We start from the raw sequence: 48,502 nt of genomic DNA, 5'->3' as shown, positions 1-48,502 counted from the left end.
CGAAGTTTCCCGAACAACTTCAATACGTAAAGCCCTGGCAGGCCAAACGTATATTATGGAACGTATTCATACCGGGCGCATTTATGAGCAACAGAAAACCTGAGGAAGCCGGAAACTTGATCGGTATCGAAACAGGGCTTTATAATTCATTACTGGGTAAATCGTACGGCGAAATTGCGGCCGAAAGCCGGAGTCAGCATAAAAGTCAGGGGTTCGGCGTAGCGGCCAATCGGGGAGCCCGTATCGATTATCTGCTGTTGAAAGGCGGAGATCCAGTACAGAAAGATCCGCTCGACGGCGTAGACCTAAGCTGGAAACGGGTCGCTAATTCGGCAGACGTTCAGACGCAGGTAACGCAACTGATCAACAACTTCCGGCCCGATCAACCAGCTGCGTCGGTGCCGGCCCTGGTACAATTGTACGGTGCTCTTGGCAAACTGGATACAACAAATCTGTACGTTAAAAGTAAACGTGAGGACGTGCAAACGCTTATTCAGCAGTGCTTGGGGCTCTATTTTGAAACCAATCCGGCTACGTATGCCGTTACACCCGGTGCTACCGTTAATCTGTCCACAAGCGTCGTCAGCCGGGCCGAATACCCTGTTACGCTGGTGGGCGTCCAGTATTCAACCAATAAAGATACAACCCTCAATCTGGCCCTCAAACCGAACGACGTTGTTCAGTTACCCATCCAGGTAACCATCCCGGCTAACCACAAAATTTCGCAGCCATACTGGCTCGAAAAACCCATGATTAAGGGAATGTTTCAGGTAGATAATCAACAGTTGATTGGGCTACCCGAAAGCCCGCCCGCCCTTACCGCCCGCTATATAGTTGACATCAACGGACAACGATTTACGTTTACCCGACCGGTTGTCTATAAATCGACCGATCCTGTCGATGGCGAAATCTATCGTCCGTTTATCGTACAGCCCGAAGTGATGGCCAACTTTACGGAGCGCGTTTATGCCTTTTCAGACAATACGTCGAAAACAGTGGAAGTAGTTGTCAAAGCCGGACGAGCCAACGTAACAGGAACATTGAAAATTGATGCGCCTGCGGGTTGGACCATCGAACCAAAATCTGCGCCGTTTTCGTTGGACCGAAAAGACGATGAACAACGTGCTACGTTTAAGTTAACCTCAACCGCTGGGGCAAAAAACGGCAGTTTGCGGGCAGTTATGACGACCGGCACGGGTACGTTTACCACGGCCCTGCGCCAGATTGCTTACAAGCATATTCCGACCCAAACGCTGTTTCCGCCCGCCGAAGCCAAACTGGTTAAGCTGGATGTAAAGGTGACCGCCAAAAACATCGGCTATATTGTTGGCGCTGGCGACGACGTACCAGCCGCTTTGCAACAAATGGGTTGTCAGGTTACATTATTAGGACCTGCTCAACTCAGTGGAAACCTGTCTGTTTACGATGCCATCGTTGCCGGGGTTCGAGCGTATAATACCGATGATTTTCTGGCCATCTATCAGCCCAAGCTGATGGATTACGTAAAAAACGGCGGCACAATGGTGGTTCAATACGTAACGCCGGGCGGTTCGGGATTTATTCAAAACGGCTTGAAAGTCAGTCAGTTGGGGCCATACCCTTTTAAAGTCGTAAATGAGCGCGTTACGGAAGAAGACGCGCCTATGACGTTCATCAATCCACAGCACCGGCTGCTTAATTACCCTAACAAGATTACTGAAGCCGATTTCAGCAACTGGATTCAGGAGCGGGGCATCTATTTCGCGCAGGATTGGGACAAAGCCTACGAGCCGATTTTCTCCGCCCACGACCAGAACGAAGCCCCCAAACAAGGCAGCCTGATTTACGCCAAATACGGCAAAGGTCATTTTATGTACACAGGTCTGGTTTTCTTCCGCGAACTACCCGCCGGTGTTCCAGGCGCATACTGTCTGTTCGCTAACCTGATTTCGGTAGGTAAGTAATCCAGAGTGAAGTCGGGTTCTCGTACCCGGCTTCACTCACTATACAGAACTCACTGATGCCACCGGCAAATTCTCCATAGCCCAATACGTCTGTTTACCTTTCAACGCTGCCTGATTCATCATTTCGTCGGCCCCGGCCGATGGGCCACCCACACGCAACACCGCATCACAGTGGTCGATCAAACGAACCGCTACGGGATGAAAAATTTCATTGAATACAGTATCCCCTACTTGAGTTGAACCCGCTTGCTGAATAAGTGGCAGAGCAATCCATTCTCCACAGATTGGTGTGTGCCCGGCACGATAGACGGTCAGGGCTGCTTCTTCCATGCGGTGCATATTCTGAGCAATTAGTTCAGGATTGTCGTTGGTATTGGAGCGGTACGGTCCAGCGATGAGTATCAGCATATTAGTTCAGAGACGTAGTAAGTTGTTGCAGACGCAAATGTTGAAGCAGCATAATGGTTTTGCCATCCATAATTTCACCACTTTCTATCATAGCCAAAGCCTGACTCACAGGCAATTCGAGAATATCAATCTCCTCTTCGTCAACACCCCCACCGGCGTTACGCTCCGTGTCGACCGTGTATTGAGCGATGTAAAAAAATAGTTTCTCAGTTACCGAACCGGGACTCATATACGCTTCCATAACTTTTTGCACCGACTGAATTCGATAGCCGGTTTCTTCTTCCGTTTCGCGAAGAATAGCCGTTTCGGGGTCGTCGTTATCGAGCAAACCGGCGCAGGATTCGATCAGCATACCCGATGGATTTCCGTTGACAAACGTTGGTAGCCGAAACTGACGGGTGAGAATGACCGTGTCGGTTTCTGGATTGTGAAGTAAAATTGTTGCGCCGTTCCCGCGATCATAAGCCTCACGCTGCTGCGTAGTCCAGCAGCCATCCTTGCCAAGGTAATTAAAGGTAAATCGTTTTAGAACGTACCAGTTGTCAGAAAGTAGTTTCTCCTCCGTTATTTGCACTCGCTCATTAGTCATTTGTTCAAAATTGTTTGATTTTGTTTATTTTTGAACAAAACAAGTTAATACGTCATGAATTTCCAACAGCGCAAGCAACTAATTGTGCAAACGGTCGAAGAACGCGGCTCCGTTGATGTTAGCGGCCTGGCGGACTTACTCCAGACCTCCGAGATGACGGTTCGTCGCGATCTGGTCCAATTAGCGGCATCAGGGCATATTTACCGAACTCGCGGGGGGGCTATGAAAGTGAGTCTGGCAACTGACAGACACACATTTGCTAACAAAACCGCCATGAATGCCGAGCGAAAAGATTATATCTGTCAACTGGCCGCGCGGGAGATTCAGGAAGGCGACGTCATTTTTATGGACTGTGGCAGTACGGTATTTCGGCTCTGCCAGTTCATCCGTAATAAACGGATCACCGTGGTGACCAACTCGTTGCCGGTTGTAGCCGAGTTAATAAATTCGGACGTAGCGGTTAATCTGGTGGGCGGAGAAGTGGATAAAGAGCGACAGGCCATTCACGGTCTGATTGCTGAAGAACACATTGCCCGTTACCGCGCGAATCGGGCTTTTCTGGGTGTCGATGGGATTTCGTTACAGAATGGGTTGAGTGCCAACAGCGAAAAGGAGGCCAGCATCACCACGGCCGTTGCGCGCCAAACCGAGAAAGTTTATCTGCTCTGCGATTCATCGAAGCTCGAAACCGACAAATACCTTTCTTTCGCCCCGTTGAGCCTCTTCAACGTGTTGATTACCGACAACGAAGCCAGCCCCGACGTAGTGAAAGCATATCGTCGGGCTGGCGTTACGTTAATTAATTAACTCTCGATCAATGCAACACGTAACTACTGACGTGAAAGAAGGGCCGCATACATGTTTCCTTGCCCATAAGCAGAGGGGCGTTCGCCCAGCTTTTGTATTGTAGAAAACCCAATACCGGAAAATAAATCACCCAATTGTCGGTACGTGATCGGGAAAGGCACCCACGGATTCGATCGGGTTGTTTCGTACTCCACAATCAGCACCAGAGCCCGATCAGACAGACGAGGTACGATACGTTCCAGAAACCGTTTTTTATCTGCTACGTAGTGCAGAGCATTGGCCATGAGCAGCCCATCAAGTTTCGGAAGGGTCGGCAGTTCCACCTCAAAATCAGCTCTGATAAAATCAATACGAACCGAATGCCCGTCGGGCGACGTATTGCGCGGTTGAGCCTGACGGTCAATGGCATAGATTACACTCTCATTCGGCAATAATGAAGCCAGAGCCTGTGTAAACAGACCTGTTCCACAGCCCAGATCAGCCCAGTGCTGTATTCCATTAGTACCGATACGTTGGTTATCGATCAGTTCGAGGGCGTCGGCTAGCTGCATCCGAATAGCTCTTAAGATTATAGTGAAAGTCGGTCAATACGTTGCCAGATCAATATCCAGACGTTAAAATCTACTCAAAAGTACTATCTATTGCTGTTTGAAACCCATACAAATCATCACCAGCGCATTTGTAATTTTCAATAGCATGTTTGTGAACGGTTTATCTTTTTTACGTATCCGAAGTAAGCCTATGCATTTCAAAATAAGTGAATTCCACAAAAACTATTGGAGTCAGCAATAGGGAAAAGCCGGTCCGATCACGATTTTTGCGAAATACGTTTTTTATCCCTCATGTGGCAAATATGGATTGATACGGGTGGTACGTTCACCGACGGACTTGCGCTTGATCCCGACGGCAATTTACACCGAACCAAAGTACTCAGCAGCAGCCAATTGCGTGGGCAACTCATCAATGGTAAACTGGTAGCCCCGTGGCTCAGCGCTCCTATTTTTGATGGATATCAGGCACGTATCGTTGAAACAGATGAGGTGTTTACAATAGAAACGCTGACAGCTACCGGAATTCTTTCCCTAAATAATCAGATCCCTTTACCCGATCGGAGAACAATTGAGTTGTTTACGGACGAGGAAGCGCCGGTTCTGGCCGCTCGGCTCCTGACGCAAACCCCGTTGAATCAGCCTTTTCCGAAGCTCGAAATGCGGCTTGGAACCACCAAAGGCACCAATGCACTGCTAGAGCGAAAAGGTGAGCGCGTTGCGTTGCTGGTAACCAAAGGGTTTAAAGACCTGCTTAAAATCGGAACGCAGCAACGACCGAATCTCTTTCAGCTCGCCATCCCCCCCGCCGACGTTCTCTACGATTCGGTACTGGAAGTTGAGGAACGTATTGCCGCTGGTGGTCAGTCAATAACGACTTTATCCGACGATACAATCGCTACGTTGCTGGAGCAGCTTCGGCAAACAAAGCCCGAAGCTGTAGCCATTTCCCTGATGAACGCGTATCGAAATCCGGCTCACGAACAAACCCTGCGCGATGCACTTCTGGAAGCGGGCTTCCACCAGATAACGCTTTCCACCGACGTATCGACGGCTCCGCAATACGTAGCGCGTACGCAAACGGCGGTCGTGAACGCGTACCTGACCCCCGTTATGCGGTCGTATCTCGACAATGTACAGCGGCAGTTGGGCAAAGGCAATTCACTACGTATCATGACCAGCGCCGGGGGCCTTGTTCGGGCCGATCTGTTTCAGCCCAAAGACAGTTTGCTGAGCGGTCCGGCGGGCGGGGTTATTGGAGCCGCCACGGTGGCTGATGGGCAGCCAATTCTTACGCTCGACATGGGCGGCACCAGCACCGACGTAGCGCGGATTCAGCGGCATCTGGACTATCGTTTCGCGACAAAAATCGGCTCATTTGACCTTCAACTTCCATCGCTGGCGATTGAAACCGTAGCGGCCGGTGGCGGTTCCATCTGCTGGTTTGAAGCACATGGAGCGACGCTCGCTGGTTCGACGCTCGACGGTGCAGCCTCTGGCCAGTTGCGCGTAGGACCACATAGCGCAGGTGCCAATCCGGGACCAGCCTGCTACGGTGCCGGGGGCCACGGTCAGCCGTTGCTGCTAACCATTACCGACGTCAATCTGCTGCTGGGTAAACTTCACCCGAAGCAGTTTGGCATACCTGTTTTTCCCGACAAAGCGCAGATCGCCCTGAACAATATTTTACAACAGGTTGAACAACAGACAGGTACTCGACCCGATGCAAACGTATTGCTGCGAGGGTTTGAACGAATCGCCAATGAAACCATGGCGGGGGCCATCCGAAAAATTTCTGTATCGCGGGGTTTTGATCCGAAAGACTATAGCCTTCTGGTTTTTGGTGGAGCAGGTGGTTTACACGGCTGCGCCATTGCCCGGCTGTTGGGTATGGAGCAAATGCTCCTTCCCTTCGATGGAGGTTTGCTGAGCGCCTACGGTATTGGACAGGCGCAAATTGAGTGGATGGCTTCACGCTCCGTGTTACGTCCCTTAACGGATGTCGCTACTGAATTGCCGGATTTGATTACTACACTGCGTCAGGAAGCGGCTCAAATGCTACGTTATGATATAGGGAGTAATGAATCAATTGAAACGAAATCAACATCCGTATTCCTACGCTTATCGGGTCAGGAAGCTACTGTCGATGTACCGTTTGGCGACCAGTTAGAAACTGATTTTCAGGAGAAATACCAGCATTTATATGGTCATTACCCGACTAACCGCACTATAGAAGTGGAGAGCATTCGGGTGCTTGTCAGCACGGTCGGTCCGGAACGTAGCAGCCATGGTTCACCGGTTAGCCACCGGCACGCAGTCCCCACGTTCGAAACCGATACGTATCCCGCCTACGACTGGACGCAATTGCAGGAAGGCGATACGTTCCGGGGGCCAGCGTTGTTGCTCAACACAACGTCGTCGGCCTTTATCGAACCCGGCTGGCGGGTCATTGTTCAGGCGGATAAAAATGCTGTGGTCGATTACATTGCAGATATCGAAGAAGACTTTTCTGCGCAGAAAGCTCAGGAAAGCAACGAAGTCATTCAGCTTGAACTGTTCACACAGCGTTTCCGGGCAATTGCCGAAGAAATGGGCGCTCAGTTGCAGCGAACGGCGTTTTCGGTCAACGTTAAAGAGCGACTCGATTTTTCCTGCGCGCTGCTCAATGAAAAAGCCGAACTGGTAGCCAATGCGCCACACATTCCGGTGCATCTGGGCAGCCTGGGTATCTGTGCGCGACTCGTGCTGGAAAAATTACCGCTCGAACCGGGCGACGTGATCATTACCAATCACCCCAAATACGGTGGTTCTCACCTACCCGACGTTACGTTGCTCAGTGGCATATTCACGGCTGACCTTAAGTTAATCGGTTACGTCATCAACCGTGCCCATCATGCCGAAATAGGCGGAAAAGTACCAGGTTCGATGCCGCCCGACGCTACGTCGCTTGACGAAGAAGGGGTTATTCTGGAACCGCAATACGTCGTGAAAGCCGGTAAGTTTTTATGGGAAAATAGTAATGATAACGTAGCGGATGGCTTAGCGTCGCGCTTTACGGATTGCCTCTACCCCACCCGCGCTCTGGCCGAAAACCGCGCCGACATCGAAGCGGCTCTGGCATCACTCAAAGCGGGCGAAACGGCTTTACAACAGCTTGTTGATCAATACGGTCTGTCAATAACCCATCACTATATGGCCCGTTTGCATCAATCAGCAACGGACGCCATCGCTGCCGTATTAAAACCGCTAAACGGCCAGACCTTTGAAGCCGAAGAGCCGCTGGACGACGGGCACCTGATTCGGGTAAAAATTTCTGTAGAAGAGGGCCACGCTACGTTCGATTTTACGGGTACGTCGGGTGTGCATCCAAACAATCTCAACGCCAATATTTCCATTCTATACAGCGCCGTCCTCTATGTATTGCGGTTGTGGTGCGGGAAAGATATTCCGCTCAACGAAGGGTTAATGGCTCCCGTTACGTTCATTTTACCGGAGTCGTCGTTTTTGAATCCGATTTTCCCCGATACGTCCGCCAATTGCCCTGCCGTTGTAGGCGGTAACACCGAAGTCAGTCAGCGGCTGGTTGATACGTTGCTCAAGGCACTGGGACTGGCAGCCTGCAGTCAGGGAACGATGAATAATTTTCTGTTTGGCAAGTCGACTCAGACCAGTGCACCGGCAAGCTTGGGAAGTTTCGGCTATTACGAAACGATTTGCGGAGGTACGGGCGCTACGGCGGGGGCTGATGGCCGTTCGGCGGTGCACCAGCACATGACCAATACCAAACTCACCGATCCCGAAGAACTGGAACGACGCTATCCGGTACGTTTGCACGAGTTCAGCATACGTAGTGAATCAGGCGGGGCCGGACAATGGCGCGGGGGCGATGGTATTGTCCGTGAAATCGAATTTCTGGAACCGGTTCAGGCTACGTTACTGAGTCAGCACCGCAACGTAGCGCCTTACGGATTAAACGGTGGGGAACCCGGCAAAACTGGCCAGCAAACCCTGATTTACACCGACGGTCGCGAAGAAACCTTACCGGGTATTTTCACCCGCGCCATGCAAATGGGTGAGCGTATACGTATCGAAACACCGGGCGGTGGTGGTGTTGGACTAATTGATTAGTAAAAGCACGCTGGTTTGACCTTATATCCGTATGAAGACACAAAAGATTCCATCCGGCTTTCGCTATTTGTTTACGAGAAAGCAACTAAAAGAACTGGAAAAATCCATTGAGTCTACCTTTCTTGAGATTGTTCCAGGCCGCCATCTTGATACGCAAATTCTCAATTCTGAACAGGATCAACTAACTATTCATCCTGTTAGTTTATCTGGAAGAATACAAAATGAAAGCTGGAAATTTACTATTTATCAGTCTGGCTTCAGAACAAATTTACTCCCGGAATCCTTAGAAACTGAGGTAAAAAACAGAGTGGCTATAGAAATTAGCCAGTACCTTAACAAAGCGAATAGATTCATTGACACTGACTTCGTTCAACATCCCCAATTATGGATTTACTGTACGGTGAGTCGAGACACAGTAGAGATAAAAACTAAAGAAATCAGGTAATTTACTACCATGCCCACAACCCGTCGCCAATTTCTAACCTCGCTTACTGCCTTAGCGGGCGCTACTGTTTTACCCATTGATCAGCCAGTTCAGGCAGATACAGTTGCTAAGACCTGGCCAATTTCCTGCAATGCGTACACATGGGGCACTTTTTATGGGCGGGAGAAAAAAGAATGGATGGCTGACCCTGATGCGTCGCTGACGGATTACGTAAAAACTGGGTTAACTGCTTACGAACCTTCGTTCACCAGTGTCGATGAGGTAAAAAAACTGGCGCCTTATCTGACAAAGTACAAGCTGGCGATGCCGTCGCTTTATGTCAACAGTTCGCTGCACCGCGCCGACGAAGCGCAAAAATCCATCGAGTCGGTTTTGGCCATTGCCGATGCCGCCAAACCGTTAGGGGCACGTATCATCGCCACAAATCCCAATCCGATCAAATGGGGTAGTGAGGAAGATAAAACCGATGCCGACCTCATTGAACAGGCCAAAAATCTTGATCGGTTAGGCGCTCAGCTACGAGAACAGGGATTTACGCTGGCCTATCATACCCACGCTCCCGAACACCGGCAGGCCGCCCGCGAATTTCACCACATGATGCTGGCAACCGACCCTAAAAACGTATCGCTCTGTCTGGATGCGCACTGGGTTTATCGGGGTTCCGGAAATTCGCAGATAGCCCTTTTCGACATAGTGAAATTGTACGGTAAACGTATTGTGGAGGTGCATATTCGTCAGTCGAAAAATGGGATCTGGCAGGAAACGTTTGGCGACGGCGATATTAACTACCGGCGGCTTGCAACGGATTTAAAGAATTTGAACGTTCAGCCGCTGCTGGTGCTGGAGCAATGTCTGGAGAAGAATTCACCGAATACAATTGGCCCAGTCGAAGCACATAAACAAAATCTACAGTACACCCGTACCGTTTTTGCAGGACTCATCTAAGCAGAGAAGCCGTAAAATCTGTTGTTCAGAAGAGCTAATTTAGACTATCAATACATTACGGTCTGCACAGAACAAAGCGGCACACACTTGGTTAATGAAGTATCACGCCAGAAGTCTGGCCTGCTGATTCTGTTACTCATTTAACCAACGTTAGCATTATGCAACCCAATATTGGTCTCGAAAAAGATGTTCTGAAACAGGACAACATCCTACTCAACGAATTTCTATCTGATCTGCACGTACTCTATATCAAAACCCGTAAGTACCACTGGAACGTAGCAGGACCGAATTTTATGGAGTACCATAAATTCTTCGAGAAGCAGTACAAAGCCATTGAAGCTGAAATTGACGAAGTAGCCGAACGTATTCGGCAACTGGGTGGTACCCCCCTGGCGACAATGGGCGAATTCATTCATAATACCAGCCTGAAAGAAGACGGAGGAAAGCCAAAGGATACCGCTGAAATGTTCAAAAATCTCTTGTCCGATCACGAGCAAATTGTTCGTGAGTTACGCGAAGACGTGGAGAAGTGCGACGAAGAACTAAAAGACGCCGGTACTGCCGACTTCCTGACGGGTCTGATGGAAGCGCACGAAGCCATGGCCTGGATGTTGAGAAAGTACTTATCTTAGTGATGAACGATGAATGCTGAACGATGACTTAGCGAAATGTTTCCTACATTCATCAATTATCGTTCAGCACTCATCGCTTTTTATGCCCAAATCTCTCTCGCTTCGCTCTGGTCTTGGTAGTGTCTTATTCTGGTCGGTCATTTCGGCAGCCTTCATTGGGCCGGGTTCCGTTACGTCCTGCGCTATAGCCGGGTCGAAATTTGGTTTACAACTGCTTTGGGTACTTACGTTTGCTACGTTAGGAACCGTCTGGCTTCAGGAAGCAGCCGCCCGGATCACAATTGCCACCGGGCAGGATCTGGGGCAGGTTATCACACATACTTATGCCGGAAACAAAGGTCGGAGAATTGCGTGGGCTTTGTTTCTGGCGATTTTTTTGGGCTGTGCTGCCTATCAGGCGGGTAATATTCTGGGCGCTGTTTCGGGCCTGGCCCTTCTCACAAATATACCCGTCCCCACCCTGACGGTTGTTGTTGGCTTCGTCTGTATTTTACTACTCTGGATCGGTTCAACGCAGAGTCTGGCCAACTTTCTGGGCCTTATTGTCTTTGCCATGGGCGGGGCATTTATTTACGTAGCATTCGGAACGCCCGTTACGTCCGTCCAACTGGCCAAAGCGCTGGTCGTGCCGACGATTCCTACCGGCTCGCTGCTGCTGGTAAACAGCCTGATTGGGACAACGATTGTACCCTATAACCTATTTTTCGGATCGAGTATCGTACCCACCGTGGATTCGGCGGGTCAATCGCTGAGTGAAATGCGGCTGGGCATCTGGGTCGCGGTTGTTCTGGGCGGGATTATTTCCGTTGTGCTTCTGTTAGCCGGGCTGCTTATTCCTGAAGACTTCTCGTATCCGCACATGGCCCAGGTACTGACCGACCGACTTGGCACCTGGGCGGGTTCTTTATTCGCTTTCGGATTATTTGCCGCCGGGTTTGCCTCCTCGCTAACGGCACCTCTGGCGGCTTCCGTTACGGCGCAAAGCCTGCTGGGTATTCGTAAAAACTCACCAGCGTATCGCGCTATCTGGCTGATAGTTATGGGAACCGGGCTAACATTCGGCTTACTGAACGTAACACCTATTCCGGTTATCGTTGCGGTTCAGGCAATTAACGGGGTTCTGTTACCCTTCGTTACGCTATTTCTGTTTGCGGCCGTAAACAACCGGAAACTTCTGGGTGATACGTATTGTAATTCGTTGAGCCAGAACATAGCCATGGGCCTTGTTGTCATTGTAACGGCTGTTCTTGGTCTGTGGAACGTCTGGCTGGCGTTTCAATAGCGAAGCTAAGAGCCGGGCGTTACGTTATCAGGCTAAATACACAGTTCACTGACCCTTACCTGTCTGCTATTTGTTTTCTATTTCTTCTTCCGCAGTTGCTTATTCTGCTGTTCCAATCGCTCGATACGTTTCTGCTGCGCAATGAGATGAAGCGTTAATTCTTCGTTCTTTTTTACCAGCGTAGCCAGCAGCGTAGTCAGATCTGTGCCCTGCTTTACCATTTCCTCAGCACTGGGAATACCGGGCAGGTGTTTATGTTCCTGAACGTACTGCTCCACTTCAGCCAGAGGCTTCAAGCGGTAAGACGGTGCAAAGACATAATCGGCCCACTCATTTTTTGTTGTCGGCTGTACGTGCATGGCTACCGTTGACAATCGTCCTGCCAACGTAACATCACCCTTGTCGTTAACCGTCAGAAATTTGCTGGCCGTAGTCTCTGCTGCTGATGAACTGGCGGTCATGTTGGTCAGACGCAGTCCGCTACGTCCCTCCACACCCGCCGTCAGTTCGAGTCGATTTTGCGGGGTAGATGTACCAATGCCTACATTGACATTATTGCCCAATACCATAGCGTTACTGCTCATAACACGGGCATTGGCACCAATAGCCGTTGCGTTCGATAAACCCGCCCCCATGCCAGCAGCGTTAGCGCCCAGAAGCGTGTTACTGCTGCCATCCGTACCATCGAAACCGGCATTGGGTCCTATGATAAGATTCTGGTTTCCCCGTATGTTGCGCTGCCCGGCGTTATAGCCAATAAATACGTTATCACTACCGTCCGTATTAAGCTTACCAGCTTCATAACCAACGAACGTATTGTGGCTACCAACGGTATTCGGGAAGCCCGCTTTATAGCCAAAGTACGAATTGTAAGAACCCGTTGAGTTGCTCTGACCAGCCTGACTGCCCATAAACGTATTGTAGGTTCCGCCATTGACAGCACTCGTACTCTGGCCAATAAATAAATTTGTTGTTCCGTTGACAGACTGAAAGCTAACGACCTGATTGTCTGGGGTTATTATCTGGCTTTGACCCAATATATCTGTCCCTAAGCCGAGTAATAAGATAACGGCACTAACTGTAAAAATTTTCATAGTAAGTAAAGACAATAAGATACAGAGTAAATATAAGACTTTTTACTACTTAAGTTTACCAGAAAGCAGATTAAACAAAATAAAACGAGCCCGGTTATCCCAGGCTCGTCAATGAGTAACATTATATAGATAATTTCAGGCCCCCAGCTGTCTGCAAAAACTGGCATGATCCCAGTTGATATCTAAATGCGTAATGCGATCGGCTTCGTCGAAGCGAAAAACAAATACGTGATCGCTATTAAATTTCAGTCCTTTATTTGTGATTCCCATAAAATCCTGTTTCTGCGTACCAAAAATAGTTACGTGTGCTGTAACGGTATTGTCTTCAGCGGTCAGGCTATCAACGGTATTGTCGACATCGGGAAAACAATCCATAATGAGTTGCCAGACGCCCTTGCCAAACTCCCAGAAGGAGCCTTTCCCATCTTCGCCCATCGGCTGAAAATGCACCGTAGCATCGGGTGTGGCGAGTTGAATCATGCGGGCCGTATCCATATCCTGATACGCCGAGAAAAAAGCCAGACAAGCCCCTTTGCGTGTCTGTTCAGTAAGCGAAATTTTATTTAGCGTTTCCATTGTTTGTGTTGGTTAATAGGTGATTGGCAGAGGGGTAAGGGCATGGGGCGGACATCAATGGAGTCCTTCCTTTGCCCTATGCCCTCACCCGTTGGCTACTGCGCTTTCGGGTAACTGGCGTGCGCTTTAATTTTGCGGATCTGGCGTAAATGCCGGTCAACGTGCCCCCACTGATAAATATACACCTGATGCAGGTTACGTGGTGATTTTGTGGCAGTTAATTCAAAACAGGCACGCATATCAGCTTCTGTCTTTTCGGCAAAAGCAATGTTCTGATCTCGCAGCCGGGTAAAGAATGTGAGGTTATCTTTTCCTTTGATAAAGCCTGTTGGTCGCGAAAAATCGGGCGAGATGTGCGGTTTCTCTTCCATAATAAATTCACGGTAATAACTGTCGGGCTGACTAGTTTTGATCAGTTCAGGCTGGGGTGTATTCCGACTACTGATCCCGATTTCGCGGGCCCAGATAATCTCCCACAGCGCCAGATGCTCCACCACTTCGGCAATGCTCCAGCGGTCGGGCGATTCGTGAAAATGCCACTGCTCATCAGTCAGGTTTTCGGTTTCACGTGTGAGTTCGTCGCGGGTACGCCGGAGATTGTCGACCGTATAGTTCCGATCTTCCTCCGTCCAGAGTTTTTGCGCATAGCTTGCCGAAATCGCCAACGTAGCGATCAGGATTGTAAGAAATATTTTCATGATTGATATGAAGAAATGGTGTAGATATAGAACTGATTTACTTCACTTTCACAAATACTTCGCGGAGTTTCCCGTCCCAACCCTGCTGCGTGTACTGGCCATTTTTGGGCGAAATCTTAAATTTTTCGACCATACCACGCCGTTTGCCATCTGCCTGCCACGACCAGAATTCGTTGGTTTCGGTCAACGTAGTGCCGTCGTACTGATACGTAGCACCACCTGCTCCATTGAACTGCTTCGTCACGGCATTGTAATAAGCATAGACGACCATCGGGTAACTGAATATCTTGACTACCTGTATGTTTTTATACTTGCCTTCACCCAAACGGTCGTTTCCCCACTGCCCTTCTTTCATAAACCAGACGCCTTCCAGCGCACTGTTTTTAAGTGGTTCCTTCGCCCTGATACGTTCGCTTATCTCGTTGATCGGGTAGTTTTTGTACTGCTCTGAATTCATCATGCCGTACTGTTCATACTGTTGCGGGCTAACCTTATAATCGAACGTAAAGACGTTGCCGACCGCCGTTGAATCCCAGGAATAGAACCCAACCGTCTCGACGTACTTGCCATTTTTGAGTTCATACGTACCGCCACAGGCTCCATTGAACGGGCTTGGGCCGGTGTTTTTTTCGTCATAGCGCCCACGCCGTTTGTCGTCGTAAAAAGCCCCGAACCAGTAGCCGTCCCGAAACACCTTAATTACCGTAACCGAGTCGCGGGGCTTCCAGTCGGTCATGGACCCGTACTTGTTTTTTGTCTGCCGAAAGGCACCATTCAGTTTGCCCACCGGCTCATCAGATTCAAACGCCAGGATTGGCAGCAACGTAGTGAAGAGAATAAAAAATAGCTTTGTCATTGTATTATGTATGTGGATTTGATGACAAAACTATGGCTGCCTCAAGCGCCAAAATTGTAAAAATGCGACATTTAGCACGAGGCTTCTGCCAAATCAGCTTTTGGGAAAGCTAATCCATTAACTTTCGGTTGCTGTATTTTTCTGGAGACGGTCACATTTCTGGCGCGCAGGCGGCATAACCGTTCTCAACTGCAACCGATCATCCTTTTTTCGGGGCTACACGCGTTTGAAGGCGCTAACTTGGGGGCTGTTTCATCAAATTAATACCAGCTGTGTCAACGTATCGCACCAACCTTCCGATTTTACTTGTTCTCCTGAGCACAACGCTTGGCCTGACTACATCGCAGGCGCAAAGTTTGTACATGCCCCGTAACGTAAAACAGGCGTACCAGAAAGGAACCCGCTCGATGGATGGTAAACCGGGTAAAAACTACTGGCAGAACTCGGCCCGCTACACCATCAACATTACGTGTGCACCACCAAATCGAACCATTCAGGGAAGCGAAGAAATTACGTACGTCAACAACAGCCCCGATACGCTGTCGTTTCTGGCGTTTAAGTTATTTCTGAATAGCCACCAGCCGGGCGCCGTTCGGCAACAGCCCGTTTCCGCCGATTACATGACATCCGGCGTAAAAATCGACCGATATACTGAAAACAACGTAGCACGACTGTGGCCCGCTACGAGCTCAACTGTACATCGGATGCCGCTCACAAAACCGCTGATGCCGCACGATTCGGTTAAGCTGACGTTCGACTGGCATTACGACATTTCGCAGGAAAGCAACCGCGAAGGGAAGCTGGATTCTACTACGTTCTATCTGGCCTATTTTTATCCGCGCGTGGCCGTTCGCGACGATTATTACGGTTGGGACATGGTGCCGTTTACTGAAGCGCAGGAGTTTTACAACGACTTCAACGACTACGTAGTGAATGTGAAAGTACCCGCCAATTTCCTCGTCTGGTCGACAGGTAACTTGCAGAATGCCAATGAAGTACTGCAATCCACGTTTGCCAAGCGGCTGACGGAATCCATGCAAACCGATTCAATCATACACGTAGCAACGGCGAAGGATATTGCGGCCCGGAACGTAACAGCGCAACAGGCCAGTAACGTCTGGCGGTGGCAGGCCAGCAACGTTCCCGACATTGCCCTCTGTATCAGCGATCAATACGTCTGGGATGCGTCGAGCGTGGTGGTCGACAAGAAAACCGGTCGGCGGGCGAGTGTACAGGCAGCTTTTAAAGACAACGCCAACGATTTTCACCACATGGTTGAGTTTGGTCGTCATTCCCTCGACTGGTTCTCTCACAACTGGCCGGGCATTGCGTACCCCTATCCGAAAACGACTATTGTGCAGGGTTTTGCCGATATGGAATACCCGATGATGGTAAACGACAGCTCAGTGCCCGATCTGAATTTTGCCCGCTTTGTGGCCGAACACGAGATTGCGCATACCTGGTTTCCGTTCTACATGGGCACCAACGAAACCCGCTACGGATTTATGGACGAAGGCTGGGCAACGGCGCTCGAGCATCTGATTGGTCAGGCTGATTTAGGCAAAGAAAAAGCGGTGAGTCTGTTTCAGCAGTTTCGGGTTATCCACTGGATCAAAGACCCGTCGGCCGAGCAGGATTTACCGATTATTACGCCATCGAATATCCTGAGTGGTGCGGCATTGGGCAACAACGAATACGGCAAAGCGGCTTTGGGGTATCTGGCGCTTAAAGATATGCTGGGTGATGACCTGTTCAAAAAAGGGCTGCACGAATTCATGAACCGCTGGAACGGCAAGCACCCGACGCCCTGGGATATGTTTTTCAGCTTCAACAGCGGCACGGGAAAAGACCTGAACTGGTTCTGGAACAACTGGTATTTCACCAACAACTACATCGACTTTGCTATTCAGAACGTAGCAAACTCAGCTACGCAATCGGTCGTTACGTTACAGAACATTGGCGGCTACGTAGCACCGGTCGATCTGGTCGTTACGTTCATGGATGGTACTAAAGAAACGTTCCATCAGACACCCGCCATCTGGCAGGCAAATCAGAAACAGGCGACGATAAAATTGCCCACCAAAAAGAAAGTACAGTCGATCGCGCTGGAAGGCGGCATTTTTATGGATGCCGACGAACGTAACAATATTTGGAAAGCGAAGTAATTCATAATTTCCTACGCCTTGTGTATGATTCCGCACTGGATATACACAAGGCGTGCTTTTACGCTGAATACAGAGAATCCTCCTGTTTCATACTGATGCCAAAATGAGCGGCTAACAGACTTTCGAAATCGGCGGTATCTGTAATGGCCCATTCCTTAATTTGCTTATCATCTCTGATTTTCAACGTGTTATCTGTCAACGTAATACGTCCGTTCGGTGTTAAAAGCGTACACAGTTTATTCTGCGTAAAAAACGAGTCTGAAGATGTCTGATGGTAATGACACATATCGGTAAACTCAGTTAATTCGCGCGGAATGAGCGTAAACAGGTAAGCGGTTACCCACTCTTCCGTTTCTTCCTGTTGCTGAATGGCGAGATAGTTTTCATCGTGGGTTGTTATGCGGTACGACCCGCTACTATCCTGCTGTAGTTGATCGAGTTGAATTGGCAGTGGATAAATCGGGAACCGGCGTCCAAACCCAACGTCAACCAGCCAGTCGGTATCGTCGATACGAGCTACAATCGCCAGATGATCAAATTCATTATTAAACCCCTCACCTGGTACGTAAACCCGTCCTGAAATCCGTTTCACATCGTATCCTAAACTACGTAGCAATTCATAGAATAGGCCATTCAGCTCGTAGCAGAACCCACCCCTTCGTTGCGTAACGATTTTATCGAACAACGCTTCCGGCTTCAGCACAATCTCGCGACCGTAGTGGATGTTCAGGTTTTCGAGCGGCACTGTTAACAGGTGCTGATGATGCAGATGGCGCAACGTAGCGAGGGTTGCGTCCGGTGAACCAACGTATTGAATCCGATCTAAATAGGCACTGACATTCATCGACATGAAATTTATTTCGTCGCACAAGTTGCGCATAATCAGTACATGAAGGCAAGCTATTGTCGATTGAATCGTCCTGAATAGCCGTTCTATCAGCAATTACGTTGAGTAATCAGATAAAGCGGACGTAATGCTAATTGTCAGGAACAATCGTTTCCTGCCGAACGTACTACTAACAGGTACCATTTTCTGCGCGCATGACTCGCCGACAGTATTTCGTTGTTATCCTCATTTTAGGGACGCTCTCCACCATTAGTCCTTTCTCCATCGACATGTATCTGCCGGGCTTTCCGGCCATTGCCCATGATCTTCACACATCCATTTCGCAAGTTCAGTTATCCTTAACCGCTTATCTGATTGGCATTTCGGTTGGTCAGCTTATTTACGGGCCACTGCTGGATCGATTTGGGCGTAAGTTGCCGCTTTACGGTGGTCTGCTTATTTATATGATGGCTTCGGTAGGTTGTGCGATGAGTACGTCCATCGATATGCTGATTGCTATGCGGCTCCTGCAGGCGCTGGGCGGCTGTGTGGGTTTAGTAGCCGCTCAGGCATTGGCCCGCGACTTGTTTCCGGTCAATGAAATTGCTCAGGTTTTTTCGACGCTAACGCTGGTAATTGCCGTATCGCCGATGATTGCCCCAACGGTCGGCGGCTATGCAACGGCGGCTTTTGGGTGGCATTCGATCTTTATCATTCTGGCGATTATTACGTTCCTGATGCTCGTCGGCGTGTACGTTGCCCTGCCGGACGGCAAACCGGCCGACCCGTCGCTCTCGTTACGTCCGAAGGCTGTTCTGACAAGCTTTTTCACGGTGTTAAGACAACCGCAATTTCTGACGTACTCGCTGACCGGTGGAATTGCTACGTCGTCGTCATTCGCTTATCTGGCCGGCTCTTCGGATATATTCATGAATATTTACAACGCCAGTGCGCAGGAGTACGGCTGGATTTTTGCCTTCATGGCTATTGCGTTGATTGTGCCAACGCAGTTCAACCGATTGCTGCTGAAACGGTTTACGAATGAGCAGATTATTTATGCAACCTTACTTTATCAGTCTGCAGTTGGTATTGTGCTGGTAGTGGGCACCTGGGGCGATTGGTACGGCAAATACGGTCTTATCCTCATGTTGTTTCTGTTTCTGGCAGGTCAGGGTCTAACCAATCCAAATGCGTCGGCGCTTTCGCTGGCACCTTTTGTCCGTCACGCGGGGAGTGCTGCGGCTTTAATGGGAAGCTTTCGAATGGGCTTTGGCGCGCTTGTTTCCGGCGCGGTCAGCTTTTTTCACAACAATACGGCTATCCCGATGGTCGGTGTTATGACCGTCTGCGTCACCAGTGGGCTGATTATTTTGCTGGTCGGACAACGTACTACGCGCTACCTGGCCAGCAAGAACGCGCTTACTGAACCAATGGCAGAGGTTATGTTGTAGCGGACACAGGGCTGGCAGCAAAAGCAAAACCTCAATTCTTTTGATTGAATTGAGGTTTTTTCATAGCGTTGAGTAGATGAAAACATCTGTAGAGTGCTGACAGCCACAACTGTCTTTCAGAGGGAGTCTGATATTTTCAATGAGAAACGTTACGAATTTGATGCCAGAAACGTTTCTCCATAACAATCGACTGATTAATAGGCGTTTATAAATGCAAAATTCACTTATACGTAGGCTTCGAACCGAGAATACGAGTAAAAAATCCCCATTTTTGTAGGTATATATGCCTAATTATTTATAAGTAGATATACGGTCATATTAACTATTTTCTATGCTTCATATATTGTACATTATTGCTATAACAGCCGAAGCAATGACAGCCGCTTTATCGGCCGGCCGTCGGGATATGGATTGGGTTGGTGTCTGTATTATTGCCTGGATTACAGCGCTTGGCGGGGGAACAATACGTAATATGCTGTTTGATCATTACCCAATGGCCTGGGTTGAGCATCCTGAATACTTGCTCATAACAGCCGGAGCAGCTCTGTTTACACCGCTCATTGCTTCGTTCATGGGCCGATTGAGGAAATTATTCCTTTATCTGGATGCGCTCGGGCTGGTGGTCTTTACCCTGATCGGTTGTCAGATTGCCCAGGAAATCCATCTCCCGGTTACTATTGTCGTATTCAGTGGAGTGATAACAGGCTGTGCGGGTGGGGTGCTGCGGGATGTGTTATGCAACGACATTCCTCTACTTCTGCGGAAAGAAATTTATGCCAGCGCGTCACTGGTTACGGGTAGTTTATACGTAGCACTCAACCACTGGTATCATCACACAAACCTGGCTATGATTGTGGCAGGCGTAGTCGGTTTAGCAATACGTTTGCTGTCTATTCGTTACGACTGGCACATGCCCAAGTTTGTGTACCGCGATAAATGGGAGCATTAACTATGGCGTAGCCGTTTCGTCATCTTCCGCACCGTACCTGGCTTTGCGGATTTCCATCCACTCGCGCGCGGTGCCTCCGTTGCTGAAGTGCTCATCTTCGTCCTGAATTTCCTGATCCCAACTGAAATCGGTAGTAAATTTCCCCTGAGCAGTCAGGTCAATTTGCAGCAGATTGGCGCGGGGCAGCCCTTCGGTTTTTCGCTGGAGATATAATTCCTGAACGGCCTCCGTTACCTCATCCGCAAAGTCAGCCACTAACGGTTCAGCCTCTCCCCCAGGTGTCAGATACGTACCGTCAAATTCAATATCCTGCCCATCCGACAGGATCTGGACGTTCAATCGGGCAATGGTCCACTCATCCGGAATGACAGAACTAATCGCATCCGTCAGTACGTCATAAATTTCATTCGTTGTCATAAAAAGAACGGAGTTTACACCTTTTTCCAGCGCGAAAGCCAAAGCAGAAACGTCTGCTTTGGCTTTCGCGCAACAAGGTAATTAATAGCTTAATTCTTCACCTGAACGGGCAAATCTTCCAATTGGGCATAGCTCAGCTTCCAGGTGTTGTCCGATGCTTTTTTCCAGAGCAGAATATAGTTGCCCTCGCCATACGCATGCGGATCGTTTGGATTGATTGGCAGCACGTCGACCGAGAACGTACCGGCTTCGTAGGCCGTCTGGGTGTCGGTACTCGAACTTACTACGTTCGTTTTCAGGTCGGTGATCGTCGGCATCGTTTCGCGAACCCACTTGTCGGCAACTTCGGTCTTTCCTTTAAAGTGCGTATTTCCCTGCAAAAAGTGGACGTCGTCGGCCAGAAACGAAATGACTTTGGCTGAATCTTTATTATTCCAGGCGGCAATAAATTGCTGATCAAGCTCCTGAATATTAACGGTTTCGGTTGATTTTGAGCAGGAACTTAACAGAGCAGCCGTAAATAGAAGGCAGCAGGATAGTTTCATGATGGTTGGATTTTACTGTGAATATTAGTCTGATACGTTGCTCCAAAACGAAGCCTGGAGCAACGTATCAGGCAACAACTTACCAGCTTTTCCGGCGATACTCAGAAGTAGGATACGGCGACAAAGGATCGCCATACGTATCGTTCGCCAGGAATCCCGATTTCAATACGTACGAAACGGGTTGCTGGCCGGAGTCGATCAAACTGGCGGCCTGAACACTGGAGGCAACACCCGCAATTGCTGTTGGTTTAGCAACTTCCTGAGACGACGGCACAGTGTTACGGGCCACGGCTTTGGCCTGTTCAGCCTTGTCGGCAGCAGCCCGATCGGCAGCAGCCTTCTCGGCGGCAGCTCGTTCCGCAGCGGCTATGCGAGCGGCTTCGGCCTGCCTTGCCGCTTCGGCTTTGTTCTTATTGTCCTTGTGTTTACCGATGGCATAACCGGCAGCGCCCCCAACCACTCCACCAACGACACCCCCTACAACGCGGTTTCGCTTATTGATGATGGCACCAGCAGCGGCTCCGGCACCAGCTCCGATGGCTGTCCCTTTCGCCTGTGGACTCCAGCGCCGTTTAGCGTTTTTACCAATGGCATAACCAGCCGCTCCGCCAGCTACTCCACCGACCACTCCGCCAACCACGCGATTTTTCTTGTTCACGATAGCGCCAATGGCGGCTCCGGCACCTGTACCGATAGCAGCTCCTTTAGCTCCGGTTCCCCATCCTTGTATGGATTGCGCTTCGACCGTTTGGCCAAATGCACTGATTGTCAGCAAACCTAGTGCTACAACCTGATGGATCTTTTTCATATCAACAGTTTTTAAAATGATACGATGGCTTACAAATGACAACTAACGTTTTCTGTTCCGTAATTGTTTGTTCTAAGATTGGAATGGAGGTAGATGGTTTAATAGACTATCCTGAAACTATTTAAGCAGCATAAATAGTGTCTTTTTGACATAAAATCGCCCTGCTAACTGAAAACCAATCAGTTAGCAGGGCGAAAATTGGATTATATCTGCTTAAAAAATTTTTAGTATAGCGCTACGTTAGGGTCTCCTTCATAGGCTGACCCAATCCGGCAAAGCTGATTGAGCACTTCCCCAAAGAGGCCGTATATATGCTTTAGTCGCTCGACATCCCTAATGACGCCAACAACCTGAAACGATAACAGATCGACGTTTTCCGGAAATCGTTCTGTCAACCAACCAGCGTCATCTTTCACTTCCAGACCAATTTCGGGCTGGGTCTCTATCAATTGTCGGATGTTGATATTATTGAACAGAAGCTGAAGTTTATATTCGTCATTCCCCTGAATAATGAACTGATCGTCAAAATCGGGATAACCGACTTCTACGTCCTGCATTAACCCCAGTCGCTTTCCCAGTGCACTGAAAAACCCTTTCCGGTATATTCTGAACCGAAATCCGTCCGGATTCACATAAGGCGCTCTCATGCGCGTGTAAGTAATGTGCGTTTTCCCGGTCGAAACGGTATACGTATCGAGCGTAATGGTCCACTCCTTAACCGTTGCTTCTACCCGGCTTCCTTTCCAGAATCCACCCTCAACGAAATCAGCATGAATTTCCGCTGCCAACTGCTGCCAAACCTCGTCTTTATACGGACCGAACAGTTTTCTTAAAATGCTCATATTGTTTTTTATGAGGGAATACGATACGTTCTATAGATTTTGCATCCAGACTTCCCGTAATTGTAGTTGCTCGGGTGTAGCCTGCGCGGCTGGCTCGAAAACATACTGCTTGACTGCTTCTTTCTCAAGCATCGTACTTTTGACGGTACTCTCCTGCCCATTCCGCCGAACCGTTACATCATACGTATCGCCTGGTTTAAGCTGTTTCAATGCTTCCTGTATCTTTCCAACGCTTTCCAAACTTACCGGTTGACCGTTAAAAGCCGCCCACTCGTCATTTTCCTGCAAGCCCGCTTTGACCAGGGGATCGGCCAGTTTTGTCAGGTAGAATTTACCATCGGTAAATGCAGGTTTCATGCCAAGCCAGGTCGTTTTCTCACCTGTAGAAATCGATGGAATATAGGTAATCCCCAGTTTACTATAGTATTCCTTAAATGGCAATGGCTCAGCGGCTTTGACGTATCGGTTGAAGAAATCAGCAATTTCGGGATACGTCATTTGTGTGAACGTAGTGAAAAAGTCTTTTTCAGAAAAAGCTTTGTCTGGCCCATACGTAGCAGCCAGTTCGTTGATCACTTCGCGCAGGCCACGCTTACCTTTCGAAAGTTCGAGCAGGCGAATGTCCAGTAAACCTGCTACCAAGGCCCCACGGGCATAGATGTTACCGTATTGTCGCTGACCTTCGTCGGTATAGCAGGTCAGGCCGAGTTTGCTCAGGCTATAGGTTGTATCGAGGCTTTTGTCGTACACAATCTTTTGCGTCTGCTCGTCCAGATACGTTGGTAGGTCCATAATCTTGCCCCGCAGTTGCATGGCGTCGCTGGCCCATTCGGTTACGCCTTCATAAAGCCACAAATGCTCCGAAGGCGTCGGCGTTTCAAAATTGAACTGCTGAATGATTTCGCTATGAATATTCAGTGGCGTTACTACGTGAAAAAACTCATGCGCAGCAATCGATGTCATGTCGTCGGCCAGCTTCTTCGAAAATTCCTCTTCTTTGATAACGTATTCCGAGCTGTATGAATGTTCCCAGGCGCCCCAGCTCTGATCTTCAAAATGGTACAGGAACGTGTAGCGCTTTACAGGCAATTGTTTCAGAAACTGACCCGCTGCGTTTAGCATGGCCTGCATGTTGGTCAGCAGTTGCTCCGATTTGATTTTGTCGGTTTTCGAATACGTATAGACGTCAACATCGGCTCCTGCGACTTTCGTCGTTGCTTTGGTCAGACGCCCCAACAGAATGGGCGAATCGACGATGCGATCGTAGTTTGGCGCAGTAAAATAGCCTTTCGCATTTCTGTCCAATGCCGTTCCAACCATCCATTCAGCCGGATAGTCGATCTTCACTTCGATGGGAGCCGCCTGCATACCGCTCGGGAAACCGAACACGCCCTGCCCATTGATTAACGCATGATCCTGCTCAATAGACGTACCACACATATTATACGGCTTATGCTCAGTTACAGGCGTATCCCAGGTTTCGGCAATGCTATACTGAACCGTACGTACCTTTTCTGGCTGCTCGAACTTCCACTGATTCGTCGAAACATGCTGCGTTTTCAATTCACGGCCTTTCGCGTCCAGCGCTTTAAACGACCGAACGTAACGACCAATATCCATAATCTGATACGTACCGGGTGCCGTAGCCGCAAACTGATAGATAGCATTATCGGCCGTTAGTCCATCAACACGTAGCGTCACCTTAAACTGATCGTCGGCCCGGTCGTTCAGGTTTATTTCGTAAAACAGCGGGAGCGTTGGTTTGGCAATTGCGGTCTGAAAAACAAATGTGGCTGAAGCCAGCAAAAGAAGGCGGATAATCTTCATGAAAATTAGTTATTGGTCGAATACGAATAAGCAAGTTAACTCAATTCAGGGAAGGCCTGAACTCGGTTAGTTTTGCCGGAGGTAATTGAGGATAAGCGGTGAAGCAATTAGGGTACATCCACAACAGAAGGTTGATTTTTATAGTCAGTATGATTCTCGATATTGTATCATATTGGCTATGAAAATCAATCTTCTATTTTTTGGCATTTAGCAATCAGTATCCATGTAAATCCAGTTCTGCCGTATCGATCTGCTCGACTCGCTTGCCCATTTTTTTCTGAATGATTTTGAAATGATGCTGATCGTCGGGCGTAATCAGCGAAATGGCTTTGCCTGTCGCTTCCGCCCGACCCGTCCGGCCAATCCGGTGAACGTAATCTTTGGGTGAACGGGGCAGTTCAAAGTTGATCACATAAGGCAGTAACTGAATATCGATTCCCCGCGCCAGCAGATCCGTAGCTACTAAAACGGTTAGCTTTCCCGCTTTAAACTGATGCAATACGTCGGTGCGAATATTTTGCCCTTTCTGACCGTGAATAGCGGCTGCCTGAATCCCGTTTTTATTGAGCTTGACAACCAGATTATCGGCCGTTCGGGTCGACGATACAAACACCAGCACCTGCTTCATCTGCCCGGTTTTGATCAGGTAACGTAGCAGTGGGCCTTTGCGCTCGGGTTCTGTTTTGTAGGCAATCTGCTCAATCAGATCAAGATTCGTAGCTTCTTCAACTACCTCAATTTTTGTCGGACTCCGTAGCAACGTAGCGTTAATGTGCTGAATGGCGTCGCCCAACGTAGCGGAGAAAAGGATGGTTTGCCGTTTTTTGGGCAGTAAATCGAAAATTCGGTCCATCTCATCGGCAAAACCAAGTTCGAGCATTTTGTCGGCTTCGTCGAGCACCAGTATCTCCACATCCGACAGACGTAACGCATTCTGATCGAGCAAATCCAGCAAGCGGCCGGGCGTGGCTACAATAATATCGGCTCCGTAAACAGCCTGCATCTGCGGGTTGATGGAAACCCCTCCATACACAGCTACCGTTTTTACCTTCGGAAACAGATGTACACCCAGTTCCTGAAATACCCCGGCAACCTGCCCGGCCAGCTCACGCGTGGGCACCAGCACCAGAACACTTGCATAGCGACCCCCAACAGTTTTTGTCCGATGGAATAACTCCAGAATAGGCAGCACAAAACTGGCGGTTTTTCCCGATCCGGTTTTAGCGATGCCCAGAATATCTTTTCCACGCAAAATAGGCGGAATAGCCTCTTTCTGAATAGGATAAGGAGTGGTATACTGCTGTTCCGCTACGGCTTTTACCAACGGGTCCGATAACCCAAGTGACGAAAACGTTACGCTATTTTTTTCCACTCCGCTTGATGGGTCGACCATATTTCAATCGTTTTTCGGCTTCATAATCACGCCGGACATTTACTTTCTTATTCTTCGCCAGTTTCTCATGGAAAGCTGGCCCTACTTCTTCGCGTTTTGGCGGTTTCACCTCCGGTATTTTCATGTGAACCTTCGGCATCTCATCTTCCGTCAGCTCGTCCGAAATGATCAGATCAGGCGGCAGCGATAGCAACGGAATTTTATAATTCATCAACGCTTCAATAGCCGTTTGTCGCTCTTCATCAGCGGGCGTAATGAACGTAACAGCAATACCTTTCTGATCGGCGCGACCGGTTCGGCCAATGCGATGAATGTAGTTTTCCGCTACGTCGGGCATATCGAAATTGATCACGTGCGACACTTCTGCTACGTCCAGTCCACGAGCAATAATGTCGGTAGCAATCAGAATACGATACGTACCAGATTTGAATTTCTCAACCGTTTCAAAGCGATTGTTCTGCGCTTTGTTGGAATGGATAACACCAATCTGATTGGGAAATTCAGCGTCAAGTTGATTATCCAACTGATCGGCCAGCGACTTGGTTGCTACGAATACCAGCACTTTGGTCATGTCGGTATGTTGCTTTAGTAACAGCTCCAGCAGATTCACTTTCGTGTATAAATTCGGCACTTCGTAGGCTGTCTGCGCGATATTTTCTAACGGCGTGCCCACCGGCGCAGCTTCTACGCGAACCGGATTGTTGAAGAAGGTAGTAATCAGTTCTTCCACTTCTTTTGTCAACGTAGCGGAAAAAAGCAGATTCTGGCGTTTTTGCGGCAAAAGATCGAGAATGGTTTTCAGCTGCGTTCGGAAACCAAGATTGAGCATTTCATCGACCTCGTCAATAACCAGTTTTTTGATGGCTTTTGTCTTCAGCACGCCATTCGACAACAGATCGACCAGCCGGCCGGGCGTAGCCACCAGTATATCAATTCCCTGCTGAACCTGAGCTACCTGCGGCTTCATATTAACGCCACCATACACGCCCACGGCCACCAGATTCTGATACGTAGTGAGTTGATGGATCGTTTCCAGTACCTGCACGACCAGTTCGCGCGTTGGTACAATAATCAGTAACTGTGGAAGCTTTTCCTTTGAAAACTGAAGCAGACGTAGACAAGGCAGCAGATACGCCAGCGTTTTGCCCGTACCGGTTTGCGCGAGCCCGCACACATCCCGCCCTGACATGACCACCGAAAATACGTTCTGCTGGATTGTCGTCGGTGTAGTCAGCCCAAGATCATTGAGGGCATTGAGCAGCGGTTTATTCAGATTCAGTTCCTCAAACGTCATAGCGATCCCATCGTTTACCAGTTTACGAAGGTACGGCTAATCCGTGAACTCGCTTTACAGAATGCAACGTAACAACCTGTTTTGGCTTACTTTTGGCGCATGATTTCTTCCCAACAACACGATCTAATCCTGAAGAACCTGGGCGTTACGTCCTTAAACCCTATGCAGGAAGCGGCTCAGAAAGCCATTCTACAGGACAATGATACGTTTCTGATCGCGCCCACCGGATCAGGTAAAACGCTCGGCTTTCTACTACCTGTTCTGCAATTGCTCAAGCCAGATCGTAACGTCGTACAGTGCCTTGTGCTGGCACCCACCCGCGAGCTGGCGCTGCAGATTGAGCAGGTCTGGAAAAATATGGGGACGGGCTATAAAGTCAACGTGTGTTACGGTGGCCACGCGATGGAAACCGAAATCAAAAATCTGAGCAATCCCCCTGCCCTGTTGATTGGTACGCCGGGCCGGATTTCGGACCATATTGATCGCAAAACACTCTCGCTCGAAGGGATTCAAACGCTGGTGCTGGACGAGTTCGACAAATCGCTGGAACTGGGCTTTCAGGATGAGATGGCGTTCATCATCAGCCGCTTATCTAACCTTAAAAAAAGGGTCCTGGTTTCCGCTACGTCGGGGATAAAAATTCCTGATTTTGTCCGGCTCAATGCGCCCACTACGTTAAACTTCACTCGGGAAGATGATACGCCAACGGGCCTGACGATCAAGGTTGTTTATTCCGAAGAGAAAGACAAAATTGATACGTTGTTTCGGCTGCTGTGTTCGCTGAACTCGGAAGCGGCCCTGATTTTCTGCAACCATCGCGAAGCCGCCGAACGAACCAGTGCGTTACTGAACGAACGCGGCATTTACGCTACGTTCTACCACGGCGGTATGGAGCAGGCCGACCGCGAACGGGCGCTGATTCTGTTCCGAAACGGCAGCGTAACCTATCTGGTTACGACTGATCTGGCAGCTCGCGGGCTGGATATCCCCGAAATGAAACACGTAATCCATTACCATCTGCCCTTGCAGGCGCATGAATTTGTTCATCGCAATGGACGAACGGCCCGAATGCATCGCACCGGCGGACCAGCGTCCGGAACGGCTTATGTAATTCTGCATCAGGATGAACCGCGCCCTGCCTATCTGGATAAATCACTGGAAATAGTTGAACTTCCGACGGATATGATTTTGCCCAGACCGCCCGAATTCATCACGTTATACATCAGTGGCGGCAAGAAGAACAAGCTCAACAAGATCGACATTGTAGGCTTTCTGTCGCAAAAAGGTCAACTCGACAAAGGAGATTTGGGCCTGATTGAAGTAAAAGACTTCAGCTCGTTTGCCGCCGTAAAAAAAGATAAAGTCGCTACGTTGCTGGAACGGATAAAGGATCAAAAAATGAAGGGAAAGAAGTATAAGATTGAGGTTGCCCGCTGAGTCAGGAACGTCAGTACGTATCATTCTTCCCCAACCGGCTCACTGGCGTGCTGTTCGTAATTTTCGGACAGCATTTTGTAGGCTCTGGACTTCATGGCGAGCAAGGTAACAAGCAGACCGATCAATCCTGTTACGGTAAATAAAAGCGCCAGTCCTCTATCTCTTCCCGTACCAAACCAGCCTCCAATTAGTTCGACGCCAGCGCCCGTGGTCATAAACGGAATGAAAATGTACTGCGCGATAGGCCCGATCAGAAACGCCGTAATTGGCGAAGCCGCCTGTTCAACGCTTTGGGCAAATCCAAACACCCTACCCTGCCGTTCGGGCGGAATCAATTTCTGAAGAATGGTTTGCTCGGCCGCTTCAACCACCGGAATCAGGCACATATACATACCCATGCCGATGGCCAGAAGTACGATAGAAGCCTGAATGGTAAAGAAAATGCAGACGATCCACATGATGATGTTCGTCAGAAAAAGCGTCCGAAGCGGATATTTCCCCAGGCCGTATTTAGAAACCACCAAGCCGCCAACGATAAACCCCATACTTAGCCCCCCCCACAAAATTCCCCACGTCTGGACCGACACCAGCGAGAGTCCATATGCATCCATCAGCGACATAAAAACACCGCCCAGAAAGTTGTTGAACGTATTGAAGAAGATAAGCGCAAACAAGCCGGGCATCTGTTTCAGAACATGTATCGTCCCCTTAATATCCACTCGTTTTGTTTCGTCATCGGAATGGGCAACTCCTTTTTCGGGAATCGTTACGGTCCACAGATGAAGGATCGTCAGCAGCGTAAGGCCAAGGGCCGAAATCAGCATCCAGAAAACACCCAGAAAGCCAATAATAAGCCCGCTGAAAATAGAAGCGACCAGAAACCCAACGCCATTGATCGTTCCGACCAGTCCGTTTGCTTTGTCGCGTCCTTCCTCCGGAATCAGCACGGTTACGAGGGTTGAGAGCGCTATAGAGCGGATATTTCCGGCAATAGCTCCCAGCAGGGCTAATACCACAAATACCCAGAGAATAGGGCTCGATGGATCCGTGAAGATTTTCTCCGGCGTCGATACGTAGATAATGAAGGCAACGGTATACAAAACCAACGAGCCGACACTCGACACCATCATGGCGGTTTTTTTCTTGTATCGGTCGACCAGCGAACCCAGGAAAAACCCGGTAATCGCCACTGTACCGCTATACACCCCCGCCATCACCGACGTAGCAACCACTGATTTGGTTTCCAGATAGACCCAGAACGTAACCGCAAACCAGACGAAGTTATTGGTGAGAAAAGCGGTTAGCGAATTCGCTAGAACGAGATAAAACGGTTTCATCCTGACGGGTTTGAGCAGTATGCAACGTATCACAGGCCAGGCTACGTTTGGGTCAGGCCCGTGGCTACGTAGCGCAAGCTGGCTAAAAATAAGGACTCAATTGCATTTTTCTGGCCATCTCGCTTCGCTGTACTCCGAATTTTCACAGGAGAAATTAAACCGACTCGTCTTTATCTTTCGAAACTGTGGACCAAGCCGACTTCTTCAGCCATCAGTGCCCTTACAATACTGCTCAATCATGAATTTTAAATCTATTTACTTACTTTTTACATGTCTTTTTCCTCTACTAACTGTCGCTCAATCAAAAACCGATTCCCCATTTTCGATTCGGGGCGTATTGCTTGATGAACAAAATAAGCCTGTGCCCTTCGGCAACGTAGCGTTATTTCAAAAACCTGATTCAACCCTGATTACCGGAGCGGTTTCGAACGAAAACGGCCAGTTTGAGATACGTAGTAAAGACGGTACGTTCTCCGTTCGAATCAGCGCAGTTGGGTATCAGGACCGACGTATTGCTACGGTACAAGTGGCAAATCAATCGATTGACTTAGGCAAACTGGTACTGAAATCCAGCTCCAAACGGCTGGAAGAAGTAGTTGTACGTGGAGAAAAAAGCCAGATGGAACTGGCGCTGGACAAACGCGTATTCAACGTCGGGAAAGATCTGGCCAATGCGGGCGGAACAGCCGCCGATATTCTGAGCAACGTACCGTCGGTGGCAGTCGATGCCGAAGGGAATGTGAGCCTTCGGGGCAGCGGCAGCGTCCGGATTCTGATTGATGGAAAACCGTCGGGGCTGGTGAGCTTCAAAGGCGGGGCGGGGTTACAGCAATTGCAGGGCAGCGCCATCGAACGGGTAGAAGTGATTACGAACCCATCGGCCCGTTACGAAGCCGAGGGTATGGGCGGTATCATCAACATCATCCTGAAAAAAGAACAGCGCGAAGGTATCAATGGCTCATTCGATGTTATTACGGGCTATCCAACCAATTTCGGGCTGGCCGCCAATGTCAATTACCGTCGAAAAAACCTCAATTTTTTTATCAATTACACCAACTCGTTTCGGAACACGCCCGGTCGAAATTCCATGTATCAGGAGGTATACCGTAACGACAGTACGTTCATTACCCGGCAAAATTCGAACAGCAGTCTGAAAGGCATTAACAACAACGCCCGGGCGGGTCTGGATTATTACTTCAATGCCAAAAACATTCTCACAGCTGCGTATACCTGGCGTTTGAGCAAAGGAAAACGCTTTTCCGATATTATCTACCGGGACTACCAGTTCTCGACCAACAACCCGACCGGCATTACCAACCGTACGCAGGACGAAACCGAAACGGAACCCAATTCGGAGTACTCGCTCACGTACAAACGCTCGTTTACCCGCGAGGGCCATACATTGACCGCCGACGTTCGGTATCTGGATAATTGGGAGAGTTCGGATCAATATTTTACGCAGCATACGTATCAACCCGACGGACGTACCACAATGGCTCCTTCCGTTTTGCAGCGTTCGCTCAACGACGAAACGGAAAAGCAGTTTCTGGTCCAGATTGATTACATACAGCCGTTTAGCAAAAACGGCAAATTTGAAGCGGGGTTACGTAGCAGCACGCGCGACATGACCAACGATTTCTCGGTAACACAGCAACAGAACGACGGTAGCTGGACACCACTGCCGGGCCTGGTCAATGATTTTCTGTATCAGGAACGCATTAACGCGCTGTACGGGATTGTGGGTAATAAAGTGCGCAAGTTTTCATATCAGGCGGGTTTGCGTGCCGAAAAAACAGACGTAATAACAACGCTCCGGCGAACCAACGACGTCAATCCGCGCCACTACGCCAACCTCTTCCCTAGCGTACATGCTACGTACGATCTGCCCCGCCAGCACGCGTTGCAACTTAGCTACAGCCGCCGGATTCGTCGCCCTACGTACAATGATCTGAGTCCGTTTTCGACGTTTAGCGATAACCGGAATTTCTGGAGCGGAAACCCGAACGTAAATCCAGAATTTACTGATGCGTTCGAGCTGGGGCACATCAAATATTTCGGCAAAGGGTCGATCAGTTCATCGGTTTATTATCGATACACCATCGACAAAATCTTGTCGATTCGGCGGGTAAATGACCAGGGATTTGCCGTAACACGGCCTGAAAATCTGGCGAGCGAAAACTCCTACGGTGCTGAGTTTGCCGGTTCGTATGCGCCTTTGACCTGGTGGAAACTCGATGGCAGTTTTAACTTCTTTCGGGCTATCACCGACGGTAGCAATCTGGACGTCAATTATCAAAGTGATACGTATAGCTGGTTCACACGCATGATTTCCCGATTTAATCTACCTAAATCCACTGACATTCAGTTGCGTGGCAATTACGAAGCTCCGCAGAAAACCCCGCAAGGGCGCCGGAAAGGACTGGCTACGCTCGATTTATCGGTCAGTAAGGATTTATTGAACAACAACGCTACGTTGACGCTCAATGTGCTGGATGTGTTCAACTCCCGTCGGTTCCGCTCCATTACAGAAGGGCCTAATTTCTATACGGAAAGCACTTCGCAGTTTCGGCTCCGGCAGATTAATCTGACGTTTAGCTACCGGCTCCGGCAGGCGAAGAAAAAAGAAAAAGAAGGGAATGAAGGCGAGTTTTAGTAAACTTGAGCCGTAGTTCCCTGATTATCCAATGAAGCGTACTGCCTATTTTTTCGTTTTATCGCTCCTTTTTCTTTCTGGCGTTACGTCTGCCCAAACCTCCGATTCGGTTCAGGTGCCCGGTATTGTTGTGGCCCACAGTCCGGCTTCGTCGGGTTTGTATGTGGGGTCGCCAAGCCTTTGTATACTTCCCAATGGAGAATACCTGGCGTCGCATGATTTGTTTGGCCCTAAATCAGAAGAGTTCGACCGGCCCGTTTCCCGTATCTATCGGTCACGCGATCAGGGCAAAACCTGGACGCCCATTGCGGATATTGTAGGTCAATTCTGGTCGAAACTGTTCGTTCATCGTGATAAACTCTACTTCCTGGGAACGGACAAACATCACGGAAATGTAATCATCCGGAACTCCCCGGATAATGGCATTACGTGGTCGAACCCAACCAATCCGCAGGATGGACTGCTCCTGACGGGCGAGTATCATTGCGCCCCTATGCCACTGGTGGAACATAAGGGCCGGCTTTGGCGGGCGATGGAAGATGCGATGGGGCCAGTTAAGCAATGGGGAAAACGTTACGGTGCTTTTCTGATGTCGATTCCTATTTATGCCGACCTGATGGACGCGCGCAACTGGTCGCGGACGAACGTAATGCGGTATGACTCTACGTATCTGAATGGTCATTTTGGTGGCTGGCTGGAAGGTAACGCCGTTGTAACACCCGACGGTCGTTTGCTGGATATTCTACGGGTTGACGACAAATCGACCATGAACGAGAGAGCAGCACTCGTGAACATTAACGCGACTGAAAATAAGGCCTCGTTCAATTCTGATATGGACTTCGTTCCTTTTCCGGGAGGAAGCAAAAAATTTGCTATTCGGTACGATCCTGAAACGCAGTTGTACTGGACCCTGTCGAACATCATTTCCGATGAGGCTCAAATTCAGAATAGAGGGAAAAACCCGGCCAGTATCCGCAACACGCAGGCGCTGTGCAGTTCTAGAGATCTTCGGCATTGGGATATCCGGCAGGTCATTTTAACTCATCCCGATGTAGCGAAACACGGTTTTCAATACGTTGACTGGCAGTTTGATGGCAAGGACATGATTTTCCTGTCGCGTACTGCTTTTGATGACAACGACGGGGGCGCTCACAACAACCACGACGCCAACTACCTGACGTTCCACCGGATTAAAAACTTCCGGAAATTATAGAGAGGAATTATCAACCGTTTCTTCATTTCTAGAGGCTTTTAGGTGTTAAGAAACGGGAACGTAATGCCTCTCTGCCCAAATCCAGAAAAGCAAACTTCACACTCGCAGTGCCCTTCGATTTATTGCGTAATGCGTTAACAAGTACGCTCGAACCTGCTCAACCGATACGTTTTACCTCATTTTTTCATAGGGATTTCCAAAGACTGGCTTGTACAATTCACCTTTTCAATGAAAAATCAAAGGCACTTTTTGTACTTTACCAATAATTGAAAACTATTTATATTCTATACTTTGTTTATTTGTTGAGTAATCAAACGAAAAGCTCATTCGCATTTCAAATTGATTATAAATTGATTACAGAAATCATGAACTCATCATACACTCTAAATATAGAAAATAGTATTCAGCGTAGATGGAATCGAATTTGCATTTTTTTGCGTTCCTCCATCTATGGCTTTATTGATCGCAACGCATCGGCTTTTGAGAGCTTAACTCGCACGGCAACGCCTTTTGGCGGTAGTTTACTAGCCAGAAATAAATAGCTAACTAATTGGCTGCACACACTTCTGAAAGAAAAGCGAACGTCAACTAATCTGGAAATAAGCGAGTAGACTACGTAACGAAATTGTAGTTCACAATCGAAGCAAAAACGGCTCCGCAATCTTCAGGAGTTATGTTAACGTCATCGTTTTTCGATAACAGAAGACACGTATCCCACAAATTTATAAACCTCGCCGGCTGACGCCCGAGACTTTCACCTGAACATTCCGGACAGTCGAACAGACATACCTGAGGTGTTCTTTACTACCTATTGACATGAAACGTTTTTCAGTAATATATACGCTTAAGAAGCAGTATTATCAAGTTTATTGTGCTACGCTCGAAGAGGCAAAAGCGGTGTTGCAACAACTTTCGGGCAAAAAAGACCGTGTTCCCATCGGTATTTATGACGCTAAAACGGAGCTTTTCTCCTGGGAACCCAGGCGTCAGGATAAGTACGACCACGCTGACATTGAGGAACAGGGCAAGTTGGGCAACCAAATTATCAGTATTGCACAGGCACTACGTTATCGGGATATGGAGTGGCAGCGCGCTGGCGCACCGAGCCGTCTTAGCCTCTTCGCGTAATCCATAACGGGAAGTCCGTAAAGTAAATTTTTTAGATTCTACAGGCCTAACGTGACATTTTAAAAGTCTATAGAGTCTAAAGACATAGAGACAAAGGTAGAATTGTGCTACATTAGATGTTGCTACGTCAATTAGCTTACAAAGTGTCTACTCATCAATCTATACAACCTCATTCATTATGCAAACTTATAGTCAGGACATTTTGAACGCATCACATACGATGCTGGCATATCCGGCTTTTCTGGCTGGCTATCGAACTGTCGATGAAGCGCTGAACGACCGTTTATTTAGTAATTATATAAGTGCTTTTCTTGATCAGGATATTGCGTTCTTATCGTCTATTTCCGATTCGGGCGAGTACGACAATCAATTATCGAGTCTGCTGGCCAGCCTGGCGGTAAACGATTCACTGGATCAGTTGTGCTGCGATGGCACCTCAAAGCTGGAGGCCTTTGTGCTACCGACACTCCTTGAACTACTGGGCGAAAACCGGGATGTTCGTCGTATTGCTTTCCTGCTGGCGGCCTACGGCCATTATCTGTCAGCGACAACCGACGAGAAAGGCGTATCCTATCAGATCAACGATCCAAATCTGCATCAGGAAGACTGGGCTAAGATTAATAACAACGACGTGGTTTCGCTGTTGGGCATTTCGCCACTGGCATCAGCGCGTCTACAAACATTTTCGTATTTCGTAGCGCTGTATAAATCCTACCGGGCGCAAATTGCGCAGTTGGGGATTATGGTTTTATTGAAACAGATGGCGTATCATCGAATGGATATGCGCACTGCGGCCTAACTAGTTTCTGGTACGGCCCCGTTGGAGCCGTACCAGAAAATCAATTCATTTTTAGCTTGAACTTGCCATCCGAAATAGTGATGGCGTCGGTTTTATCCTGCTTTTTGTAGCCCCTTCCTTCCGGGTCGATATCCGAATCGTAACCGGTTGTTTTGGTAATTACTTTATCTTCCATTTTCGACATCAGGCGGCCGACGCCCCCAAATACCGTAGCGGTTCCTTTTTCTTTCCAGTACGTTCCGGCCAGTTTGGTGTTGAACGTAGCTTCCAGTGAACCATCGGCGGCTTTTGTTACCGTAACGGTTTCGTTGTTGTTCTGCGACATACCCATGTGGTATTCCATACGGGGTTCTTTCGTTTCTTCAACGTATTTGACCGCAGCCAGTCCTTTGTAGGTACCCATCTCCTGGATTCGTTTCCAGTTTTCTTTGGTATCGGGCTTGTCAGCATCCACAATCAGGTACGTTCCCGGCTCCACATTGTCTTTATTATCGTAGCTGGCCAACCAGAGACGTACTGATTTATCGGGCTTGATGGCATTAGCCGTTACAAACCAATAATTGCCAATTCGGATGCGTCGGGGCTGCGTCGTGTAGTCTTTACCGTCAATTTTTGCGCTGAAGGTGTTTTCATTGGCAATCTGTCCGAAGGTAGTGGTGACCGTCAGCAGAAAAGATAGAGCTAAAAGGGTTTTCATAATTTTCATGTTTACTCGGGTAAAGGTCGCCGAAAATAAAAAAACGCACTATCAGATATTTATAAAGCGGTAAAGTTGACGTATGAATCAGGCAAAAGTGCGCATCAGTTGTTAGCGGTTTCCGGCCAGCCTGCTAGCGGATGCGTATGGTTTTACTACGTATCAGTGAAGCGACCGAAAATACTGGTATAGCGAAGCCAGTTCTTTTTGCTCATATTGGGCCGTCATTTTCCAGGGCATATTCTCGTTATTTATCTGATGGCCGCTGGGCGTCTTGCCAGTACGTAGTGTTGCCATAAATTGCTCCTGCGTCCATTTGCCTACGTTGCCCGTACTGGTCAGATTTGGTACGGGCGGAAAGCCTGGCGCGACAGGATCACCTCCTTTAAAATCAGGGCGGTGGCAGCCGCTGCACGACACAGCTAAATATTTACCCAGGGCGATCCCTTCAGTTGAATCGGCCTTTGCTACCATCGGCCGGTCATGATCGATTTTCTCGACGGAGAACAACGGCATTTTATCCAGATAAGTCATTACGTTAACAATTGGACCGATTTTTTCAGCCGGAAGCTCATGATCAACTGGAGGAATCTGCTGGCAATACGCAATGATAGCGGCCATATCCTGTTGAGAAAGCAGCGTTGTTTCGTGCGATGGCATGAACAACAATGGGTGACCCACCCGGTCGACACCATGACGTAGCGCCCGAACCCAATCGGTGGTTGAATAATCAGCTGGCAACCCGCCTTTGCCTTTGGTCAGATTAGCCGCCGAAAGCCGCCCGAGGCTGGCATCGTCCATCATAATTTTTCCGCTCAGGTTGTTTCCATGACAGTCGGTACAGCCTTTAATCACGACCAGGTGTTGTCCGCGACGTATCGCATTGCTGTCATTCGGTGCGTTCAGACTTTCGTCGGCAAACGTGTACGTTTTTTCAATTCGTTGCGAAATGTTTCGTGAAATGAGGAAGTACCCGACCAGAGCAAGGAGCAGGATCGATCCCAGAACAATCCCCGTCCATTTGGCTATTTTACGTAGCATAACTTTTTAAATGATTGAGTGTGGCAACTTCGTGACCGGTAAATGTATCCCGCTACCAGGCCAGTAGTTTTGTGCAAAAATCCACACACAAGCGGAGGTAACACCTACGCAAAACGGATAAAAATCTACGCAAAACGGACTATGGCCACTTCAGTTGTAAACTCATGCGATCTGACTGATTTTACATCACTTCCACACCCGCATCTGCTCGCATCGTCAGCTTCCGTTACGTCGGCCCCTGATACGTTCGTTCATGTTCATCATCCGGAGGCCGGAGCCTTGAAATTTAACAGTACGTTCCTGCCACATATGCATATGATGGACATGCGGTGGAATACTACGAATGACCTTGAACTTATTGATTCGACGCCTTCCGACAACATCCACATTAATTTTCAGCTGAGTGGATGTATGTACTCCAGGTTTCAGGGGCTTAAACATGATCTCGACATGCGCCCCGGAAAGCATAATCTGATTTATACGCCAGAAATAGGCCATATCAATCAGTTGAAGGGCAACCAGTCGATGGCAATGTTTCTGATCAGTTTAGATAAGCATTTTTTCACGTCGCTTATCGGGCAGAATGACCATTGGAGTGAGCAGCTCACGTCCGACCTGTATAGTGAGCGTGCTTGTTCAGCAATAGCGGGTACGCAAACCATCACTCCGCAGATGCTTTACCTGATTGAAGATATTCGGAATTGCAGCGTTCAGGGGCCGATGCGAAATCTGCTGATTCAATCCCGGGTGCTGGAGTTACTGGCGCTGGAAATTCAGCAGTTTACTACATCTCCTCTCAGCGACGAAGCGTTACGTCCGGACGAGGCCGAAAAGCTTCATAAATTAAGAACGTACCTGGAAGCTAACTTCCTGTCTGAATTGTCGTTAGCGCAATTAAGCCGAGTGTGCCTGCTGAATGAATTCAAGGTAAAAAAGGGATTCAGGCAGTTGTTTGGCACAACGGTCTTCAGCTACGTTCGGAAACTGCGTATGGATTATGCGAGCCGACTACTCCGAAATTACAACGTATCGATTGACGACGTAGCCGATAAACTTGGCTATGAACACGCCCAGCACTTTTCCATTGCCTTCAAAAAATATGTGGGCATAACGCCTTCTCAGTACCAGCAGGGCAAGGCTAGTGGTGCTGCGCGACCGAATAATTGCGCTGAACACGCTACGTACCAGGAAGATAGATAAAGTGGAGAGTCGTTGCCAGAATAGCCGCCCCCCACTCTAAACTGGATTACCAACCTAAAATCAATCTGGTTGTCTTATATGACTTCGGTCCGCAGAATCTTATTCACGATAGTTTCCTCCGTGAAGGATGGCGTTGCGCCCCGCTGCGTAGCTACGTAAGCGCCCGTTGCACAGGCAAATTCAAGTGTTTCCTGTGGAGAGGCACCCTGCAACGTTTTATAAAGGAAGGCCGCCAGAAAGGCATCGCCACTGCCGATGGTATCTTCGACCTCAATGGGAAAACCCGTCTGCTGAATAAAATCCGTTTCGTTGAGCAGAACGGCTCCTTTGTCGCCTAACGTAACGCACAGCGTTTCCAGCTGATACCGATCGCGAATTTGCTGCATGGACCGTAACAAATCCGTTTCAGAGCCGTACCATTCCGATAATTCGACCAGTTCATGCTCGTTCAGTTTGGCAATGTCAGCCTGTTGCAGGAGCTCTTCCACCGTCGTTCGCTCATAATGCGGAGCCCGCAAATTCACATCGAACACTTTCCGACCTGCAACCGCCAGTAGGGCAAGCAGAGTCTCGTGGGTGATCGGACTACGGGCGGCCAGACTTCCATAGACAAACAAATCACTTTTCTGCACGGCATCAATCAGATTGGGTTCGAGATGAATGTAATCCCAGGCAACGGGCTGCACAATCTTGTAGGTGACCTCATTCGTGTCTGAGATATTGGCTTTGGCCACGCCTGTCAGATGGGTTTGTCCAACCTGAACCAGATCGAGTGGTAAGCCTTTCTGCTCCAGAAACTGAAGTAGCTCCCGGCCCAGGTCATCATTACCTACCCGACTGATTATCTGAGCATTAATACCGAAATTTCGGAGGTCGGCTGCTACGTTCATCGGAGCCCCCCCCGCTTGTTTGCTGGTTGGTAATACGTCCCAGAGGGTTTCGCCAAAACAGGTGATGGTAGGTTTCATACGTTTTTCGGTTGTCATTTATCAAGGAACAACAAAAGTTTTTTCGATCTGTTGCAGACTCGTTTCTTTCGTTTGGGGCTTAAATCGGAGCACAAACAGCAGTTACAGCACCTTCCATAATGGTAAAAAGTTGCCCGTAATGTAACAGACGGAACTACGCAGTTTCTGAATCATCACATGTTGTCAGTTTGAATCCGTTTTAGCCCAATCGATACGTCAAAGTTAGCTCTGGAAACAAACGTAGCGCTTTGGGAAACGTTCAAATACTTTCAAATTAAACACAAGCAAAAAGTTATCTGATTATCAATTATTTACAGTAAATAAAAGTAAAAAAAGCTTCGAAAATGTTACGTAGACTTTCGATTTTGTTATCAGGGTAGAAAGTGCTGAATAAGAAAAAGGACTGTTCATAAACAGCAAAGGTGCACAACAAACGACCTTCCGGACCCTGATTCATTTGATCAGACTTTACTATTAAAGTGCTTATTCATAAATCCGGCTTTGCACAAGCTTCGAAAACAGAATTTCCGGAAACTCACTCACCATATTGAATAAAAACCGAGATTAGAAATAATAACGTATTGACAATCAATATGGCTACAAAAGAACAAATTCTGGATATGACGCCCGTCGGGATGAGGTTTACCGTTTTGCAAACCAGTGCCGATACGCAGGGGAAGTCTTTAGATCTCCATTGGGAATTATTGCCTAGCTGCAACATGAAAAATCCTTTAATACATGTCCATCCCGATGCCATCGAGACCTATGAGGTACTTGAGGGTGACATGCAATTTTTTGTGCATGATAAATGGATTTCGGCAAAGACAGGCGATAAATTATCCGTTCCCAAAGGCATTGCCCATTGTTTCAGAAATCCTACCGATAAAGTCGTGCGGTTATTCAATACTCATCAGCCTGCCTTGAAAATGGAAAACTACTTTGAGGATGTTTGCAAAGTTCTTGATAAGGTTACCAGCAACCGTCGAAAGAATTTCCGAATGAATTTTGGTACAATGCTCTACATGAGCGTGCTGATGAATAACTATCGGAAAGAAATTATTGCTAAAAATCCGCCCGATATCGCTATAAAGGCCCTGGGATGGATAGCCAGAAAATTGGGTATAAACTATTAGTCTTCTAAATTAAGTGCTTAATAATCAGAAATATAATCATTACAACATATCCGTTGAATCGAGGAGATTTCTATAACCATTTTCGGGGCTGACTATTCGTAACGGCGTTATCTTTTGGCAAGCGGGTTAGGCGAAGGTATGAGTAACTAGTTGATACAACTCTCTTTGAATGAGAGATTTACTATTCTAACCAACTCTTTTACCATGAACGTATCATTACTTTTTACCTTCATTACGCTAGTCAGTGCGGCCTTGCTGCCAGACTTTTCAACCCCACCACTAAAGCATTCGCCCAGACACATCAACCGGCCTCCTGATCAGGCACTTATCAAAAAAGGAGAATACCTGGTTGGCATCATGGGATGCGGAGACTGTCACTCGCCCAAAACAATGGGCCCACAGGGACCGGAGCCTGTTGCCAGCAAATTGCTGTCGGGTTATCCTGCTGATCGGTCCGTACCGGCACGTAACGCCGATGCTCTCAAAAACTGGGTGTTGTTCAATAGCGATAACACGGCGGCAGTGGGTCCCTGGGGCGTTTCGTTTGCGGCTAACCTCACTTCGGATGCAACTGGTATCGGCAACTGGTCAGAAGAGCAGTTCAGACGGGCGCTGAAACAGGGAAAATCCAAAGGATTGGCCAACAACAGAATGCTCTTACCGCCAATGCCCTGGACGAATTACCGTAACATAAAAGACGAGGATTTGAAAGCTATTTTTGCGTATCTGAAGTCAACAAAGCCCGTTGCTAACGTAGTGCCTGCCCCAATTCCACCCGGTAATTGAACTTCCAGCCAGTATTTCACGCACGGCAGTAATCCGGACTGTCGGGCTGAAACAAAACGCTAAATCACAGAATGGCGAGTTTTTAAGCAGAAACGCTTCCTCTTTAAAAACAAACGATGGATTTACTACGTACTGATAAGAAACCCGTCTATTCATTACGTGGATATGAGTGAAAAAACAATTGCCCATAAAGACATACAGATAGCCACTGAAAGCTTTGGCACTCCAAATCATCCCGCTCTGCTGTTGCTGGCCGGAGCTACCGTATCGATGCTCTTTTGGGATAGTGCATTCTGTCAGCGATTAGCTGATAAGGGCTTTTTTGTGATCCGCTATGATAATCGGGATGTGGGCAGGTCAACAACGTATCAGCCCGGAACAACACCTTATGATCTAGTCGATTTAGTGGATGATGCGATTGCCGTGCTGGACGGCTACCAGCGGGCCGAAGCACATTTTGTGGGCATTTCGTTAGGCGGACTGATCGCTCAGATCGCAGCCATGAAATATCCTCAACGGGTTCAGTCCTTAACCCTGATGGCAACCGGCCCCTGGGGAGATTCGGACCCGGACATACCCGAAATGGATCAGCGGATTATTGCGTTTCAGGCTCAGGCAGATGCGGTGGACTGGACAGATGAGTCGGCAGTGGTTCGCTACATGGTGGAAGGAGCCGCTTTAATGAGCGGCCGAAAATCGTTCAACCGGAAACGTAGCGAGAATCTTATCCGGGAAGAATTCCGACGCGCCAACAATTACCTGAGTATGTTCAATCATGCTTCACTACAGGGTGGTGAAGACTATTATGGACGCATCCATACTATTGAACAACCCACTTTACTTATCCACGGCACGGACGACCTGATCTGGCCCTTTCAGCACACGAAAGTGATGTTACGAGAGCTGAAAAATGCGAAACTCCTTCGCTTAGAAGGAACAGGACACGAGTTGCATGAAGCCGATTGGGACTTGATCATTGATGGTATTACCAATCATGCGAAAACTGCCTTAGAAACGTAACGACTGCCAATCGGCTACCGTACATTCACCTTAAAATCGAACAGATCCGGGCGTGTATAATGCCCTATTACGTCGAAATCGAGTTTGTTTTTCAGCACTTCGTTCAAGTCCAGATCAGCGGTAAGTATACCCTCCTGGTCCCAGAGCGGCCCTGCCAGAAAGTCGCCCTGCGGTGAGACAATAGCACTGCCACCCCGGCATAAAACGTTATCGTCATCAGCCAGAAATTCCTGATATGCTTCGGAATAATCGCTACGTTGAAAAAATTGATTACTGCCCAATACGTAACACCGGGCTTCACAGGCAATGTGCTGAAGCGTAGCAGGCCAGGTCGGTCGAGCGTCGGCGGTGGGCGCCAGGTAGAGGTGAGGTGCCTGCTGATAAATGCTCATCCGGGCCAGTGGCATGTAATTTTCCCAGCAGATCAGTCCACCCATGCGGCCAATCTCGGTATCGAACACACGTAGCGAGTCCTGACCGTTTCCTTCGGCCCAGATCAACCGTTCGACTCCAGTTGGTTTCACTTTCTGATGCTTACCCAAATACCCCTGCGTGGGCGATACATAGATGAGCGTACAATACAGACTTCCGTTCAAAACGTTACGTTCCGTTACGCCGATGGCGAGGTAAACACGATTATCGCGGGCAATCTGTTCAATACGTTTCAATTCAGGGCTGGGCAGTTGCAGGCTGTTTTCCCAGTACGTCCTGTAAAGTTCGCGCCCGGCATCGGTACGTAAACCTATTGAGGCACCGAACGTAAATTTTCGGGGATAGCCAGGAATGAATGACTCCGGAAACAGGACAAACTGACATCCCTGCCGTGCTGACTCAATGACTAACGATTCGAGTTTGTCGAGCGTTTTTTGCAGATCAAAAAATACGGGCGTAGCCTGAACAACAGCAACGTTAATGTGCATAATTCAATAGCGAAGGCCTTTGGCCGTAAACCGCAGTTTATAGCCAAAGGCCTGTATATGTTTCACCAAAGATAGTTAATTGGCTTATTACTTCGGCTCGGTCACTTCGGTATGAATATGCGGTCTTGGCGCGATAAACAACGTCAACCACGTACGCCGGGCTACTCGGAAAAAATAGCCTGTCAGAAGAATTAATGTAGGCACCAGACCAATCAGATAATAATCCAGATCAACCTGTAGCCATTGCACGAAAATAAAAAAGGTAGCTAAAATGTAAATGGTGTATAACGCATAGCTGACAAACATGGATGCCCAGTAGAAACCTGGCTCGGGCATAAAGTTTTCGCCACAATGCGGGCAGCGTTCGTGCATTTTATCGAAATCTTTGCTGAACGCGCTATTCTTGACAAAAAAATTACCCTCATGACAACGAGGACATTTGTTAAAAGCAATGCTGTATAATCGGCTATCGGTTGACATGGCTTTGGAGCAACGATTGAGATAAAGTTACCTCACGGACGTCTGCTGCTCAGGCAGTTTTTACGTTACAAATTTACCTTTAGGGTAAATTTATTGCTAAGACATACCAAGCCATGTATGGTACAAATCAACGATGACGTACTAAAGCCTGGCGGAAGTCTGCAGGAGTCTGCCCGGCATGTTTTTTGAAAAATCGAACAAAATACGACGGATCATCGAAGCCCATTTGAAATCCAATTTCCTTGATGGACTGTGTCGTGTGCGTTAGTAACCGTTGCGCTTCAATCACAATACGTTCATGCAATAGCTGGCTGGCTGTTTTACCCAGAACTTTTTTGCAGATATGGTTAAGATGATTCGGTGTCAGATTCATCTGTTCAGCGTACGTGCTCACTTCCCGAACCGTCAGAAACTGATTTTCGATCAACTCTTCGTACTGACGAATCCGGTCGTACAGGTGCGTATCGGAACCAACCCACTGCTGATTATAGAGTCGATTCGCGGTTTCGAGCAGGATATGCACAAACGATAAAAATACGTCGGCCCGGTTTGGGCGACGCTGCTCGTATTCATCATATGCATACGTAAATAAATCACTAAACAGGTTCTGCTGGTCAGTTACCTCCAGCAGCGGCTGATGCTGATGAGAATGAAAAAAAGGGTATTGCTGAAGCCTGTTCCCAAAACGTCCCCGGAAAAAGTTAGCATCGATAAACAAATTATACCCCCGGCTATCGGGCGATAGCTCCCAGCTGTGTACCTGGCCTGGTGTGAGAAAATAAAGTTGATAAGGCGCTATCGAATACGTTCGAAAATCGATGGTGTGTGTGCCACTCCCCTGCATTAGCCACATTACTAAATAAAACGTATGGGAATGCGGTTTGTCGATCCCTTTGAATTCCTCCACGAGTTTTTCCAGCCGCGTCATATAAAAAAGCGCATCAGGCTCATGGCGGGGAAACGATTGTATTTTATAAACGGGTACAGAGAATGACATACAGGCAATTTTACAGCTAAGCTCGTAAAAATGGATCAGGTTAGTAGAATCCGCAATTAAGAATACCAACTAGTCAACCAAAATTATAGCACAGTTAACTACTTGATAATTAATACATTTTAATTTTTTACAGCAGTATATTGGTGATAAATAGTGCTGTGCTTGAAAGCAATAGATTCTTATTTCTGATACGTATGAATTATCTATTAATCGGTATACTTCTCTTTCTTAATCTAACAGTTGTACAGGCGCAGAATCTTAAAAACCCGAAACTAGATAGCCTGGATCGGCTCATCCGTCAGGCATCTACCGACACCGGCCGAATTAACCTAACAAATAAAAAGATTTCTTTATTAACTCAGGTGAACATTGACTCGGCGATACGACTGAGTCTTCAAACGATTGAAAAGGCCAAACGTATCAACTACAAACAGGGGGAAGTGTTGACCAGAGTCCATCTGGCCTACAGTTACAGTTTCAAAGGCAATTACGCAGCCGCTAAAAAAACCCTTAAAACAGCCGAATCAATTGCAATTTCATTGAAGGACTCGGTTCATTTGCTAAAAGTCTATAATTCGTACGGATCGACCTATGGAATGCAGAGTAAATACGATAGCGCCATTACCTACTTTGAGAAAAGTATGGCTATTGCTGAACAGATCAATAGCAAGGCTAATTTAGGATCGATTTACTTAAACCTGGGCATTTCGTATGATATGCAATCGAACCGCCCGCAGGCGTTGTTCTACCAGCAGAAAGCGCTGACGCTGGCCGAGTCGCAGAAGGACTATAATACGCAGGCCTATTGCCTGGTTAATATAGCTAATATTTACAAATTGATGGGCGATCTAAAAGCGGCTGAACAGCGCTATAAGCGAGCGATCAACCTCTCAAAGCTGGAAGGAATCAAGAACGTAGAGCTCTACGCCTATACGAATCTGGTGGATATATATACCCTGATGAACGCCCCTCAAAAAGCCTACGAATTTGCCATGAAAGCCGCAGCTTTAGGAAAAGAAATTGGCGACACCGGTATTCAGGCCACCAGCTTGTCGAAAGCCGCGACGAATCTGGCGAATCAGAAAAAATTTAAGGAAGCCGAACAATTGGACAAACAGGCTATCGCCATTGCCGATGCGTCGAATCAACCGTTGAACATTCATCAGACGTATGCCGCTATGGGGTCGATCCTGAATAAACAAGGCAACTACGCAGCGGCCATTCCTTATTTTGAAAAAAGCTTTAGTGTTCTGAAAGATGCTGATATCTACGACTCTCAAACCGGAGAAAGCTACGCTGAACTATCGTCCTGCTACGAAAAAACCGGCAACTTCCGACTAGCCCTGGCGGCTTACAAACGGGCAGCCGCTATTTCTGATTCGGTACGTGGTAAAGAGAATGTTCGTAAGTCTACCGAACTCGCCATGACTTACGAGTTCAATAAAAAGCAACAAGCGGCACAGGCCGAACAACAACAACAGGCAGCACAGGCAAAAAACAGGCAATTGGCTTTGGGAGCAGGTATGGGTCTGATGCTGATACTAGCTGCCACAAGTTTCTATGCGTATCGCACGAAGCAAAAAGCCAATACGTTGCTCCAGCAGCAAAAAGAAGAACTTCAGCAGGCACTGACCAAACTTCAGACAACCCAAACGCAACTCATCCAATCAGAGAAAATGGCCTCTCTCGGCGAACTGACCGCTGGTATTGCCCATGAGATTCAGAATCCACTGAATTTTGTTAATAACTTCTCGGAAGTGTCCACTGAATTGCTGACAGAAATTCAGCAGGAACGCAAAAAAGCAGAACGTAACGAAGACACGGAAGAAGAAATTTTAGGTGACCTTTCCGGAAATCTGGCCAAAATCAATCACCATGGAAAGCGGGCGTCCAATATTGTCAGGAGCATGCTTGAACATTCACGCGCCCATACCGGTCAAAAACAACTCACTGATCTTAACAAACTCTCCGATGAGTACCTGCGACTGGCGTATCACGGCATACGAGCCAAAGACAAAGAGCTAAGCATCAATCTGGTTACCCATTTCGATTCAAAACTGGCGAAGGCTGAGGTTATCCCGCAGGAAGTAGGACGTGTTCTGCTGAATCTGTTCAACAATGCTTTTTACGCAGTTCGGCAGAAACAGCAGACTAGACTCAGCGATTACCAACCGGCTGTAACCGTAAGTACAAGAAACCAGCACGGCATGGTCGAAATCCGGGTTCACGACAACGGTACGGGTATTCCTCAGCCGGTATTAGATAAGATTTTCCAGCCTTTCTTCACCACCAAACCTACAGGGCAAGGAACCGGACTGGGCTTATCACTCAGTTACGACATCATTACGAAAGGTCATGGCGGTACGTTAACTGTAAATACCCAGCCGGGCGAATTCTCTGAGTTTATTATTCATTTACCCATCAAATAATTGAGGGGCTTACTTTCGGCCCAGCGATCAATGGGCAGGCTGCATTACGTTCAATGCCTCTAATGGCGATTTCCGATAGAGGTCGTAAATATATTGCGTTTTACCAACACGGATCTCGTACGTATCTGTTTCAAGCGCATCGATAAATTCCTGCGCAACAACGGATGGAGCAATACCGCTTTTCCCATTGATGATCGCTGAAAATTCAGTATCGACCAGGGGTGGCATCAATTCGAATACCTTTACGTTGCTGGTACGTTCCAGGGCAATCCGTAGCGACTGGGTATAGGAATGCAGAGCCGCTTTGCTGGCTGAATACGTGGGCAGATTACCAGGAACAAAAGCAACAATGGACGATACGTTTACGATTGCAGCTTCTGGTTGGGCTTTAAGCAATGGTAACACGTATTCATTTAGGCGGATCACGGATAAATAGTTCGTTAGTATCTCGTCTTGCGCTGTATCAAACGCCCCATTACTATTGGCAATATCATATAGAATGGCCCGGCCAGCGTTGTTGATAATTAGGTTAAGGTCCGGAAAATCATGCGTCAACGTAGCGCTTAGCGCTTCTGCATCTTCTTTTTTACTAACGTCACTGACGATACCAGTTGCATTCGATAACTGATCCAGTGCCTTATCGAGACGTTGTTTATCCCGACCAGTGATGATAACTTTATTTCCTTTCGCCGATAACACTTTAGCGATTTCAAAACCAATACCGGCGCTTCCACCTGTAATCAGGGCTGTATTCTGGGTCGTTTTCATTTTTTGAACGTATTAGCCACTTTCCATT

43 protein-coding genes are annotated in these 48,502 nt (G+C 48.2%); 20 read left to right on the top strand and 23 right to left on the bottom strand.

Annotated elements, in window-relative coordinates; all coding sequences use genetic code 11:
* Positions 1 to 1,943 (top strand): LmbE family protein (locus ACOJS8_RS06440; RefSeq protein WP_420147713.1); only part of this gene is annotated, 1,943 nt, incomplete at its 5' end.
* Positions 1,944 to 1,982: 39 nt separating this feature from the next.
* Here the strand turns inward: ACOJS8_RS06440 and ACOJS8_RS06435 are convergent.
* A complete protein-coding gene (locus ACOJS8_RS06435; protein ID WP_420147712.1) occupies positions 1,983 to 2,351 on the bottom strand; it encodes a DUF4406 domain-containing protein in 369 nt (122 codons plus the stop codon).
* Position 2,352: 1 nt separating this feature from the next.
* A complete protein-coding gene (gene nudK / locus ACOJS8_RS06430; RefSeq protein ID WP_420147711.1) occupies positions 2,353 to 2,940 on the bottom strand; it encodes a GDP-mannose pyrophosphatase NudK in 588 nt (195 codons plus the stop codon).
* A gap of 54 nt (positions 2,941 to 2,994) precedes the next feature.
* Between nudK and ACOJS8_RS06425 the strand changes: the two genes are divergently transcribed.
* Positions 2,995 to 3,747: a DeoR/GlpR family DNA-binding transcription regulator gene (locus tag ACOJS8_RS06425; RefSeq protein ID WP_420147710.1), complete on the top strand. Its 753-nt coding sequence runs from the start codon at positions 2,995 to 2,997 to the stop codon at positions 3,745 to 3,747.
* A gap of 23 nt (positions 3,748 to 3,770) precedes the next feature.
* On the opposite strand, the gene ACOJS8_RS06420 is transcribed toward ACOJS8_RS06425, so the two are convergent.
* Complete coding sequence (locus tag ACOJS8_RS06420) at positions 3,771 to 4,298, bottom strand: class I SAM-dependent methyltransferase (RefSeq protein WP_420147709.1); 528 nt, start codon at positions 4,296 to 4,298, stop codon at positions 3,771 to 3,773.
* Between the two features lie 291 nt (positions 4,299 to 4,589).
* Here ACOJS8_RS06420 and ACOJS8_RS06415 point away from each other — a divergent pair, with 291 nt between their 5' ends.
* The 5 genes from ACOJS8_RS06415 to ACOJS8_RS06395 all read left to right on the top strand — a co-directional run bounded on the left by ACOJS8_RS06415 (position 4,590) and on the right by ACOJS8_RS06395 (position 11,727).
* On the top strand, positions 4,590 to 8,423 hold the full coding sequence (locus ACOJS8_RS06415) for a hydantoinase B/oxoprolinase family protein (RefSeq protein WP_420147708.1): 3,834 nt from the start codon (positions 4,590 to 4,592) through the stop codon (positions 8,421 to 8,423).
* 31 nt (positions 8,424 to 8,454) lie between these two features.
* On the top strand, positions 8,455 to 8,868 hold the full coding sequence (locus ACOJS8_RS06410) for a hypothetical protein (protein WP_420147707.1): 414 nt from the start codon (positions 8,455 to 8,457) through the stop codon (positions 8,866 to 8,868).
* 9 nt (positions 8,869 to 8,877) lie between these two features.
* Positions 8,878 to 9,813 carry a sugar phosphate isomerase/epimerase family protein gene (locus ACOJS8_RS06405; protein WP_420147706.1) on the top strand — a complete coding sequence of 312 codons (936 nt, stop codon included), beginning with the start codon at positions 8,878 to 8,880 and terminating at the stop codon, positions 9,811 to 9,813.
* 158 nt (positions 9,814 to 9,971) lie between these two features.
* On the top strand, positions 9,972 to 10,445 hold the full coding sequence (locus ACOJS8_RS06400) for a Dps family protein (protein ID WP_420147705.1): 474 nt from the start codon (positions 9,972 to 9,974) through the stop codon (positions 10,443 to 10,445).
* Between the two features lie 82 nt (positions 10,446 to 10,527).
* On the top strand, positions 10,528 to 11,727 hold the full coding sequence (locus ACOJS8_RS06395; RefSeq protein WP_420147704.1) for an NRAMP family divalent metal transporter: 1,200 nt from the start codon (positions 10,528 to 10,530) through the stop codon (positions 11,725 to 11,727).
* Between the two features lie 77 nt (positions 11,728 to 11,804).
* Here the strand turns inward: ACOJS8_RS06395 and ACOJS8_RS06390 are convergent, their stop codons facing one another.
* From ACOJS8_RS06390 to ACOJS8_RS06375, 4 genes are all read right to left on the bottom strand, one after another.
* On the bottom strand, positions 11,805 to 12,821 hold the full coding sequence (locus ACOJS8_RS06390) for a hypothetical protein (protein WP_420147703.1): 1,017 nt from the start codon (positions 12,819 to 12,821) through the stop codon (positions 11,805 to 11,807).
* 135 nt (positions 12,822 to 12,956) lie between these two features.
* Positions 12,957 to 13,397, bottom strand: coding sequence for an ester cyclase (locus tag ACOJS8_RS06385; protein ID WP_420147702.1), 441 nt, complete (start codon positions 13,395 to 13,397; stop codon positions 12,957 to 12,959).
* A gap of 95 nt (positions 13,398 to 13,492) precedes the next feature.
* Positions 13,493 to 14,095, bottom strand: coding sequence for a DinB family protein (locus ACOJS8_RS06380; RefSeq protein ID WP_420147701.1), 603 nt, complete (start codon positions 14,093 to 14,095; stop codon positions 13,493 to 13,495).
* A gap of 37 nt (positions 14,096 to 14,132) precedes the next feature.
* Positions 14,133 to 14,951: a hypothetical protein gene (locus ACOJS8_RS06375; RefSeq protein ID WP_420147700.1), complete on the bottom strand. Its 819-nt coding sequence runs from the start codon at positions 14,949 to 14,951 to the stop codon at positions 14,133 to 14,135.
* Between the two features lie 272 nt (positions 14,952 to 15,223).
* Between ACOJS8_RS06375 and ACOJS8_RS06370 the strand changes: the two genes are divergently transcribed.
* A complete protein-coding gene (locus tag ACOJS8_RS06370) occupies positions 15,224 to 17,116 on the top strand; it encodes a M1 family metallopeptidase (protein WP_420147699.1) in 1,893 nt (630 codons plus the stop codon).
* 58 nt (positions 17,117 to 17,174) lie between these two features.
* On the opposite strand, the gene ACOJS8_RS06365 is transcribed toward ACOJS8_RS06370, so the two are convergent.
* On the bottom strand, positions 17,175 to 17,996 hold the full coding sequence (locus tag ACOJS8_RS06365; RefSeq protein WP_420147698.1) for an arylamine N-acetyltransferase family protein: 822 nt from the start codon (positions 17,994 to 17,996) through the stop codon (positions 17,175 to 17,177).
* Positions 17,997 to 18,157: 161 nt separating this feature from the next.
* Between ACOJS8_RS06365 and ACOJS8_RS06360 the strand changes: the two genes are divergently transcribed.
* Positions 18,158 to 19,393 carry a multidrug effflux MFS transporter gene (locus ACOJS8_RS06360; protein WP_420147697.1) on the top strand — a complete coding sequence of 412 codons (1,236 nt, stop codon included), beginning with the start codon at positions 18,158 to 18,160 and terminating at the stop codon, positions 19,391 to 19,393.
* A 331-nt stretch (positions 19,394 to 19,724) separates the two neighbouring features.
* Positions 19,725 to 20,342 (top strand): trimeric intracellular cation channel family protein, encoded by a 618-nt coding sequence (locus ACOJS8_RS06355; protein ID WP_420147696.1) that lies wholly within the window; start codon positions 19,725 to 19,727, stop codon positions 20,340 to 20,342.
* Here the strand turns inward: ACOJS8_RS06355 and ACOJS8_RS06350 are convergent, their stop codons facing one another.
* The 7 genes from ACOJS8_RS06350 to ACOJS8_RS06320 form a co-directional block, all read right to left on the bottom strand.
* Positions 20,343 to 20,759: a hypothetical protein gene (locus ACOJS8_RS06350; RefSeq protein WP_420147695.1), complete on the bottom strand. Its 417-nt coding sequence runs from the start codon at positions 20,757 to 20,759 to the stop codon at positions 20,343 to 20,345. It lies immediately after the preceding gene.
* Between the two features lie 89 nt (positions 20,760 to 20,848).
* A complete protein-coding gene (locus ACOJS8_RS06345) occupies positions 20,849 to 21,304 on the bottom strand; it encodes a YybH family protein (RefSeq protein ID WP_420147694.1) in 456 nt (151 codons plus the stop codon).
* Between the two features lie 79 nt (positions 21,305 to 21,383).
* The gene (locus ACOJS8_RS06340) at positions 21,384 to 22,112 is read right to left on the bottom strand and encodes a YMGG-like glycine zipper-containing protein (protein ID WP_420147693.1); all 729 of its coding nucleotides are present in this window, start codon (positions 22,110 to 22,112) and stop codon (positions 21,384 to 21,386) included.
* Positions 22,113 to 22,336: 224 nt separating this feature from the next.
* Positions 22,337 to 22,954, bottom strand: coding sequence for a DUF3137 domain-containing protein (locus tag ACOJS8_RS06335; RefSeq protein WP_420147692.1), 618 nt, complete (start codon positions 22,952 to 22,954; stop codon positions 22,337 to 22,339).
* A 30-nt stretch (positions 22,955 to 22,984) separates the two neighbouring features.
* Positions 22,985 to 24,781, bottom strand: coding sequence for a PDZ domain-containing protein (locus ACOJS8_RS06330; RefSeq protein WP_420147691.1), 1,797 nt, complete (start codon positions 24,779 to 24,781; stop codon positions 22,985 to 22,987).
* 214 nt (positions 24,782 to 24,995) lie between these two features.
* Positions 24,996 to 26,174 (bottom strand): DEAD/DEAH box helicase, encoded by a 1,179-nt coding sequence (locus tag ACOJS8_RS06325; protein WP_420147690.1) that lies wholly within the window; start codon positions 26,172 to 26,174, stop codon positions 24,996 to 24,998.
* Positions 26,140 to 27,468 carry a DEAD/DEAH box helicase gene (locus tag ACOJS8_RS06320; protein ID WP_420147689.1) on the bottom strand — a complete coding sequence of 443 codons (1,329 nt, stop codon included), beginning with the start codon at positions 27,466 to 27,468 and terminating at the stop codon, positions 26,140 to 26,142. The genes ACOJS8_RS06325 and ACOJS8_RS06320 overlap by 35 nt, the downstream gene beginning before the upstream one ends.
* A 99-nt stretch (positions 27,469 to 27,567) precedes the next feature.
* On the opposite strand from ACOJS8_RS06320, the gene ACOJS8_RS06315 reads away from it, so the two are divergent.
* A complete protein-coding gene (locus ACOJS8_RS06315) occupies positions 27,568 to 28,905 on the top strand; it encodes a DEAD/DEAH box helicase (protein ID WP_420147688.1) in 1,338 nt (445 codons plus the stop codon).
* A 20-nt stretch (positions 28,906 to 28,925) separates the two neighbouring features.
* Here ACOJS8_RS06315 and ACOJS8_RS06310 read toward each other — a convergent pair whose 3' ends face one another.
* Positions 28,926 to 30,242, bottom strand: a complete 1,317-nt coding sequence (locus ACOJS8_RS06310; protein WP_420147687.1) for an MFS transporter — start codon at positions 30,240 to 30,242, stop codon at positions 28,926 to 28,928.
* 238 nt (positions 30,243 to 30,480) lie between these two features.
* Here ACOJS8_RS06310 and ACOJS8_RS06305 point away from each other — a divergent pair, with 238 nt between their 5' ends.
* From ACOJS8_RS06305 to ACOJS8_RS06290, 4 genes are all read left to right on the top strand, one after another.
* Complete coding sequence (locus ACOJS8_RS06305) at positions 30,481 to 32,895, top strand: TonB-dependent receptor domain-containing protein (protein ID WP_420147686.1); 2,415 nt, start codon at positions 30,481 to 30,483, stop codon at positions 32,893 to 32,895.
* 31 nt (positions 32,896 to 32,926) lie between these two features.
* The gene (locus ACOJS8_RS06300; RefSeq protein ID WP_420147685.1) at positions 32,927 to 34,108 is read left to right on the top strand and encodes a sialidase family protein; all 1,182 of its coding nucleotides are present in this window, start codon (positions 32,927 to 32,929) and stop codon (positions 34,106 to 34,108) included.
* Between the two features lie 816 nt (positions 34,109 to 34,924).
* A complete protein-coding gene (locus ACOJS8_RS06295; protein ID WP_420147684.1) occupies positions 34,925 to 35,236 on the top strand; it encodes a hypothetical protein in 312 nt (103 codons plus the stop codon).
* 178 nt (positions 35,237 to 35,414) lie between these two features.
* A complete protein-coding gene (locus ACOJS8_RS06290; protein WP_420147683.1) occupies positions 35,415 to 36,035 on the top strand; it encodes a hypothetical protein in 621 nt (206 codons plus the stop codon).
* Positions 36,036 to 36,075: 40 nt separating this feature from the next.
* Here the strand turns inward: ACOJS8_RS06290 and ACOJS8_RS06285 are convergent, their stop codons facing one another.
* Together ACOJS8_RS06285 and ACOJS8_RS06280 are read right to left on the bottom strand one after the other, a co-directional pair.
* Positions 36,076 to 36,732 (bottom strand): hypothetical protein, encoded by a 657-nt coding sequence (locus tag ACOJS8_RS06285; protein WP_420147682.1) that lies wholly within the window; start codon positions 36,730 to 36,732, stop codon positions 36,076 to 36,078.
* 162 nt (positions 36,733 to 36,894) lie between these two features.
* The gene (locus ACOJS8_RS06280) at positions 36,895 to 37,773 is read right to left on the bottom strand and encodes a c-type cytochrome (protein ID WP_420147681.1); all 879 of its coding nucleotides are present in this window, start codon (positions 37,771 to 37,773) and stop codon (positions 36,895 to 36,897) included.
* A gap of 141 nt (positions 37,774 to 37,914) precedes the next feature.
* Between ACOJS8_RS06280 and ACOJS8_RS06275 the strand changes: the two genes are divergently transcribed.
* Positions 37,915 to 38,973, top strand: coding sequence for a helix-turn-helix transcriptional regulator (locus tag ACOJS8_RS06275; protein WP_420147680.1), 1,059 nt, complete (start codon positions 37,915 to 37,917; stop codon positions 38,971 to 38,973).
* A gap of 74 nt (positions 38,974 to 39,047) precedes the next feature.
* On the opposite strand, the gene ACOJS8_RS06270 is transcribed toward ACOJS8_RS06275, so the two are convergent.
* Positions 39,048 to 39,941 carry a carbohydrate kinase family protein gene (locus ACOJS8_RS06270; RefSeq protein WP_420147679.1) on the bottom strand — a complete coding sequence of 298 codons (894 nt, stop codon included), beginning with the start codon at positions 39,939 to 39,941 and terminating at the stop codon, positions 39,048 to 39,050.
* 593 nt (positions 39,942 to 40,534) lie between these two features.
* Between ACOJS8_RS06270 and ACOJS8_RS06265 the strand changes: the two genes are divergently transcribed.
* The 3 genes from ACOJS8_RS06265 (at position 40,535) to estT (ending at position 42,880) form a co-directional block, all read left to right on the top strand.
* Positions 40,535 to 41,074 carry a cupin domain-containing protein gene (locus ACOJS8_RS06265; protein WP_420147678.1) on the top strand — a complete coding sequence of 180 codons (540 nt, stop codon included), beginning with the start codon at positions 40,535 to 40,537 and terminating at the stop codon, positions 41,072 to 41,074.
* Between the two features lie 204 nt (positions 41,075 to 41,278).
* Positions 41,279 to 41,860, top strand: coding sequence for a c-type cytochrome (locus ACOJS8_RS06260; RefSeq protein ID WP_420147677.1), 582 nt, complete (start codon positions 41,279 to 41,281; stop codon positions 41,858 to 41,860).
* 165 nt (positions 41,861 to 42,025) lie between these two features.
* Complete coding sequence (estT, locus tag ACOJS8_RS06255; RefSeq protein ID WP_420147676.1) at positions 42,026 to 42,880, top strand: macrolide hydrolase EstT; 855 nt, start codon at positions 42,026 to 42,028, stop codon at positions 42,878 to 42,880.
* 14 nt (positions 42,881 to 42,894) lie between these two features.
* Here estT and ACOJS8_RS06250 read toward each other — a convergent pair whose 3' ends face one another.
* From ACOJS8_RS06250 to ACOJS8_RS06240, 3 genes are all read right to left on the bottom strand, one after another.
* Positions 42,895 to 43,800, bottom strand: a complete 906-nt coding sequence (locus ACOJS8_RS06250) for a carbon-nitrogen hydrolase family protein (RefSeq protein WP_420147675.1) — start codon at positions 43,798 to 43,800, stop codon at positions 42,895 to 42,897.
* 87 nt (positions 43,801 to 43,887) lie between these two features.
* Positions 43,888 to 44,280 (bottom strand): DUF983 domain-containing protein, encoded by a 393-nt coding sequence (locus ACOJS8_RS06245; protein ID WP_420147674.1) that lies wholly within the window; start codon positions 44,278 to 44,280, stop codon positions 43,888 to 43,890.
* A gap of 127 nt (positions 44,281 to 44,407) precedes the next feature.
* Complete coding sequence (locus tag ACOJS8_RS06240; protein ID WP_420147673.1) at positions 44,408 to 45,277, bottom strand: helix-turn-helix domain-containing protein; 870 nt, start codon at positions 45,275 to 45,277, stop codon at positions 44,408 to 44,410.
* Between the two features lie 194 nt (positions 45,278 to 45,471).
* On the opposite strand from ACOJS8_RS06240, the gene ACOJS8_RS06235 reads away from it, so the two are divergent.
* Complete coding sequence (locus tag ACOJS8_RS06235; protein WP_420147672.1) at positions 45,472 to 47,706, top strand: tetratricopeptide repeat protein; 2,235 nt, start codon at positions 45,472 to 45,474, stop codon at positions 47,704 to 47,706.
* Between the two features lie 27 nt (positions 47,707 to 47,733).
* On the opposite strand, the gene ACOJS8_RS06230 is transcribed toward ACOJS8_RS06235, so the two are convergent.
* Complete coding sequence (locus ACOJS8_RS06230; protein ID WP_420147671.1) at positions 47,734 to 48,474, bottom strand: SDR family oxidoreductase; 741 nt, start codon at positions 48,472 to 48,474, stop codon at positions 47,734 to 47,736.
* Positions 48,475 to 48,502: the final 28 nt, after the last annotated feature.

It is taken from the genome of Spirosoma sp., assembly GCF_048594605.1.
GTDB lineage: Bacteria > Bacteroidota > Bacteroidia > Cytophagales > Spirosomataceae > Spirosoma.
Note: the sequence above shows the minus strand (reverse complement) of the source record. Positions and strands in the feature narration are given on the sequence as shown.

Excerpts from the sequence above, each read along its gene's own strand:
- ACOJS8_RS06435 (WP_420147712.1), bottom strand. The coding sequence starts at position 2,351 with ATGCTGATACTCATCGCTGGACCGTACCGCTCCAATACCAACGACAAT.
- ACOJS8_RS06270 (WP_420147679.1), bottom strand. The coding sequence starts at position 39,941 with ATGAAACCTACCATCACCTGTTTTGGCGAAACCCTCTGGGACGTATTA.
- ACOJS8_RS06395 (WP_420147704.1), top strand. The coding sequence starts at position 10,528 with ATGCCCAAATCTCTCTCGCTTCGCTCTGGTCTTGGTAGTGTCTTATTC.
- ACOJS8_RS06235 (WP_420147672.1), top strand. The coding sequence starts at position 45,472 with ATGAATTATCTATTAATCGGTATACTTCTCTTTCTTAATCTAACAGTT.
- ACOJS8_RS06240 (WP_420147673.1), bottom strand. The coding sequence starts at position 45,277 with ATGTCATTCTCTGTACCCGTTTATAAAATACAATCGTTTCCCCGCCAT.
- ACOJS8_RS06290 (WP_420147683.1), top strand. The coding sequence starts at position 35,415 with ATGCAAACTTATAGTCAGGACATTTTGAACGCATCACATACGATGCTG.
- ACOJS8_RS06350 (WP_420147695.1), bottom strand. The coding sequence starts at position 20,759 with ATGACAACGAATGAAATTTATGACGTACTGACGGATGCGATTAGTTCT.
- ACOJS8_RS06410 (WP_420147707.1), top strand. The coding sequence starts at position 8,455 with ATGAAGACACAAAAGATTCCATCCGGCTTTCGCTATTTGTTTACGAGA.
- ACOJS8_RS06420 (WP_420147709.1), bottom strand. The coding sequence starts at position 4,298 with ATGCAGCTAGCCGACGCCCTCGAACTGATCGATAACCAACGTATCGGT.
- ACOJS8_RS06385 (WP_420147702.1), bottom strand. The coding sequence starts at position 13,397 with ATGGAAACGCTAAATAAAATTTCGCTTACTGAACAGACACGCAAAGGG.
- ACOJS8_RS06400 (WP_420147705.1), top strand. The coding sequence starts at position 9,972 with ATGCAACCCAATATTGGTCTCGAAAAAGATGTTCTGAAACAGGACAAC.
- ACOJS8_RS06355 (WP_420147696.1), top strand. The coding sequence starts at position 19,725 with ATGCTTCATATATTGTACATTATTGCTATAACAGCCGAAGCAATGACA.
- ACOJS8_RS06295 (WP_420147684.1), top strand. The coding sequence starts at position 34,925 with ATGAAACGTTTTTCAGTAATATATACGCTTAAGAAGCAGTATTATCAA.
- ACOJS8_RS06280 (WP_420147681.1), bottom strand. The coding sequence starts at position 37,773 with ATGCTACGTAAAATAGCCAAATGGACGGGGATTGTTCTGGGATCGATC.
- ACOJS8_RS06330 (WP_420147691.1), bottom strand. The coding sequence starts at position 24,781 with ATGAAGATTATCCGCCTTCTTTTGCTGGCTTCAGCCACATTTGTTTTT.
- ACOJS8_RS06275 (WP_420147680.1), top strand. The coding sequence starts at position 37,915 with ATGGCCACTTCAGTTGTAAACTCATGCGATCTGACTGATTTTACATCA.
- ACOJS8_RS06245 (WP_420147674.1), bottom strand. The coding sequence starts at position 44,280 with ATGTCAACCGATAGCCGATTATACAGCATTGCTTTTAACAAATGTCCT.
- ACOJS8_RS06345 (WP_420147694.1), bottom strand. The coding sequence starts at position 21,304 with ATGAAACTATCCTGCTGCCTTCTATTTACGGCTGCTCTGTTAAGTTCC.
- ACOJS8_RS06380 (WP_420147701.1), bottom strand. The coding sequence starts at position 14,095 with ATGAAAATATTTCTTACAATCCTGATCGCTACGTTGGCGATTTCGGCA.
- ACOJS8_RS06250 (WP_420147675.1), bottom strand. The coding sequence starts at position 43,800 with ATGCACATTAACGTTGCTGTTGTTCAGGCTACGCCCGTATTTTTTGAT.
- ACOJS8_RS06360 (WP_420147697.1), top strand. The coding sequence starts at position 18,158 with ATGACTCGCCGACAGTATTTCGTTGTTATCCTCATTTTAGGGACGCTC.
- ACOJS8_RS06305 (WP_420147686.1), top strand. The coding sequence starts at position 30,481 with ATGAATTTTAAATCTATTTACTTACTTTTTACATGTCTTTTTCCTCTA.
- ACOJS8_RS06340 (WP_420147693.1), bottom strand. The coding sequence starts at position 22,112 with ATGAAAAAGATCCATCAGGTTGTAGCACTAGGTTTGCTGACAATCAGT.
- nudK (WP_420147711.1), bottom strand. The coding sequence starts at position 2,940 with ATGACTAATGAGCGAGTGCAAATAACGGAGGAGAAACTACTTTCTGAC.
- ACOJS8_RS06390 (WP_420147703.1), bottom strand. The coding sequence starts at position 12,821 with ATGAAAATTTTTACAGTTAGTGCCGTTATCTTATTACTCGGCTTAGGG.
- estT (WP_420147676.1), top strand. The coding sequence starts at position 42,026 with ATGAGTGAAAAAACAATTGCCCATAAAGACATACAGATAGCCACTGAA.
- ACOJS8_RS06325 (WP_420147690.1), bottom strand. The coding sequence starts at position 26,174 with ATGGTCGACCCATCAAGCGGAGTGGAAAAAAATAGCGTAACGTTTTCG.
- ACOJS8_RS06285 (WP_420147682.1), bottom strand. The coding sequence starts at position 36,732 with ATGAAAACCCTTTTAGCTCTATCTTTTCTGCTGACGGTCACCACTACC.
- ACOJS8_RS06375 (WP_420147700.1), bottom strand. The coding sequence starts at position 14,951 with ATGACAAAGCTATTTTTTATTCTCTTCACTACGTTGCTGCCAATCCTG.
- ACOJS8_RS06320 (WP_420147689.1), bottom strand. The coding sequence starts at position 27,468 with ATGACGTTTGAGGAACTGAATCTGAATAAACCGCTGCTCAATGCCCTC.
- ACOJS8_RS06265 (WP_420147678.1), top strand. The coding sequence starts at position 40,535 with ATGGCTACAAAAGAACAAATTCTGGATATGACGCCCGTCGGGATGAGG.
- ACOJS8_RS06335 (WP_420147692.1), bottom strand. The coding sequence starts at position 22,954 with ATGAGCATTTTAAGAAAACTGTTCGGTCCGTATAAAGACGAGGTTTGG.
- ACOJS8_RS06300 (WP_420147685.1), top strand. The coding sequence starts at position 32,927 with ATGAAGCGTACTGCCTATTTTTTCGTTTTATCGCTCCTTTTTCTTTCT.
- ACOJS8_RS06260 (WP_420147677.1), top strand. The coding sequence starts at position 41,279 with ATGAACGTATCATTACTTTTTACCTTCATTACGCTAGTCAGTGCGGCC.
- ACOJS8_RS06365 (WP_420147698.1), bottom strand. The coding sequence starts at position 17,996 with ATGCGCAACTTGTGCGACGAAATAAATTTCATGTCGATGAATGTCAGT.
- ACOJS8_RS06230 (WP_420147671.1), bottom strand. The coding sequence starts at position 48,474 with ATGAAAACGACCCAGAATACAGCCCTGATTACAGGTGGAAGCGCCGGT.
- ACOJS8_RS06425 (WP_420147710.1), top strand. The coding sequence starts at position 2,995 with ATGAATTTCCAACAGCGCAAGCAACTAATTGTGCAAACGGTCGAAGAA.
- ACOJS8_RS06405 (WP_420147706.1), top strand. The coding sequence starts at position 8,878 with ATGCCCACAACCCGTCGCCAATTTCTAACCTCGCTTACTGCCTTAGCG.
- ACOJS8_RS06415 (WP_420147708.1), top strand. The coding sequence starts at position 4,590 with ATGTGGCAAATATGGATTGATACGGGTGGTACGTTCACCGACGGACTT.
- ACOJS8_RS06315 (WP_420147688.1), top strand. The coding sequence starts at position 27,568 with ATGATTTCTTCCCAACAACACGATCTAATCCTGAAGAACCTGGGCGTT.
- ACOJS8_RS06310 (WP_420147687.1), bottom strand. The coding sequence starts at position 30,242 with ATGAAACCGTTTTATCTCGTTCTAGCGAATTCGCTAACCGCTTTTCTC.